The sequence below is a fragment of the Erythrobacter sp. HKB08 genome (assembly GCF_004114695.1).
Lineage (GTDB): Bacteria > Pseudomonadota > Alphaproteobacteria > Sphingomonadales > Sphingomonadaceae > Parerythrobacter_A.
Window position 1 is genome coordinate 1,149,449 of record NZ_CP035310.1, and the last position, 55,863, is coordinate 1,205,311.

Annotated in this window: 53 protein-coding genes (1 of these 53 running past the window's edge); 29 read left to right on the plus strand and 24 right to left on the minus strand. The window is 64.2% G+C overall.

Translation table 11 applies throughout. The annotated features are described in order from the left end of the window. The 5 genes in view from EO245_RS05430 to crcB are tightly spaced (each overlapping or abutting the next) and all read right to left on the minus strand, a layout consistent with a single transcriptional unit that may run on beyond the window. Positions 1-335, minus strand: partial view of an ATP12 family chaperone protein gene (locus EO245_RS05430; RefSeq protein ID WP_128891970.1) — the start only. 358 nt of this gene lie to the left of the window's left edge; 335 of the gene's 693 nt are visible here — the first part of the coding sequence; it begins with the start codon at positions 333-335; its stop codon lies beyond the left edge, outside the window. Next, on the minus strand, positions 332-553 hold the full coding sequence (locus EO245_RS05435) for a hypothetical protein (protein ID WP_128891971.1): 222 nt from the start codon (positions 551-553) through the stop codon (positions 332-334). The genes EO245_RS05430 and EO245_RS05435 overlap by 4 nt, the downstream gene beginning before the upstream one ends. Beyond that, the gene (locus EO245_RS05440; RefSeq protein ID WP_128891972.1) at positions 550-1,200 is read right to left on the minus strand and encodes an HAD-IA family hydrolase; all 651 of its coding nucleotides are present in this window, start codon (positions 1,198-1,200) and stop codon (positions 550-552) included. Before EO245_RS05440 ends, EO245_RS05435 begins: the two co-directional genes overlap by 4 nt. Next, the gene (locus tag EO245_RS05445) at positions 1,200-2,342 is read right to left on the minus strand and encodes an RluA family pseudouridine synthase (RefSeq protein ID WP_128891973.1); all 1,143 of its coding nucleotides are present in this window, start codon (positions 2,340-2,342) and stop codon (positions 1,200-1,202) included. Before EO245_RS05445 ends, EO245_RS05440 begins: the two co-directional genes overlap by 1 nt. Continuing rightward, positions 2,339-2,746, minus strand: coding sequence for a fluoride efflux transporter CrcB (gene crcB / locus EO245_RS05450; RefSeq protein ID WP_199798687.1), 408 nt, complete (start codon positions 2,744-2,746; stop codon positions 2,339-2,341). Before crcB ends, EO245_RS05445 begins: the two co-directional genes overlap by 4 nt. A gap of 191 nt (positions 2,747-2,937) precedes the next feature. Between crcB and rpsU the strand changes: the two genes are divergently transcribed. The 10 genes from rpsU (at position 2,938) to EO245_RS05500 (ending at position 11,347) form a co-directional block, all read left to right on the plus strand. Continuing rightward, positions 2,938-3,144: a 30S ribosomal protein S21 gene (gene rpsU, locus EO245_RS05455; RefSeq protein WP_034952298.1), complete on the plus strand. Its 207-nt coding sequence runs from the start codon at positions 2,938-2,940 to the stop codon at positions 3,142-3,144. Positions 3,145-3,241: 97 nt separating this feature from the next. Then, positions 3,242-3,778: an FKBP-type peptidyl-prolyl cis-trans isomerase gene (locus tag EO245_RS05460; protein ID WP_128891974.1), complete on the plus strand. Its 537-nt coding sequence runs from the start codon at positions 3,242-3,244 to the stop codon at positions 3,776-3,778. Positions 3,779-3,861: 83 nt separating this feature from the next. Further along, positions 3,862-4,164: an Asp-tRNA(Asn)/Glu-tRNA(Gln) amidotransferase subunit GatC gene (gatC, locus tag EO245_RS05465; protein WP_128891975.1), complete on the plus strand. Its 303-nt coding sequence runs from the start codon at positions 3,862-3,864 to the stop codon at positions 4,162-4,164. Next, a complete protein-coding gene (gatA, locus tag EO245_RS05470) occupies positions 4,164-5,651 on the plus strand; it encodes an Asp-tRNA(Asn)/Glu-tRNA(Gln) amidotransferase subunit GatA (RefSeq protein ID WP_128891976.1) in 1,488 nt (495 codons plus the stop codon). The genes gatC and gatA overlap by 1 nt, the downstream gene beginning before the upstream one ends. Next, entirely contained in the window at positions 5,642-5,854 is a 213-nt protein-coding gene (locus EO245_RS05475; protein ID WP_128891977.1) for a hypothetical protein, read from the plus strand. The genes gatA and EO245_RS05475 overlap by 10 nt, the downstream gene beginning before the upstream one ends. Continuing rightward, positions 5,851-7,347, plus strand: a complete 1,497-nt coding sequence (gene gatB / locus EO245_RS05480; protein WP_128891978.1) for an Asp-tRNA(Asn)/Glu-tRNA(Gln) amidotransferase subunit GatB — start codon at positions 5,851-5,853, stop codon at positions 7,345-7,347. The genes EO245_RS05475 and gatB overlap by 4 nt, the downstream gene beginning before the upstream one ends. Before the next feature lie 94 nt (positions 7,348-7,441). After that, the gene (locus tag EO245_RS05485; RefSeq protein WP_164931266.1) at positions 7,442-8,395 is read left to right on the plus strand and encodes a sensor histidine kinase; all 954 of its coding nucleotides are present in this window, start codon (positions 7,442-7,444) and stop codon (positions 8,393-8,395) included. A gap of 104 nt (positions 8,396-8,499) precedes the next feature. Continuing rightward, complete coding sequence (locus EO245_RS05490; protein ID WP_128891980.1) at positions 8,500-9,537, plus strand: hypothetical protein; 1,038 nt, start codon at positions 8,500-8,502, stop codon at positions 9,535-9,537. Further along, on the plus strand, positions 9,537-10,748 hold the full coding sequence (locus EO245_RS05495) for a M48 family metallopeptidase (RefSeq protein WP_128891981.1): 1,212 nt from the start codon (positions 9,537-9,539) through the stop codon (positions 10,746-10,748). The genes EO245_RS05490 and EO245_RS05495 overlap by 1 nt, the downstream gene beginning before the upstream one ends. Further along, positions 10,745-11,347 (plus strand): hypothetical protein, encoded by a 603-nt coding sequence (locus tag EO245_RS05500; RefSeq protein WP_128891982.1) that lies wholly within the window; start codon positions 10,745-10,747, stop codon positions 11,345-11,347. The genes EO245_RS05495 and EO245_RS05500 overlap by 4 nt, the downstream gene beginning before the upstream one ends. 84 nt (positions 11,348-11,431) lie before the next feature. Here EO245_RS05500 and EO245_RS05505 read toward each other — a convergent pair whose 3' ends face one another. The 3 genes from EO245_RS05505 to EO245_RS05515 form a co-directional block, all read right to left on the minus strand. After that, complete coding sequence (locus tag EO245_RS05505; protein WP_128891983.1) at positions 11,432-11,737, minus strand: hypothetical protein; 306 nt, start codon at positions 11,735-11,737, stop codon at positions 11,432-11,434. A 72-nt stretch (positions 11,738-11,809) separates the two neighbouring features. Further along, positions 11,810-14,746, minus strand: a complete 2,937-nt coding sequence (locus EO245_RS05510; RefSeq protein WP_128891984.1) for a pitrilysin family protein — start codon at positions 14,744-14,746, stop codon at positions 11,810-11,812. A 52-nt stretch (positions 14,747-14,798) separates the two neighbouring features. Further along, on the minus strand, positions 14,799-17,021 hold the full coding sequence (locus EO245_RS05515; RefSeq protein WP_128891985.1) for a penicillin acylase family protein: 2,223 nt from the start codon (positions 17,019-17,021) through the stop codon (positions 14,799-14,801). 127 nt (positions 17,022-17,148) lie between these two features. On the opposite strand from EO245_RS05515, the gene EO245_RS05520 reads away from it, so the two are divergent. Continuing rightward, positions 17,149-18,591 (plus strand): ATP-binding protein, encoded by a 1,443-nt coding sequence (locus EO245_RS05520; RefSeq protein ID WP_128891986.1) that lies wholly within the window; start codon positions 17,149-17,151, stop codon positions 18,589-18,591. A gap of 162 nt (positions 18,592-18,753) precedes the next feature. Continuing rightward, positions 18,754-21,330 (plus strand): ATP-dependent chaperone ClpB, encoded by a 2,577-nt coding sequence (gene clpB / locus EO245_RS05525; protein ID WP_128891987.1) that lies wholly within the window; start codon positions 18,754-18,756, stop codon positions 21,328-21,330. A gap of 88 nt (positions 21,331-21,418) precedes the next feature. Here clpB and EO245_RS05530 read toward each other — a convergent pair whose 3' ends face one another. Then, a complete protein-coding gene (locus EO245_RS05530; RefSeq protein ID WP_128891988.1) occupies positions 21,419-24,646 on the minus strand; it encodes a TonB-dependent receptor domain-containing protein in 3,228 nt (1,075 codons plus the stop codon). A gap of 356 nt (positions 24,647-25,002) precedes the next feature. Then, positions 25,003-25,596, minus strand: coding sequence for a hypothetical protein (locus EO245_RS05535; protein ID WP_234026971.1), 594 nt, complete (start codon positions 25,594-25,596; stop codon positions 25,003-25,005). Between the two features lie 184 nt (positions 25,597-25,780). On the opposite strand from EO245_RS05535, the gene EO245_RS05540 reads away from it, so the two are divergent. Beyond that, positions 25,781-28,759, plus strand: coding sequence for a TonB-dependent receptor domain-containing protein (locus tag EO245_RS05540; protein WP_128891989.1), 2,979 nt, complete (start codon positions 25,781-25,783; stop codon positions 28,757-28,759). A gap of 141 nt (positions 28,760-28,900) precedes the next feature. Here the strand turns inward: EO245_RS05540 and EO245_RS05545 are convergent, their stop codons facing one another. Genes EO245_RS05545 through EO245_RS05555 form a run of 3 tightly spaced genes read right to left on the minus strand, consistent with a single transcriptional unit; the run spans position 28,901 to position 32,243 of the window. Next, positions 28,901-29,812: a class I SAM-dependent methyltransferase gene (locus EO245_RS05545; RefSeq protein ID WP_128891990.1), complete on the minus strand. Its 912-nt coding sequence runs from the start codon at positions 29,810-29,812 to the stop codon at positions 28,901-28,903. A 5-nt stretch (positions 29,813-29,817) separates the two neighbouring features. Then, positions 29,818-31,503, minus strand: coding sequence for a tetratricopeptide repeat protein (locus tag EO245_RS05550; protein ID WP_128891991.1), 1,686 nt, complete (start codon positions 31,501-31,503; stop codon positions 29,818-29,820). Beyond that, positions 31,500-32,243, minus strand: coding sequence for a 2OG-Fe(II) oxygenase family protein (locus tag EO245_RS05555; RefSeq protein WP_128891992.1), 744 nt, complete (start codon positions 32,241-32,243; stop codon positions 31,500-31,502). The genes EO245_RS05550 and EO245_RS05555 overlap by 4 nt, the downstream gene beginning before the upstream one ends. A 183-nt stretch (positions 32,244-32,426) precedes the next feature. Here EO245_RS05555 and EO245_RS05560 point away from each other — a divergent pair, with 183 nt between their 5' ends. The 4 genes from EO245_RS05560 (at position 32,427) to EO245_RS05575 (ending at position 35,855) form a co-directional block, all read left to right on the plus strand. Next, entirely contained in the window at positions 32,427-33,599 is a 1,173-nt protein-coding gene (locus tag EO245_RS05560; RefSeq protein WP_128891993.1) for an acetyl-CoA C-acetyltransferase, read from the plus strand. Positions 33,600-33,628: 29 nt separating this feature from the next. Further along, positions 33,629-34,414: an SDR family NAD(P)-dependent oxidoreductase gene (locus tag EO245_RS05565; protein WP_128891994.1), complete on the plus strand. Its 786-nt coding sequence runs from the start codon at positions 33,629-33,631 to the stop codon at positions 34,412-34,414. A 67-nt stretch (positions 34,415-34,481) separates the two neighbouring features. Beyond that, positions 34,482-35,354: a crotonase/enoyl-CoA hydratase family protein gene (locus EO245_RS05570; protein WP_128891995.1), complete on the plus strand. Its 873-nt coding sequence runs from the start codon at positions 34,482-34,484 to the stop codon at positions 35,352-35,354. Between the two features lie 54 nt (positions 35,355-35,408). Next, entirely contained in the window at positions 35,409-35,855 is a 447-nt protein-coding gene (locus EO245_RS05575; RefSeq protein ID WP_128891996.1) for a MarR family winged helix-turn-helix transcriptional regulator, read from the plus strand. A gap of 69 nt (positions 35,856-35,924) precedes the next feature. Here EO245_RS05575 and EO245_RS05580 read toward each other — a convergent pair whose 3' ends face one another. The 7 genes from EO245_RS05580 to EO245_RS05610 all read right to left on the minus strand — a co-directional run bounded on the left by EO245_RS05580 (position 35,925) and on the right by EO245_RS05610 (position 43,319). Then, the gene (locus tag EO245_RS05580) at positions 35,925-36,932 is read right to left on the minus strand and encodes a type II secretion system F family protein (RefSeq protein WP_128891997.1); all 1,008 of its coding nucleotides are present in this window, start codon (positions 36,930-36,932) and stop codon (positions 35,925-35,927) included. Positions 36,933-36,948: 16 nt separating this feature from the next. Then, positions 36,949-37,920, minus strand: a complete 972-nt coding sequence (locus EO245_RS05585) for a type II secretion system F family protein (RefSeq protein WP_128891998.1) — start codon at positions 37,918-37,920, stop codon at positions 36,949-36,951. A gap of 78 nt (positions 37,921-37,998) precedes the next feature. Next, positions 37,999-39,288, minus strand: a complete 1,290-nt coding sequence (locus EO245_RS05590) for a pilus assembly protein CpaE (protein ID WP_128891999.1) — start codon at positions 39,286-39,288, stop codon at positions 37,999-38,001. Positions 39,289-39,293: 5 nt separating this feature from the next. Next, positions 39,294-39,941, minus strand: coding sequence for a CpaD family pilus assembly protein (locus EO245_RS05595; protein WP_128892000.1), 648 nt, complete (start codon positions 39,939-39,941; stop codon positions 39,294-39,296). Between the two features lie 14 nt (positions 39,942-39,955). After that, positions 39,956-41,557, minus strand: a complete 1,602-nt coding sequence (locus EO245_RS05600; RefSeq protein WP_128892001.1) for a type II and III secretion system protein family protein — start codon at positions 41,555-41,557, stop codon at positions 39,956-39,958. 80 nt (positions 41,558-41,637) lie between these two features. Continuing rightward, a complete protein-coding gene (gene cpaB / locus EO245_RS05605; protein ID WP_128892002.1) occupies positions 41,638-42,741 on the minus strand; it encodes a Flp pilus assembly protein CpaB in 1,104 nt (367 codons plus the stop codon). An 86-nt stretch (positions 42,742-42,827) separates the two neighbouring features. Next, positions 42,828-43,319 carry a prepilin peptidase gene (locus EO245_RS05610; RefSeq protein WP_128892003.1) on the minus strand — a complete coding sequence of 164 codons (492 nt, stop codon included), beginning with the start codon at positions 43,317-43,319 and terminating at the stop codon, positions 42,828-42,830. A 104-nt stretch (positions 43,320-43,423) separates the two neighbouring features. Between EO245_RS05610 and EO245_RS05615 the strand changes: the two genes are divergently transcribed. From EO245_RS05615 to EO245_RS05625, 3 genes are read left to right on the plus strand one after another with little or no spacing between them, the layout of a single operon-like run. Next, positions 43,424-44,377 (plus strand): alpha/beta fold hydrolase, encoded by a 954-nt coding sequence (locus EO245_RS05615; RefSeq protein ID WP_234026972.1) that lies wholly within the window; start codon positions 43,424-43,426, stop codon positions 44,375-44,377. A 5-nt stretch (positions 44,378-44,382) separates the two neighbouring features. Continuing rightward, positions 44,383-45,474 carry an FAD-binding oxidoreductase gene (locus EO245_RS05620; RefSeq protein ID WP_128892004.1) on the plus strand — a complete coding sequence of 364 codons (1,092 nt, stop codon included), beginning with the start codon at positions 44,383-44,385 and terminating at the stop codon, positions 45,472-45,474. A 54-nt stretch (positions 45,475-45,528) separates the two neighbouring features. Then, positions 45,529-45,711: a DUF1508 domain-containing protein gene (locus EO245_RS05625; RefSeq protein WP_128892005.1), complete on the plus strand. Its 183-nt coding sequence runs from the start codon at positions 45,529-45,531 to the stop codon at positions 45,709-45,711. Positions 45,712-45,750: 39 nt separating this feature from the next. Here the strand turns inward: EO245_RS05625 and rnhA are convergent, their stop codons facing one another. From rnhA to ispH, 3 genes are read right to left on the minus strand one after another with little or no spacing between them, the layout of a single operon-like run. Continuing rightward, the gene (gene rnhA / locus EO245_RS05630) at positions 45,751-46,194 is read right to left on the minus strand and encodes a ribonuclease HI (RefSeq protein ID WP_128892006.1); all 444 of its coding nucleotides are present in this window, start codon (positions 46,192-46,194) and stop codon (positions 45,751-45,753) included. After that, a complete protein-coding gene (thrB, locus tag EO245_RS05635) occupies positions 46,191-47,180 on the minus strand; it encodes a homoserine kinase (protein ID WP_128892007.1) in 990 nt (329 codons plus the stop codon). The genes rnhA and thrB overlap by 4 nt, the downstream gene beginning before the upstream one ends. 9 nt (positions 47,181-47,189) lie before the next feature. Then, positions 47,190-48,164 (minus strand): 4-hydroxy-3-methylbut-2-enyl diphosphate reductase, encoded by a 975-nt coding sequence (ispH, locus tag EO245_RS05640; RefSeq protein ID WP_128892008.1) that lies wholly within the window; start codon positions 48,162-48,164, stop codon positions 47,190-47,192. A 71-nt stretch (positions 48,165-48,235) separates the two neighbouring features. On the opposite strand from ispH, the gene EO245_RS05645 reads away from it, so the two are divergent. The 9 genes from EO245_RS05645 to tatC all read left to right on the plus strand — a co-directional run bounded on the left by EO245_RS05645 (position 48,236) and on the right by tatC (position 55,414). After that, positions 48,236-48,889, plus strand: coding sequence for a hypothetical protein (locus EO245_RS05645; protein ID WP_128892009.1), 654 nt, complete (start codon positions 48,236-48,238; stop codon positions 48,887-48,889). Between the two features lie 50 nt (positions 48,890-48,939). After that, positions 48,940-50,685 carry an arginine--tRNA ligase gene (gene argS / locus EO245_RS05650; protein ID WP_128892010.1) on the plus strand — a complete coding sequence of 582 codons (1,746 nt, stop codon included), beginning with the start codon at positions 48,940-48,942 and terminating at the stop codon, positions 50,683-50,685. Positions 50,686-50,687: 2 nt separating this feature from the next. Then, positions 50,688-51,437, plus strand: a complete 750-nt coding sequence (locus EO245_RS05655) for an SPOR domain-containing protein (RefSeq protein ID WP_234026973.1) — start codon at positions 50,688-50,690, stop codon at positions 51,435-51,437. A gap of 65 nt (positions 51,438-51,502) precedes the next feature. Beyond that, on the plus strand, positions 51,503-52,522 hold the full coding sequence (gene nagZ / locus EO245_RS05660; RefSeq protein ID WP_128892011.1) for a beta-N-acetylhexosaminidase: 1,020 nt from the start codon (positions 51,503-51,505) through the stop codon (positions 52,520-52,522). Continuing rightward, positions 52,519-53,325: a ScpA family protein gene (locus tag EO245_RS05665; protein ID WP_199798688.1), complete on the plus strand. Its 807-nt coding sequence runs from the start codon at positions 52,519-52,521 to the stop codon at positions 53,323-53,325. Before nagZ ends, EO245_RS05665 begins: the two co-directional genes overlap by 4 nt. Continuing rightward, entirely contained in the window at positions 53,322-53,930 is a 609-nt protein-coding gene (gene scpB / locus EO245_RS05670; protein ID WP_128892012.1) for an SMC-Scp complex subunit ScpB, read from the plus strand. The genes EO245_RS05665 and scpB overlap by 4 nt, the downstream gene beginning before the upstream one ends. A gap of 66 nt (positions 53,931-53,996) precedes the next feature. Then, a complete protein-coding gene (gene tatA, locus EO245_RS05675; protein WP_128892013.1) occupies positions 53,997-54,239 on the plus strand; it encodes a twin-arginine translocase TatA/TatE family subunit in 243 nt (80 codons plus the stop codon). A 23-nt stretch (positions 54,240-54,262) separates the two neighbouring features. Continuing rightward, positions 54,263-54,616 carry a Sec-independent protein translocase protein TatB gene (gene tatB, locus EO245_RS05680; protein ID WP_128892014.1) on the plus strand — a complete coding sequence of 118 codons (354 nt, stop codon included), beginning with the start codon at positions 54,263-54,265 and terminating at the stop codon, positions 54,614-54,616. Between the two features lie 9 nt (positions 54,617-54,625). After that, on the plus strand, positions 54,626-55,414 hold the full coding sequence (tatC, locus tag EO245_RS05685; protein WP_128892015.1) for a twin-arginine translocase subunit TatC: 789 nt from the start codon (positions 54,626-54,628) through the stop codon (positions 55,412-55,414). Positions 55,415-55,523: 109 nt separating this feature from the next. Here the strand turns inward: tatC and EO245_RS05690 are convergent, their stop codons facing one another. Next, positions 55,524-55,760 (minus strand): hypothetical protein, encoded by a 237-nt coding sequence (locus EO245_RS05690; RefSeq protein WP_128892016.1) that lies wholly within the window; start codon positions 55,758-55,760, stop codon positions 55,524-55,526. Positions 55,761-55,863: the final 103 nt, after the last annotated feature.

A 55,863-nucleotide genomic window follows, 5' to 3' on the forward strand; every position in this document is an offset into this window, starting at 1 on the left:
CACATTTCTTCCTGCCTGCGAAACAGCGCTTCGCCCGGATCGGCGCGGTAGCACAGCGTGTCGGTCTCGGCGTAGGACAGCAGCTTGGCGATAGTCGGAACCTTGTCCGGCTTCACCTGGTCGATCGCGTAATCGGCATGGTCACGCAGGCGGAAGCTCGACGGGTCGATTTTCTCGCCCTGGGCGCGCCATTCCTCGGCCAGCGCCTCGGCAAGCTGGGCGGTCGGCAGGACCTGCCGCTCGCCGCCCTGCGTCTTGATCGGTCGCCCGTCGAGCAGCACTGCATGGCCGTCGTCCAGTTCGCCGACGGTCACATCCTTGTAGAAGCGCTTCATTGGTCGGGCGTCCGCCAGGTCCTTGCAAGGATGCGCGGCACAACCACGAAATCGACCACGCCGACCGCGATCAGCGCATAGGCGAGGTAGTCGGAGATACCGATCACCTCGTAGATGCCGAGGATACCGGCAAGGATCATGATCAGTCCGAACAGGCGGTTGAGGGTGATCAGGAAAAACCGCGCCTTGGCCGGGTCGGTCTGTTGCTGGTCGCTCATCGTAGCAATTCCTCGAGATGTTCCATGCTCGTCGCGACGGCTTCCGCGCCGTCGGCGAGCAGTTCCTGTACCGTGTGATAGCCCCAGTCGACGCCGATGCCGCGAACGTTAGCCGCGCGCGCCATTGCCATGTCGAAACTGGTGTCGCCGATCATCACCGCGTCACCCGGCTGCGTTCCTGCTTCAAACAGGGCGGCTTCGAGCATGGCGGGGTGCGGCTTCGACGGATGGCGATCGGCGGTTTGCAGGCTGACGAAATGACCCGTGAGACCATGCGTCGCAAGGCAGCTCTGCAGCCCGCGATCGGACTTGCCGGTCGCCACCGCGAGCTGCCAGTCCTGCGCGAGCAGGCGATCGAGCAGGGCGGCGATCCCATCGAACAGCGGCTCTTCCAGCCTGCCGTCCATACGGCGCGAGCGATAGGCATCCTTGTAGGCTTCGACAGCAATGGCGCGCTCGTCCTCGCTCGCCTGCGGGGCGAGCCGCGCGACGGCTTGCGGCAGGCTCAGGCCCACGATCCGGCGGATGTCGTGCCTGTCAGGCGCGGCAAGCGAAGCGGCCTCGAATGCCGTTTCCATCGATTCGCAAATGCTCGCCTGCCCGTCGACGAGCGTGCCGTCGCAGTCGAATACCGCGAGGCGGGGCATCAGCTCTTGCCCTTCGGACCCTTCGCGGGCCGACCGCCGGACTTCTTGCCGAGCTTCTTCTTGGGCTCCGGCCCGCGCGAACGGCGCTCGCCGCGGCGGGACTTGCGATATTGCTTGGCGTGCTGGCGCGCGGCCTGCTTCTTTTCCGCCTTGCTGCGTTCGGGCGGGCCCTGCTCGGGCTCGGCATCGCTCATCGAAGGATCGAAGCCGAGCTGTTCCATCGTCGCTGCGAAATGCTCGGGCAGTTCGGCAGTCACATCGAGCTTCTCGCCGCCCGGACCCGCGATGATCAGGCGTCGCGCGTGGAGGTGCATCTTGCGGCTGACGCTGCCGGTAAGGAAGGCGTCCTGCCCGCCATACTTGCCGTCGCCGACGATCGGGTGACCGATGGCGGCAAGATGGACGCGAAGCTGGTGGGTGCGGCCGGTCAGCGGTTCGAGTTCAACCCAGCTTGCCGCCTTGGCCGCCGCATCGACCACGCGGTAGCGGGTCCTGGCCGGCTGGCCGTTTTCCTCGTCGACGTGCATCTTCTCGCCGCCCGTTCCCGGCTGCTTGGCGAGGGCGGCATCGATCGTGCCTTCCCTGATGTCGGGGACGCCGACGACCAGCGCCCAGTAGATCTTCTTCGCCGACCGGCCCGAGAAGCGCTTCGAATAAGACGCGGCCGCGCCCGGCGTGCGCGCGACCAGCAGGACGCCGCTGGTGTCCTTGTCGAGCCGGTGGACGAGGCGCGGGCGCGGTTGGTCGTCGGAATGGAACGCGTCGAGAAGGCCGTCGACATGCTTGGTCGTCTTGCTGCCGCCCTGCGTCGCGAGGCCCGGCGGTTTGTTGAGCACGATAGCCGACTTGGTCTGCTTGATGACCATCGCCTGTGCCTGCTCGATTTCCTCGGGCTTCAGCTCGCGGCGCGGCTTAGCCTGCTTGTGCGGAGCTTCGCCGCCCGGCGGGACGCGCAGCACCTGTCCTGCCGAGAGGCGGTCTTCCGGCTTCACCCGCCCGCCGTCGACCCGCACCTGCCCGGTGCGCGCCCAGCGGCTGATGGTGGCGAATCCGATCTGCGGCAGGTTGCGCTTGAACCAGCGGTCGAGGCGGATGCCGTCGTCGTCTTCCGACACGGTGAACTGGCGTACTTTGTCGGTCATGCCGCCACCCGCATTACGATGAGGCCAATGTAGAGGGCCGCGAGACCGGTAAGAAGCGAGATCGCCGCATAGGTCAGCGCGAGCGAAATCTGCCCGCGCTCGATCAGCAGCATCATCTCGAGGCTGAAGGCGGAGAAGGTGGTGAACCCGCCGAGCAGACCGACACCGAGCAGCAGGCGCATCGGCTCGCCGCCCTGTCCCGCACGCGCCATCCATCCGGCAAGGAGCCCCATGGCGAGGCTCCCAACGACATTGGCGGTGAGCGTTGCCCACGGGAATGTGGTCACGGTCTTCACGCCGAGCATATGTGTCATCAGGCGCCCGAGCTGGTAGCGCCCGACCGCGCCGATCGCGCCGCCGAGTGCCACATAGGCCGTCGCCAATAGGGGAGAGACTGCTGTCATTGCCGCCCCCTTAGACGGGAGCGATGCGAAGGGGAAGGCGCTCAAAGCCTTGCCTTTATCGTCAATTTTCCTTATGTGCGCCCCAGTTCGAGCCGATCCGGAACGGATTCGGCCGCTTTTTCGTTTGTTTTATAGCGGTGTATCCCGCGCTTTTGCGGGCTCTCTCCGGTTGCTGTGAGGTGTTTGAATTTATGCAGATCATCGTTCGCGATAACAATGTCGACCAGGCCCTGCGCGCGCTCAAGAAGAAGCTGCAGCGCGAGGGGGTGTATCGCGAGATGAAGCTGCGTCGCCACTACGAAAAGCCGAGCGAGAAGCGCGCTCGCGAAAAGGCTGCGGCCGTTCGCCGCGCTCGCAAGCTCGAGCGCAAGCGTATGGAACGCGACGGTATCAAGTAAGAGCAGCTTGAACCCACAGCATTGTTAAGCCATCAGGGCGCGGACGTGATTCCGCGCCCTTTTGCTTTGCAGGGCGCCAATTCAGCAGGATTTTTCGATGGCCGAAGTTACCCGTGTTCCGCTGCAACCCATTGCCAAGGGCTCGCTGACCAAGCTGTGGCTCGGCGTGCTCGTCGCCATCCTGATCGGCGGCGGCCTTGCCTGGGCGACGATCCCGCGCGGCCTGACGGTGACCGAACTGACCGAGGGCAGCGGGCCGAGCCCGGCCGAAACCGACGTCGTGCTGGTCAATTACGTCGGCAAGCTGCCCAACGGCACCGTGTTCGACGAAGGCCAGCAGATCCCGCTGCCGCTCGAAAACATGATCGAGGGTTTCCGCGAAGGCGCGGTGCAGATGAAGAAGGGCGGCAAGTACGAACTCTACATCCCGTCGGCCAAGGGCTACGGCGCGGAAGAGAAGATCAATCCGCAGACCGGTGAAGTCGCGATTCCCGCTAATTCGGATCTCGTCTTCGAGGTCGAGCTGCTCGAGTTCATGAGCCGCGAGGACTACGAAATGCGCATGCAGATGATGCAGCAGATGATGCAGCAGCAGATGCAAGGCGCCGAAGGAGCAGGTGCGCCGCCGCAATAGGGCGGGCTCCTGCTTGAAGCCGTTTCGGGCCGCTGCTAGCGCGGCGGCCGAATTTCCAATGCTAGTGACGAAGGGCTAATCCTATGTCCGTCGATAAGGCCACCGTGGCGAAAATCGCCTCGCTGGCGCGGATCAAGATGACCGACGAAGAACTCGAGCGCATGGCGCCCGAGCTGTCCGGCATTCTCGACTGGGTCGAGCAGCTGGGCGAGGTCGATTGTGAAGGCGTCGAACCGATGACTGCCGTCATCCCCAACACCCTGCGCCTGCGCGACGATGTCGTGAATGCCGACCCCAAGACGGGCGGCGACCGGCGCGAGGATGTCCTCGCCAATGCACCGGTGGCCGAACACGGCTTCTTCGGCGTTCCGAAGGTGATCGAATAATGGGCGCGCTGACCGAACTCGGGATCAAGCAGATCCGCGACGGCGTTGCCGGCGGCGAATTCACCGCGCGCGAAGTGGCCGAGGCGTTCAACGCCGCGGTTGCCGGTGCGGCCGAACTCAACGCCTTCATCGTCACCACCCCCGACCACGCGCTTGCCGCCGCCGAGAAGGTCGACGCCGACCGCGCGGCCGGCAAGGAGCTCGGCTCGATGGCCGGCGTGCCGATCGGCATGAAGGACCTGTTCGCCACCCACGGCGTGCAGACCACTGCCGCGAGCCACATCCTCGAAGGGTTCAAGCCGCAGTACGAAAGCACCGTCTCGCAGAACCTGTGGGATGCGGGCGCGGGCATGCTGGGCAAGCTCAACCTCGACCAGTTCGCCATGGGTTCCTCGAACGAGACGTCCTATTTCGGCAATGTCGTCTCGCCCTGGCGCAAAGCCGGCGGCGGCAATACCGACATGAGCCCGGGCGGTTCGTCGGGTGGCTCGTCTGCCGCTGTCGCTGCACGCATCGCGCCTGCTGCAACCGGGACCGATACCGGCGGCTCGATCCGCCAGCCCGCCGCCTTCACCGGCATTTGCGGCATCAAGCCGACCTATGGCCGCTGCAGCCGCTGGGGTGTCGTCGCATTCGCTAGCAGCCTCGACCAGGCAGGCCCGATGGCCCGCAGCGTCGAGGATTGCGCGATCATGCTCGGCGCTATGGCCGGTTTCGACCCCAAGGATGCGACCTCGCTCCAGATGGATGTGCCGAACTGGGAAGCCGCACTGTCGGCCGACCTCAAGGGCAAGAAAGTCGGCATTCCGCGCGAATACCGCATGGACGGCACCGACGAGGAAATCCTCAAGAGCTGGGAGCAGGGCAAAGAATGGCTGCGCGATGCAGGTGCAGAGATCGTCGATATCTCGCTGCCGCATACGAAATACGCGCTGCCCGCCTATTATATCATCGCCCCGGCGGAAGCGTCGTCCAACCTCGCGCGTTATGACGGCGTGCGCTACGGCCTGCGCGACCTGCCCGACGGTGCGGGCCTGCAGGACATGTACGCCGCCACCCGCGAAGAGGGCTTCGGCGACGAAGTGAAGCGCCGCGTGCTGATCGGTACCTATGTGCTGAGCGCCGGCTTCTACGATGCCTATTACAACCAGGCGCAGAAGGTGCGGGCGCTGGTCGCGCGCGATTTCGAGAACGCGTGGAAGGAGTGCGACGTCATCCTCGCCCCGACCACGCCGACCGCGAGCTTCCCGCTCGGCGACAAGAGCGACGATCCGCTCGCGATGTATCTCAACGACGTGTTCGCCGTGCCTGCATCGCTCGCCGGCCTGCCCGCTATGAGCGTGCCCGCCATGACCAATGGCGACGGCCTGCCGCTCGGCCTGCAGCTGGTCGGCAAGCCGTTCGACGAGCAGGGCGTGCTGAACGCCGGCCTCGCCATCCAGCAGCGCGCCGGGTTCGACGCCAAGCCGGAGAAGTGGTGGGCATGATCTGGCTGGTGATCACGCTTGCTGCGCTTATCGCACTCGTCCTCTTCGCGGTCGTCATCTCGACCCGCATCGAGCACGGCGAGGCACGGTTCGACAGCCGGACCGGCAAGCAGATCACCGACACTACGATGAACCCGTCCGCCCCGGCCCGACCGGCGAAGCGGATGGAAACCAATTCAGACCAGAGCGGAACCGAAGAATGAGCACTTACCGCATCCAGGGCGCAACGGGCGAATGGGAGGTCGTGATCGGCCTCGAAGTCCACGCGCAGGTCACTTCGAAAGCCAAGCTGTTCAGCGGCGCCTCGACCGAGTTCGGGGCCGAGCCGAACTGCAACGTCAGCCTCGTCGACGCAGCGATGCCGGGCATGCTCCCGGTGCCGAACCGCGAGTGCATCCGCCAGGCGGTGCGCACGGGCATGGCGATCGAGGCGCAGATCAACAAGTGGTCGCGCTTCGACCGGAAGAACTACTTCTACGCCGACCTCCCGCAGGGCTACCAGATCAGCCAGCTCTACCACCCGCTGGTGGGCGAGGGCACGCTGACGATCGAGGCCGACGAGAAGGCTGGCATCCCGGATGACAAGGTCATCGGCATCGAGCGCATCCATGTCGAGCAGGACGCGGGCAAGCTGATGCACGACCAGCATCCGACCATGTCCTATGTCGACCTCAACCGCTGCGGTGTCGCGCTGATGGAAATCGTCAGCCGCCCGGACATGCGCTCGCCCGCCGAGGCCGGTGCCTATGTCCGCAAGCTGCGCACCATCCTTCGCTACGTCGGCTCGTGCGACGGCAACATGGAAGAAGGCTCGATGCGCGCCGACGTCAACGTGTCGGTCCGCCGCCCGGGCGAGGAATTCGGCACGCGTACCGAAACCAAGAACGTCAACTCGGTCCGTTTCGTCATGCAGGTGATCGAGCACGAGGCGAACCGCCAGGTCGACCTGATCGAGAACGGCGGCGAAGTGGTGCAGGAAACGCGCCTGTTCGACCCGAACACCGGCACAACCCGCTCCATGCGCTCGAAGGAAGATGCGCATGATTACCGCTACTTCCCCGATCCGGACCTGCTGCCGCTCGAACTCGAGGACAGCTTCCTCGAGGAATGCCGCGCATCGCTGCCCGAACTGCCCGACGCCAAGCGCGACCGCTATACCGGCGAGCTGGGGCTGAGCGACTACAACGCTCGCGAACTGACCGCCGAGGTCGAAACGTTCGCGCGCTTCGAAACGCTGCTGTCGGCAACCGCCGACGCGCTCGGCAAGAGCGAGAAGGACGTTGCGACCCAGGTCGCGAACTGGTCTCTCTCGGTCGCTCCGGGTGTCGCCAAGGCGCTGGGCGACGAGGCAGACATGGCCAATTCGACTGCCGAAGCGCAGGCGAGCATCCTCAAGATGCAGGACAAGGGCGAGATTTCCGGCGGCCAGGCCAAGGAAATCTACGAAATCGTCCTCAAGACCGGTCGCGATCCGGAAGAGATCGCCGATAGCGAGGGCCTCAAGCAGGTCAGTGACACCGGCGCGATCGAAAGCGCGATCGACGAAATCCTCGCCAACAATTCCGACAAGGTCGAAGAATATCGCGGCGGCAAGGACAAGCTGTTCGGCTTCTTCGTCGGCCAGACTATGAAGGCGATGCAGGGCAAGGCGAATCCGGCAGTGGTCAACCAGATCCTCAAGGACAAGCTCGGCTAGACGTCGCTAACGCATTGAAACTGCACCGATGTTAAGTTTTGCGTGCGGTTCGGTATTTCCAAGCTAGATTGGGCTGATGCCTGACCTGGGGTTTTTGGCCGAATCGAGTATCGACCACCTGCGTCTCATGCTGAACGTGGGGCGAATGGGCGCATGGGAACTCGACGTCGCATCGGGTAAGGCTTGGCGAAACCGCAGGCATGACGAGATATTCGGCTACCCCGATGGACTGCCCGAATGGACGTACGACATCTTCCTGACGCATATCGATCCGGAGCACCGCGAGCGGGTCGACGCCCTTCAGCAGCACGCGATCCAGCACGGAGATGAATGGGTCTTCGAATGCCCGATCCAGCGCGCCGATGGCCAGCGCCGCTGGATCAGCGCGGCTGGCGCGCCGCTGAAGGACGATAGCGGGCAGGTCGCCAAGCTGATCGGCCATGTGATCGACATTACCGAGACGAAGCACAATGAAGACCGCCTAAGCCTGCTCAATGGCGAGCTCGATCACCGGGTGCGGAACCTGTTCGCCATGATCAAGGCGATGATCACGCTGGCAGCGCGCGATGGCGGTGATGTGGCAAGTTTCTCCGAAAGCCTCGCCGGCCGCGTTGCTGCGCTCGCCCGGGCGCATGATCTGATCGCGCTCGATCTCGACGAACAGATTGCGCCGGAAGATATCGTCCGGCGCGAGATCGACGCCTATCCCGAGTTTCGCGACCGGATCGACTTCGACGTGCAAAGCAAGGTCCAGCTGCCGGCAAGCAAGGCCCAGCGCTTCGCGATGATCGTCCACGAGCTGATGACCAATGCGATCAAGTACGGCGCCTTCGCCAACGATACGGGCCGCGTGCGGTTCTCGCTTGCCGATGACGAAGACGGCCATGTCGTTGCCACCTGGACCGAGAGCGGAGGGCCACCCCGCGCTCCAGAACCGCGCCAGGGTTTCGGCTCACGCCTGATCGGGAGCGCCCTCGGCCCGGACGGCCAAGTCGAACTCGGCTTCGAACCCGAAGGACGGGTTTGCGTTATTCGCATGAACCGGTGATATTTTCGCCCAAATGTCGCTCAAATACTATTCGGGATTTTCTTCCGAACTAAAATAGAGCACGGACGTATATCTAACAGGGACACATACGGGGGTCGTTCCACATGAGAAAATTTGCGCTTGGTTGCGCGCTTGTCGCGCAGCTTCTCTATCCTGTGCACGCTGCTGCGCGCACGAAGGACTTCGCGCTGCAGGGCTATGCTCTTCCGGCTGGCAAGGAAGTCACGGTCGTGCTGATGCGGCCGGACGTCGATGTAGGCGAGCTGCAGGCTGGCGGCATGCCGGAACCGAATGCCGAATGGACCGAAGCTGCCCGCACCAACATCCACGCGGCTCTGAAGGCCGAACTCGAAGGTCGCGAGATCAACTTCGTCGAGATGGAAACGCAGCTGGCCGGCTATACCCAGCGCCGCCAGGACGCCATTCTCGCGCAGTGCACCGAGCAGGAAAAGGCCGAACTCGCTGCCAAGGCCGAGGCTGAAGCCGCAGTCGAAGCCGAAGCGATGATGGAAGACGCGGTCGATGAGGCCGTCCAACTCACCGCAGAAGAGCTCGCGGCACGCGAAGAAGCGCGCCTCGCTGCAGAAGCTCAGGCCAAGGCTGCCGCCGAAGCGGAGCTCGAGCGTGAAATCCGCGTTTGCGCGACCGAACGCGCCGGCGATGTGATCGATCCGGACAAGCTGGTTGCCGACTACGACGCACTCCACGGCGCAGTCGTCGATGCGATCATCGCGCACAAGTACAATTACGGTGGCGGCAAGCTGCCGACCCAGAAGGAAACCTTCGAATACACGCTCGGCCCGGGCACTGCCGCGCTGGGTGAGGTGGCGGACGCCAACTACGGCCTGTTCGTGATGACCAACGACCAGTTCGCCAGTGGCGGCCGCAAGGCTATGCAGGTCGCAGGTGCGCTCGGCTGCCTCATCGGTGCATGCATGATCGTCTCGGGCGGCACGCATGTTGCCTATGTCTCGCTGGTCGAGCTCGAAACCGGCAACATCGTCTGGTTCAACGTCCAGCGTGGCTCGGAAGGCGACGTTCGCGAAGTTGACGGCGCGCAGAAGATGGTTGCGACTATCCTCACCGGCATGCCGACAAAGCCGGGCCAGCGCGCGGCTGCTTCTTCCGGAGCACCGAACTGATGCTGCGCCGTCCGGGCCTTACGGCGCGGGCGGCTCTCTGGCTGGCGGGCACGTCGCTCGCCGCCACGCCGCTCGCGGCGCAGCAACAGGCGGCTCAGGCGGCTGCATCGGCCGCCGACAGCCAGGCGGCATCGATCGAGGCGCTCTACGTCCCGACGGACGATGACGAGCGCGGTCTGTGGATGCAGATGGACGAGATCGAGCGGGACCGGAAAACCTCCCCGCTCGTGATCCACGACGAGCAGATAAACGCCTACGTAAAATCCGTCCTGTGCAAGACGGTGGGCGAGGCGAAATGCGCCAACGTGCGCCTCTACATCGTGCGCACGCCGCAGTTCAACGCGACCATGGCGCCCAACGGCATGATGGAAGTTTGGTCGGGCCTGCTGCTACGGATGGAGAACGAGGCGCAACTCGCTGCTGTTCTCGGCCACGAGTACACGCATTTCGAGGAGCGCCATTCGGTGCGCCTGTTCCGCAATGCGAAGGACAAGACCAATGCGGCCGGGTTCCTCAACCTGATCCCGTTCGGCGGTCTCATCGGCCTCGGCCTGCTCACCTCGATCTTCGGCTTCTCGCGGGAGATGGAGCGCGATGCAGATGCCGGTAGCGTCGATTACCTCGCGAAGGCCGGATACGATACGGCGGAGATCGCGAAGATCTGGTCGCGCCTGCGCGACGAGATGGATCGCACTGCCGAGGCGCGCAATACCAAGAGCCGCAAGGACAAGAACGGCGGCCTCTTCGGCACTCATCCGCCCAGCGCGGAGCGGGTCGAGACGCTGCGCGAAGCTGCTCTCGCCAACCCGGGTGTGCCCGGTGCGACGGGCGAGCAGGAGTTCCGCCAGGCGATGGTCCAGTACTGGCCCGAGTTCGTCGAGGACCAGCTCAAGCTGAACGATTTCGGCGGGAGCGAATTCCTCCTCGAAAGCCTCGCGTCCGACGGCTGGACGCCCGGCCTGCTCTATGCGCGGGCCGAGCTCTACCGGCGCCAGAACGACAAGGTCAGGTTCGCCGAGGCAGCGGGTTTCTACGACGAAGCCATCGCCGGCGGCGGGGAGATTGCCGAACTTTGGCGGGGCCGCGGCCTCGTCAGGATGAAACTGGGGCAGGCCGACGAAGGCCGCGCCGATCTCAAGGAATATTTGCGGCGATCGCCCAATGCGGCGGATGCGCCGATGATCGCCATGGTCGCAGGAGTACAGCTATGAAACTGAAGTCTATCGCATTCGCCGCAGCCGCGGTTTCCCTCGTCGCTGCCGCGCCTGCCCATGCAGGCTGGAAGCTGGTCGAAGGCGGCCAGTCGCACGAAGTCGCCAAGTCCGACCTGACGATTACCCCGTCGGTCGACTGGAACCGCAACACCAGCCGCCCGATCAAGCGCAGCGAGATCTGGACGCTCGAAGGCACGACGCTCAACGAAGTCTACTTCGTCGGCGGCCTCGACGAGGGCAAGACGCTGTTCAAGGAATTCGACAAGAAGGGCAATCCGCTGCCCAAGATGGCGAGTGGCATGCTGCTGACCGACATCCCCGAATTCTACGAAAGCTCGACCCGCACCGCGCTCGGCACTTCGCTGTTCGAGATCGAGTCGGTCGAACCGACGACCTTCGCCGGTCAGCCGGGCGTGAAGTTCACCTTTCACTACGGCATCCAGAACGACGCCCTGATCCGCAAGGGAATGGCGATGGGCACGATGGTCGACGGCAAGCTCTTCCTTGCCAGCTACATCGCGCCGTCGGTCTATTATTTCGACCGCGACCTCGCCAAGGCAGAGGCGCTGATGAAAAGCGCGCGCATGGGCGGCTGAGCTCGCTTGCATCGCAGCCACGAAAAAGGGCGCCGGGGTATCCCCTCGGCGCCCTTTCTCTTTGGCTTGTAGAAGAGCCGGGGCTTAGCCCTGGCGCTCACCCGTAAGGGCCATGTCGCCGAACGCGCCGGCGTTGACCTTGCCGGTCAGCTGGTCGCCGTCGACCGTCGCTTCGCAGTTGAGCGTCATCGGCATCGGGACCGTCATGTTCATCTTCCAGGTCAGCGTGTTGCCGTCGATCTTGCCGTCGTCGACATCCATCGAACCCATGCCGCCGGCCATCGAGCCGGTGAAGGTGTTGCCGTCGTCGCCCGGGACCACGGTGAAAGTGCCCTTCTGGTCGCCCATCGGGCTCTTCACGACGGTATCGTAGGTTCCTGCAACAGACATATTGAACTCCTCTTGTGTGCGTAACTTAGCGCAGGGGCTGCATTGCCCCTGCTTACATCAATGTCAACAAGCTCACTCGGCGTCCGTTCCGGACATCTCCCGCACTTCGACCGGTAGGCCAAGTGCTTCGAGCTGCGGCTCCACGACCGAGGCATCACCTACCACGACGAAGACGAGGTCGTCGCCCTTGAAATTGGCAAGGGCCTTCGCGTCCAGTTCTTCGGCGGTCAGCGCCTTGTACTTGTCGGCGAGCGTTTCGTAGTAGTCGTCGGGACGGTTGTAGGTGACGATGTTGGCGATCCCGCCAAGCACGTCGCCACTCGTCTCGAACCGGCCGGGCAGTTCGCGAACGTTACCGTTGATGAGCCGGACGAGCTCTTCCTCGGTCACGCCCTGGCCGTCGGTATAGGCGGTCAGGTCCTTGAGCAGTTCGGTGATGGAATCGCCCGTGCGATCGGCCTGGACCGGTGCGTAGATCAGGAAGCCGAGGCGATCCTGCGGCTGCTGGAGCAGGCTGCGGACGCCGTATGACCAGCCCTTGGTCTCGCGCAGGTTCATGTTGATCCGGCTGAGGAAGCTGCCGCCGAACACCTCGTTGGCCGCTGCGAGCGAGACGTTGTCGTCGGTTCCCATGCCGTCAAGCACGCGGCCGCCGAGGATCACCGACTGCGGCGAATTCGGGCGGTTGATCAGCACGATGCGCGAGCCCTGCTGGGTCGGAATCGGGGCCTCGTAGGATTTCACCGGTGCGGTGACGGCGGGCGCTTCCCAATTGCCGAAGGTCTTCTCGAGCAGCGCAGTCGCTTCAGTGACCGACATGTCGCCGACCATGAAGACGCGGGCGCGGTCCGGGCGCAGCCACATCTGGTGAAAGTCGCGCAGCTCCTGCGATGTGAGCGAGGCCACGACCTCCGGATCGCCGGTGCCGGTCGGCGGCATGCCGTAAGGGTGATCCGGGCCGTAGAGGATCGGGGCGAGGGCGCGCTGGCCGATTGCCGCCGGGTTGTTCAGCTCGTTCTTGATGCGGGTGAGCTGCTGGGTGCGCACGCGCTCCAGCTCGCCTTCATCGAACGCGGGATTGCGCACGAAGTCGGCCAGCAGGTCGAGCGACGGCTCGAGGTTGGGAGCGAGGGCGTCGAGATCGAAATAGGTGCTGTCGGCATCCGAACGGGCGCTGATGCGCGCGCCGTAGCGTTCCTGCTCGATCGCGAACTCGGTCGAATCGAGGCTGGTCGTACCTTCATTCATCGTGCTCAGCATGAGCGAGTGCAGGCCGAGCTTGTCGCGCGGGTCGGCTGCGAAACCGGCATCGAACTGGACGCGGGTGATGACCACCTGCGCGCCGGGGCGGCGTGCGAAGTAGACTTCCATCCCGTTCGACAGGGTGGCGCGTTCGATATCCGGGAAGTCGAGCGGCTTGAGTTCGCCCACTTCCGGCAGCTGCGAACGGTCGGCCTCGGCCACGCTCGATGCGCCCTGCATCGAGATCGGGCTGGAATAGAACGCCGGGCTGGCGAGGCCGGAGCTGTCGCCGCCTTCGATCACGAAGCCGCCGCGGTTCTCGCCACCTTCCTGCCGCTCGCCGGGTTCGACGCGTAGCTTGAAGACCGGTCGTGCGAGCCAGGTGGCGGTCACATCGCGAACCTGTGCCGGGGTGAGCGTCGCAGCGCGCTCCAGCGCCTTGCGATAGGCGGCAGGGTCGCCCTGGTAGAGCAGCCCTTCGGCCAGCGTCGGTGCCTTGCCGCTGAAACCGCCGTTCTGTTCGAGGCCGCGGATTTCGCCTGCGGCATAGGTCGTTAGAGCGCGGTCGAGTTCGTCCTGCGTCGGACCTTCGACCATGAACTTGGCGATTTCCTCGTCGAGCGCGGCAGCAACCACGTCGGGATCGACGCCCGGAGCCGCATCGGCGTAGGCGGTGAACTGGCCGGCCTGGGCGAAGATCGATGCGCGCGCGACGACGCGCACGGCAAGCTTCTTCTCACGTACCAGCACGTTGTCGAGGCGCGAGGAGGCGAGGCCGCCCAGCACGATGCCGCCTGCCGAAAGCGGCAGGTAGTCGGGATTGTCGAGGCCGGGGACCGCCCACATGCGATAGATGCGCGTAGTCGCGACCTGGTCGTAGATCGTCTTCGACTTGTCTTCCGGCAGCGTCGGGACCGGCGCTTCGACCTTGCGGGTTTCAGGCCCGCGCTTGATCGCGCCGAACCACTTGGTCACCTTCGCCTTGGCCGTGGGGGTGTCGATATCGCCCGACAGGACGAGGATCGCGTTGTTCGGGCCGTAATTGTCGCGGAACCACTGCTTCACGTCTTCCAGCGTCGCGGACGACAGGTCGTCCATCGAGCCGATGGTCGAGTGGTGATAGGGGTGGCCCGAGGGGTAGAGGTTCTCCAGCTCCTCGTACTCGACGAGGCCGTAGGGCTGGTTGTCGCCCTGGCGTTTCTCGTTCTGGACGACGCCGATCTGGTTATCGAGCTTCTCCTGCGTGACCGCGCCGAGCAAATAGCCCATGCGGTCGCTTTCGAGCATCAGCGCCCGGTCGAGCGCGCCGGTCGGCACGGTCTCGAAATAGTTGGTGCGGTCGAACCAGGTGGTGCCGTTGAAGTCGGTTGCGCCGACCTGCTGCAGCGGTTCGAAGAAGTCGCCCGGCGCGTTTTCCGAGCCGTTGAACATCAGGTGCTCGAACAGGTGGGCAAAACCCGTCTTGCCTTCCGGCTCGTGCTTCGAGCCGACGTTGTACCACACGCTGACCGCGACGATCGGGGCTTTGCGATCCTCGTGGACGAGGACGGTGAGGCCGTTGTCGAGCTGGAACTGGTCGTAGGGGATCGAAACCTTTTCGATGAGCTCGGCAACCGGTGCCGGCTCGGCCATGTCGGCGCTTTCGGCGATCATTTCCGCTTCGTCGGTTGCCGCCTGCGCGGTGCTTTCGACGTCCGCGTAGTTCGAGCAGGCGCCAAGCGAGAATGCGATGACCGCGAGGCTCGCGGTAGCGAAGGATTTGCGCATAGGTTTCAGTCCCCTTGTTGCGTGGATTGCGGTGGAATTGCTTGCAGCAGGTTCAGCGATTGCTGACCGTTTTTCGACGAGTGGCATTCTGCAGCGCATCAACGCGCCAGAAATGTACCGGTTTTAACTCATGTCTCACGAAGAGCGGCGCCTGGTCGGCATAATGGCGGCTGCGCGGGCGAGTGGTCGCAGCCCCGAAAGGCTGGATCGATTCAGAGCGGACGCGCTTGCCAGGCTCCCATTCGACGAACATCACGAAGCTGTCGCCATGCCGAACCGAGAGGCGGCCATCCTCGTCGACCGACCATGTCGTCGAGGCGCGCAACGTGTCGCTCCCGCCATCGAGCGGCAGGTCGACCGCATTCGGACCCAGCGGCTGGCGCAGGCGCAGCAGTTCGGACATCGGCGGGTCGAGGCGGCCGAAATGTTCCATCAGGTGGTCGACGCTGCGCTCCAGTTCCTCGCGCGCGTCGGGCCACTCCTTGTTCTGGTATTCCGCCGACATGAAGGGCTTGATCATCAGCAGGGCGATCGCATCCGAGCGGCCCACGCTGTCGGCGGTAAAATCCCACTGGGCGAGGAGCGCCTGCGCCTCGGCCAGCTTGGCATCGCCCGACAGGTCGAGCGCGGCCACCTCGTCGAGCATTTGGGCGAGATAGCCCGCGCGCTCGTAGGCGACATCGTATTTGATGCGCTCGAGATTGGCCCGGTCGATGACCGGCGTCGCTTCCATCAGCTTGGTCGCCCGGCGAGAGCGATTGGTCGTCTTCAGCTCCACCCCGAGTTCAGGCGCGAAGGCAGCCGGGTCGAGGTCGCTTCCCTTGCCCGCGGCGGAGAAGGGCGTGTTGTTGGCATTATAGAGCCAGCCGCTCGCGGGGTTCACGATCTGCGGGATGCGTTCGAAATCGACGGTGCCCTGCCAGATCGCGGCGCTGTCATCGCCCGGCAGGACGCTGCGCCAGTTGTACCCCTTGGGCCGGTCGGGGATCGCGGCGTTGTAGAAATAGCCGATGTTGCCCTGCTTGTCGGCGTAGACGAAATTGGTGCTGGGAATGTCCATCCGGCCGAGGATTTCGCGAAACTCGGTCAGGTCCTTCGCCTTGTTGAGCCGGTAATAGGCATCGAGCTGGCCGAGATTGTCGATGCCGCCGTAGCGGATCGCGAAATAACCGTTGTCGTTGGCGATGACCGGACCGTGCACGCTGCGATAGACGGTTTGCGGCACCGGAAGCGTAACTGGGCCGAGCTTCACCGGCAGCACGATGTCGCGGCTTTCGAGCTCGCGCCATTCGCCATCGAGACGGTAGCGCGTCCCGCTCTCGTCCATTTCCAGCTGGTAGATGTCGACGAGGTCGGGGCGGTTGACCGTGTTGGTCCACCCGATCGTTTCGTTGTGCCCGAGGAAGGGGAAGGGGCTGCCCGGGAAGTTCGCCCCCGCATAGTGCCAGCCCTCGTTGCTCTGTACGACCAGCTCGTACCACGCGACACCGCCGCGCCACGGCTGGTGTGCGTTGGAGACGAGCCGCGTTACCCCGTCGCCCGATTTCTCCGGCGAAATAGCCCAGGCGTTGGAGCCCGCGAGCGCGCCGTCCTCGCCCATGTAGATCGGCAGGGCGCGGCGCGAGGCGGTGGTCGCAGGCTCTTCGCCATCCATGATCGGCTCGGCATCCGGCTGCCTGGTCAGGTCCTCTTCCGGTATCGCCGGGCCGAATTCGGGGCGTAGCGGCGCACCGGAAACGAGCGGTTCGATGACGTTGTTCAGGCCGAAGAAGAACGGCTGGCGCAGTGCGAAACCCGCGGCGATATCCTCGCCGTTCACCGGGAACAGGTTGGCGAGTTTGAGTTCGCCCGGATGTTCTTCGGCATACTGGTTGAGGCCGGTCGCATAGGCTTCGAACAGTTCGCGGGTGTCGGCCGGAAGCTTCGCATAGTGGCGCTGTGCCGTGCCGCGCGCGTCGAGCAAGTGGTAGACGTAGTCGACCTGCGCGCCTTCTTCGCCCGCGATCGCGCCATAGCGTCCGCGCGCCATGGCCATGACATCCTGCAGGGTGAAGAAGTCGTCCTCCGCATGGGCGATCGCCACCCCGTAGGCGACGTCGGCATCGGTCTCGCCATAAATGTGCGGCACGCCGAACTCGCTGCGCACGATTTCGGCTTCGTAGATGCGGGTGGTGGCGGGCGGTTCGCCAGCCTCCGCGTGGAACGGCTCCCACGTGATCAGCCCGACAAATACGACAAGCACGAATCCGAGCACGGCAAAGCCGATGCGACCCATCAACATTCTCCTCTTGCTGCGCAGTGCTAGCCGGAAGCGGGGGACGGGTGAAGGGGAAAGCGATTCCTTCGGGATAAGTCGGCGAGGCATCTTCCGGTCGCCGGATTCGGCTCGCTACCCGTGTGATGTGAAAGCGGAAATCACCATCGGCCACGAAATGTCGGGCGCGGACGTGCGGTTCGACATCGAGGAACTGCTCGCCACGCGCCTGCTGGTGCAGGGCAATTCGGGCAGCGGCAAGTCGCACCTCCTGCGCCGCCTGCTCGAAGAGAGCGCGAAGATGGTGCAGCAGGTGGTGATCGACCCGGAAGGCGACTTCACCTCGCTCGCCGATATCTTCGGCCATGTGGTGATCGACGGCGCGGCCTATTCGCCGCCCGAGATCGAGGCACTCGCCCGCCGGATCCGCGAGCACCGCGCGAGCGTGGTCCTCGCGCTCGAAGGGCTCGAGGTGGAGCAGCAGATCCGCTGTGCGGCGCAGTTCATCACCGCGCTTTTCGATGCCCCGCGCGAGCACTGGTATCCCGCGCTTGTCGTGGTCGACGAGGCGCAGATGTTTGCGCCTTCCGTCGCCGGCGAGATCGCGGAGGATACGCGCCGCATGACGCTTGGCGCGATGACGAACCTCATGTGCCGCGGGCGCAAGCGCGGTCTTGCCGGGATCGTCGCGACGCAGCGGCTTGCGAAACTCGCGAAGAACGTCGCTGCCGAGGCATCGAACTTCCTCATGGGGCGCACCTTCCTCGATATCGACATGGTCCGCGCGGCAGACCTGCTCGGCATGGAACGCCGCCAGGCGGAGCGTATTCGCGAGCTGGAGCGCGGGCATTTCCTTGCGCTTGGCCCGGCGATCAGCCGCAGGCCGGTCGCGGTCAAGATCGGCCCCGTCCAGTCGGGCAAGATCGCCAAGGTCGGCGGGCTGATGCCGCTCCCCGAAGCTGCGCCGGAGGACATGGAGCAATTGCTCCTGTCCGAGCTGGCCAGCGATGTCGATGAGCGGCCATCGCCTCCTCCACCCCCGCCTGCACCGAAGGTCGAGGAACTTGCGCAAAGCATCGGCTCGGCCAAGGCGGAGCCGCCGGAAGCTCCGATCGACCTCGACGGACCTTCAATCGCAGAGCAGGTGGAGGAGACCATTCTCGCCATTGCGCGCGAGGACGGCAGCACGTTCCAGTCGGCGAGCGCGCTCTACCAGACCTTCCTCCTGCGCTGCCGCAGCCAGCGCCTGATCGGGCCGCTGCCCGACATGGGCGAATTCCGCCGCCGCTTCGCCATTGCAAGCTCGGGTATCGACCGGCTGACACAAGACGACCGGCAGCGCGTCATGTCGCTTGCAGCCCATGTCGAGGACGATGTCCTCGCGCCCTTTCTCGCCATCGCGGCCGCGAATATCGAAGGCGAGAGCGCCCCGGCCGAGGAAGAACTCGCGCGGGTTTATGGTTCGAGTTCGCCCGGGCGTATCCGTCGCCTCCTCGACCATCTGGAAAAGCTCGGCCTGATCGTCATTCGCGAGGAGTTCGGCGGCGGTCGTACCATCATGGTCCCGGGGCTGGAGCAGGGCGTCAACTGACGCAGCCCAAAGGCGAATTTCCGAAAAATTTGATCCAGACCCTCGCGCGCCCGCTGCAAGGTCCTATATGTCGGTAATACACCTCGCATATTTTTGCGGGAGAGGGCTTGTGTTGCAAATATACAACACCATATCGAGCGGGAATTTAGTGAGGGAATTTCGATGAATCTGGAAAAATTCACCGACCGCGCCAAGGGTTTCCTGCAGGCCGCGCAGACCGTCGCCATCCGCATGAACCACCAGCGGATCTCGCCTGCGCACCTGCTCAAGGCGTTGCTCGACGACGACCAGGGCATGGCCGCGCAGCTGATCCAGCGCGCCGGCGGCAACCCGGGCGTCGCGATTACCGAAATCGATACCGCGCTGGGCAAGATCCCGGCAGTATCGGGCGGCGGAGCGCAGCAGACGCCGGGGCTCGACAACGATGCCGTGCGCGCGCTCGACCAGGCCGAGCAGCTTGCCGAAAAGGCGGGCGACAGCTTCGTACCGGTCCAGCGCCTCCTCCAGGCGCTCGCGCTTGCGGACAATGATGCCGGCAAGGCGCTCAAGTCTGCCGGTGTCGATGCGAAGTCGCTCGAAGCGGCGATCCAGGAAGTGACCGGCGGCCGCACCGCCGACAGCGCCGGTGCCGAAGAGAGCTACGATGCGATGAAGAAATACGCTCGCGACCTGACGCAGGCCGCGCGCGACGGCAAGCTCGACCCGGTCATCGGCCGCGACGAGGAAATCCGCCGCACGGTGCAGATCCTCGCGCGTCGTACCAAGAACAACCCTGCGCTGATCGGCGAGCCCGGCACCGGTAAGACCGCGATTGCCGAAGGCCTCGCGCTGCGCATCGCCAATGGCGACGTGCCCGACAGCCTCAAGGGCCGCACGCTCATGTCGCTCGACATGGGTGCGCTCATCGCTGGCGCAAAATATCGCGGCGAATTCGAGGAACGCCTCAAGGCGGTGCTCGACGAGGTGAAGGGTTCGGATGGCAACATCATCCTCTTCATCGACGAAATGCACACGCTGATCGGTGCCGGCGCGAGCGAGGGAAGCATGGATGCTTCCAACCTGCTCAAGCCCGCCCTTTCGCGCGGCGAGCTGCACTGCATCGGTGCGACCACGCTCGACGAATACCAGAAGTATGTCGAGAAGGACCCCGCGCTGCAGCGGCGTTTCCAGCCGGTCTTCATCGAGGAGCCGAGCGTCGAGGACACGATCTCGATCCTGCGCGGCATCAAGGACAAGTACGAGCTGCACCACGGGGTGAACATCACCGACGCGGCAATCGTCGCGGCCGCGCAGCTGTCCAACCGCTACATCCAGAACCGCTTCCTGCCCGACAAGGCGATCGACCTGATGGACGAGGCCGCCAGCCGCATCCGCATGGAAGTGGAGAGCAAGCCGGAAGAGATCGAGACGCTCGATCGCCGGATCATCCAGCTCAAGATCGAAGAGCAGGCGCTCGAGAAGGAAAAGGACGATGCCTCGAAGGATCGCCTTGCCACCCTTCGCGAGGAGCTTGCCAATCTCGAGCAGCAGTCATCCGAACTGACGACCCGCTGGCAGAACGAGCGCGACAAGATCCATGCCGAGAGCCGCATCAAGGAAGAGCTCGATGCAGCGCGCATCGAACTCGAGCAGGCGCAGCGCCAGGGCGATCTCGCCAAGGCGGGCGAGCTGTCCTACGGCACGATCCCCGAGCTCGAAAAGAAGCTCGAGGAAGCCAAGGGCCATACCGAAAACGCCCTGCTGCGCGAGGAAGTCACCGAGGAAGACATCGCCTCGGTGGTCGAACGCTGGACGGGCATCCCGGTCGACAAGATGCTCGAAGGCGAGCGCGAGAAGCTGCTGCAGATGGAGCAGATCATCGGCAAGCGCGTCATCGGGCAGGCCGCGGCGGTCGAAGCCGTTTCCAAGGCCGTGCGGCGCTCACGTGCCGGACTGCAGGATCCGAACCGTCCGCTCGGCTCGTTCCTGTTCCTCGGCCCGACCGGCGTCGGCAAGACCGAGCTGACCAAGGCGCTTGCCGAGTTCCTGTTCGACGACGACCAGGCAATGGTCCGCATCGACATGAGCGAGTTCATGGAGAAGCATGCGGTCGCACGCCTGATCGGTGCCCCTCCGGGCTACGTCGGCTACGAGGAAGGCGGCGTGCTGACCGAAGCCGTGCGGCGCCGGCCCTACCAGGTCGTGCTGTTCGACGAGGTCGAGAAGGCACATAACGACGTCTTCAACGTGCTGCTGCAGGTGCTCGACGACGGGCGCCTGACCGACGGGCAGGGCAGGGTCGTGGACTTCAGCAACACGCTGATCATCCTGACTTCGAACCTCGGCAGCCAGTTCCTCAGCCAGATGACCGACGACCAGAAGGTCGCCGATGTCGAGCCGCAGGTGATGGACGTGGTGCGCGGGCATTTCCGCCCCGAGTTCCTCAACCGGCTGGACGAGATCATCCTGTTCCACCGCCTCGGCCAGGAACACATGGCTCCGATCGTCGAGATCCAGGTGGCACGCGTCCAGAAGCTGCTCAAGGATCGCAAGATCGAGCTCGACCTGACCGATGGTGCGCTCAAGTGGCTTGGGCGGGTCGGCTACGATCCGGTCTATGGCGCGCGGCCGCTGAAGCGGGCGGTGCAGCGCTATCTGCAGGACCCGCTGGCGGACAAGATCCTGTCGGGCGAGATTCCCGATGGGACCACGGTCAAGATCGACGAGGGCGACGGCGAATTGAAGATGGCCGTGGCCTGATCGAAACCCGCCTTCCGGTCCCTGCGACCGACCCAACAAAAAAGGCCCCGGTTTCCCGGGGCCTTTCTTTTTGCAGGTCTGCCGCGACTTAGAAGTCGGCAGTGAAACCGGCGAAGAAGTAACGGCCGGTGTTGCTGAAGATACCCGAGCCTGCACCGCCGCCCGTGAGGGCGAACGGGGGAAGCTTGTCGGTCAGGTTGTCGACGCCAGCGTAGAAGTTGAACTGGTCGTTCACCTGGAAGTCCAGGCGAATGTCGTGATACGCGCGGACCGGGTAGTACACTTCTGCGGTGAAGTCCGGGTTTGCCGGCGGAGCGGTAACCAGTTCGCCCACCGTACAAGCCGTCGTGGTACGCGGAATGACACCGCCACCGGCACCGTCCGAGATACACTCGGTGGTGAAGGGCACGTAGTTCTCGGCAGCGCCGATGAACTGCTTGTCGATCCAGCGCATGCCATAGGACAGCGTGATCGGACCGCGACGATACGAAGCGTTGAAGTTGAACGCCCATTCCGGATCGCCCAGTTCGCCCTTCACGCGGTTCGGCAGGTCGGGGTTGTCGACATCGAGGAAGTTCGTGCGGTCGAGCACGTGCGTTGCGATGAGACGGAGGCTGATCCGGTCATCGTTGTCGAACGTGTGCGAGTAACGAACGTCGAAGTCGATACCTTCTGCGGTCAGGTTCGCATAGTTGATCGGCGCGATGTTGAGCGCGTTCGTCGTTGCGAGCGAACCGTCGGCTTCACGCGGAGCTACCAGCGGGCAGAAGTTGTTGTTCAGATCCGGCGCGTCGTAGCAGTTTGCGAGGATCTGGTTGCCGCTGATGTTCGCGATAACGCGGGCGACGTCGATGTTGTAATAGTCGACCGATGCCGAGAAACCCGGAAGGAAGCTCGGCTGGAAGACTGCACCGACGGTCCAGCTGTCCGAAGTTTCAGCCTCGAGGAACGGGTTACCGCCCTGCAGGACCGAACGGTTACCCGTCACCGGATCGGTGAAGCCCACCGGAACACCGTCGGCGCGGCAGTTCGCTTCACGCGTTGCCGTACCGTTGTTGATGTTCGCAGCATCGCACGGGTCGTTCAGGAACAGGAAGTTCTCCGTTGCCGGCGAGAACAGGTTGCTGAGCGTGGGCGATCGCACTGCGCGCGAGTAGTTCGCACGAAGGCGGAGGTCTTCGACCGGCGACCAGATCAGGTTGCCGTTGTACGCCCAGACGCCGCCGGTCTGGCCAGCACCCGAGTTGTAGTCCGAGTAACGCGCAGCACCCGACACGGTCAGTTCGTTGAAGAACGGCATGTCGGCGAGAAGCGGAATCTCGAGCTCGCCGAAGAACTCGAGAACTTCGAGTGCCGGCGGATCGAATTCGCTGAAGGCGTTGAAGAAGGTCGCGCCCGAAGCCGAGAGGGCATCCGGAACCGAGTAAGCGGTCTCACGACGCCACTCAGTACCTACGACGACCGAAACCGGACCGCCCGGAAGCTCGAAGAAGGGCGAGCTGTCGGTGCTGATGTAGGCCAGGAAGTCGTACTGCTCGGCCTTATCGTCCAGCGTCGAGTTGGTCAGGATGTAGTCGAGTGCCGCCTGGCTCGGTGCACCGAAGCCAAAGATGTTGATCGGCACACAAGCTGCATCGTCGTTCGTCGTGTCGGCATCGGCATTGATGCGGCAGACGATCTGGCCGCTGCCGTTACGCACGGCGTCGACCGCGTTGCGCGTGTTCTGGTAGATGATCTGGTTCTGGGCAGCGAGGTTGCTTTCGAAACGACCATAGGTGAACGAAACGTCGTAGCGGGTGTTCGAAGCGATATCGCCTTCGAAGCCGGCAACGAAGCGCCAGGTTTCGCGGGTCACATCATCGTTGCGCGTACCGAAGTCGGTGTTGTTGCGGTTGATGAAGAAGCCCTGCGAAGCCGCTCCGCCGACGCCCGGCGGGAAGCCGAAGCCCTGCAGCAGCTCGTCCTGGATCTGACGCAGCGTCACAACGTCCGCCGGGTTGAGGAAGGCGTTGTCGAAATCGACGAAGAAGAACGCAGAAGTCGCGCCATCCGCACAGCTCGGGTTGAGACCCGAAGCGCCGCTCAAACCGCCGCAGAAGCTGTTGAAGAAAGTCGGCGTGCCCTGACCGAGAGCATCGATGCGAGCATACTTCGCTTCGATGTAGGGACGGAACGCCGGGCTCACTTCGTAGCTTGCAAGCAGGTTGATGTTGTAGCGCTCGATGTCCGGGATCAGCGTGCCTTCAGCGAGAGCCGAGCCGGTGCCGCCAACGGCGAGGCCGTTGAAGCTCTGGCCATTCTCCTCACGGAACAGGCGGCCATTCTGGTCGAAGCGCAGGCGAGCTGCATTGCCTGCCGCGTCGCAGGCGAGCGGCTGGACCGCTGCACCGAAGATACAGAACGTCTGAACCGTACCGCCTTCAGAAATGAAGTCGAGGAACAGGTTGTCCTGCAGAACGGTGTCCGGATTGCCGTCCGAGTTGCTGAGCTCGGTGTCGCTGTCGACGGTCACGAAGCTGGTGAAGCCGATGCCGAAGCCCGAGATGTCCGGGCGCTGCGAGTTCAGCACGCGGTCGATCTTGGTATATTCACCGACAAGGGCGACGTTACCACGACCGTCTGCGAAGTTCTTACCCCAAGCGGCGGAGATGTTGTAACGGCCGTTGTCGCCGCGCTCCGAGATACCGGCCTGGCCGCTGACTTCGAAACCTTCGTAGTCGCGCTTGAGGACGAAGTTCACGACCCCTGCGATAGCGTCCGAACCGTAAACGGCCGAGGAACCGCCGGTCACGACGTCCACGCGCTCGAGCAGTTCGAACGGGATGGTGTTCACGTCAACCTGGAAGTCGCCGGCGCTCGCCGTGATGTGGCGGCGGCCGTTGACCAGCGTCAGCGTACGGCTGGTGCCGAGGCCGCGAAGGTCGAGGATGTTGAGGCCGGTGGTGCCGATGAAGCGCTGCGAGTTCGAGGTGTTGAAGGTCGAACGAAGCGACGGAAGGTCGTTCAGCGCGTCGCCCAGGGAGAGGGCGCCGTCGTTGAGGAGTTCACCTGCTTCAACCGTCGTAACCGGAACCGGCGAGTCGAGGTTCGGCTTCGCGATACGCGTACCCGAAACGATGATGAGCTGCTGTTCGGCCGGAGCTTCTGCGCTGTCGCAGACGCCGTTGCCGTCGGCATCGATGCAGTCGGGAGCGTCAGCATCCGCGTCCTGCGCGTAGGCAGGCGTGGCGAATGCGGCGAGCGACATTGCCGCGAGGCCTGCGCCTGCAAAGAAACGGCCCTTCGCAAGGCCGATGGTTGAAGAGGTTTTTCTCATGAGTTTCCAGTCCCCATAGGAAGCCGGTACGACCCGGCCGGATTGAATGAAATCATTCTTGTAAGAGCTCGCCAGCCTTCCCCAGACCGACGCGCATCGGAGGGGGATGCTTTACCGGGGGCAGGGTATCAATCGGATTCAGGCCAAAATTCCGAGTTTGCAGGCATTCTGTGTCGCATCGGCAACACAACTGTCGCCCAGCACTGCTTTGGTGGGGTTTTTCGCCCTGAAAGCGGGTGCGGACACAGCGGTTGGCTGCGCCCTCGAAGGTAGAATCACCGAACGCAAAAAGGCCCGGTCGCGATTTGCAACCGGGCCTATTTTCTTGCGTCACCAAATCCGGTGCGTGCCGAGGGTTATTCGATCCGCCGTCCCTTGACGCCGTTCTGGCCGTTGATTCGCACCCAGTAACTACCGAGCGCCGCGCGTTCGAACTCGACCGTGTCGCCGACCTTCACCCGGGCCAGGCGCATGGGCGCATCGGCCACCCGCCACACCGCACCGCCTTCCTCGATCCGGAAAACAAACGCATCGCGTTCGTAGTAGCGGACACTGGTGATGGTGGAGGTCAACAGTTCCTTTTCGTCCTCGTCGTCGCCGCCGCCGAACAGGCCGATCTTGGGCAGGTTGAAGCCGAAGAGGCTGCGCCGCGTCTTCATGACGTCTTCGCTGTCGAGCAGCCTGACTTCGCCTTCCTCGGTGGCCTTGACGACCTGTCCGACTGCCTGGTCGTAGCAGGCAAGGCGCTCGTCATTGTTTTCAACCGCCTGGCATTCCTTGAGGCGATCTAGGTAATTGCCTTGCGAGTCAGTGGCCGATTGATCCTGTGCCTGGGCATTAAATGCCAAGAGGCCGACAGATACACACAGGCCGAGCGTCATAATCTTGCTTGAACGGGTCACGAACAACCTCCGGGAATCGGGTAATTTCTCGCCATATTGCTCGCACATGCAGGCGTGGAAACCAACTGTAACTGGAAAGTCACACTCGCCAGTTTCCCCACGCCAAACGGGCTTGCGCGATTGCGAAGAACCCTTGCGTTGGCCTAGACGGCGCACATTCGGGCGATTTGTCCGAACTGCAAACCTAGTTTGAATGGGCGCCAAGGGGGCGTTCATGGATAAGGGGATTGGAATGTCCAACCGTTTTAACAAAGCCGCTCTGCTGACCGGCACGATCATGGCTGGTGCCATGGTCGCTGTTCCGGCTCATGCGCAGGATGCGGATCCGGCCATGGGCTCGGAAGCTGCAATGCAGGGCGACGACGATTTCATCATCGTCACCGGCTCGCGCATTCAGCGCCGCGTCAACGTCGAAACCGCTGCGCCGGTCGCAGTCGTCGATGCCGAGGAATTCGAACTGTCGGGTACCGTCAACGTCGAGAACGTTGTCAACACCCTCCCGCAGGTCATTCCGGGCTTCACCTCGAACTCGAACAACCCGGGTACCGGTACCGCTACGCTGAACCTTCGTGGTCTCGGCTCGGCCCGTACGCTGGTTCTCGTCAACGGCCGCCGCTGGCTGTCGTACGACACCTCGCAGATCGTCGACCTTAACACGATCCCGAACTTCCTGCTCGACAGCGTCGACGTCGTTACCGGCGGTGCTTCGGCAGTCTACGGTTCGGACGCTATGTCGGGCGTCGTCAACTTCCGCCTCAAGGACGTCGATGGCGTCGAACTGGGCGGCCAGTACTCGATCACCGAGCGTGGCGACGGCGAGCGCTATCAGCTGCACGGTGCAATCGGCACCTCGTTCGACGATGGTCGCGGTAGCGCAACCGTCTTCGCCGAGTACTACAACCGTTCGTCCATCTTCCAGGGCGACCGCGCGTTCTCGAACTTCGCGCTGGGCGGTGAAAGCTTCGGCCTCGACCTGCTCCAGTTCGGTTCGTCGACCGTTCCGCAGGGCCGTTTCAACGCTCCGGGCAGCGTCGTCATTGACGCAGCGGGCAATACGGCACCGCTCGCTTCGGGTCTCGTCATCGACGACGGTATCTTCGACACCCCGGGCGCTCCGCGTCGCCGTGCCGGCGACACCTACAACTACGCACCGGTCAACTACCTGCAGATCCCGCAGGAGCGTTACCTCCTCGGCGGTTACGCAGACTACGAGTTCACCGACGGCCACGAGTTCTACACGGAAGTTGCTTTCGTCAACAACCGCGTCGCTCAGGAGCTGGCGGCTACTCCGGTCACCGGTACGTTCAACATCGATATCGCTACTGTCTCGCCGTTCCTGAGCCAGCAGACGATCAACGAACTCAACATTCTGGACCAGCGTGAAGCCGCTGCCAGCGCTCAGCGTGTTGCAAACGGCCTTTCGCCGCTTTCGACCGCCGAGCTCGGCGTCGTCAGCGCATTCGTCCAGCGTCGTGTTCTCGAAACCGGCCCGCGTAACAGCCTCGACGAGCGTAACGCTTTCCGTGTGCTCGGCGGTGTCCGCGGTTCGATCACCGACAACCTGAACTACGATGCCTACTACATGTATGCTCGTACGCGTAACGCCAACGTCCAGCAGGGTAACGTCTCGCGCTCGGCCTTCCAGGCTGGCCTCGACGGCACCGGTACGCCGATCAACATCTTCGGCCTCAACACCCTGACGCCGGCAATGGTCGATGCGTTCAGCATCCAGGCACAGAACGGCGACATCTCGACCATGGAAGTTGCTTCGGGCGCCATCTCCGGCTTCCTCGGCAACCTCGGCATGGGCGGTGACGACATCGGCTTCGCAGTCGGTGCCGAGTATCGCAAGGTCGGCTCGCGCTTCATTCCGGACACCGCGCTTTCGTCGGGTGACGTCATCGGCTTCAACGCCGGCGATGCAACCGAAGGTAGCTACGACGTCAAGGAACTGTTCGCCGAGCTCAACATTCCGATCCTCGGTCCGGAATCGGGCGTCGAACGTCTCGAAATCACCGGTGCGGCTCGCTACTCCGACTACTCGCTCGACGCGGTTGGCGGTGTGTGGACCTATGCCGGCGGCATCGAGTTCGCTCCGATCCCCGACGTTACGCTGCGCGGTCAGTACCAGCGTGCAGTTCGCGCTCCGAACGTGGGCGAGCTGTTCGGTGGTCAGGCCATCGGCTTCCCGGGCGCAACCGACCCGTGTGCTGATGCGAACTTCATCGCGAACAACCCGGGTGCAGACCAGGTCTGTATCGCTACGGGTGTTCCGGCTGCAAACGTCGGTAACGCTGCAGTGGTTCAGCTGAACCCGCAGATCCCGGCTCTGTTCGGTGGTAACCCGAACCTGCAGGAAGAAACCTCGACCAGCTGGACCGCCGGTGTCGTTCTGCAGCCGCAGTTCGTTCCGGGTCTGACGATCACGGCCGACTACTTCGACATCGTGATCGAAGACGCGATCTCGATCGCTGGTGGTAGCCTCCAGGGCCTGATGAACCTCTGCTACGGCGACGTGCAGGACGTTAACAGCCCGGTCTGCCGTCCGTTCGTTGGTATCCGTAACAACGACGGTGCCATCACGGTCGACGCTCCGCCGCTGGTCGCTGGCGTCAACATCGCAGAACTCGGCGTCTCGGGTGTCGACCTTCAGGTCAACTACACCACGACGCTTCCGTTCTCGCTCCTGACCGACACCGGTGAGCAGCGCTTCAACCTGAACTTCCTCGGCACCTGGACGGAGAGCTCCTTCTTCCAGCCGGTCGCTGCGCTTCCGCGTACGATCGAATGTGCTGGCGAGTTCGGCGGCGAGTGCGGCGAACCGACCCCGTCGTTCAAGTGGACGGCACGCGCCTCGTTCATCGATGGTCCGCTGACCACCTCGATCCGCTGGCGTCACCTGAGCGGTGTTGAAGACGATGACGTGGATGTCCTCTACACGGACTTCAACGGTATCGAGCGCATCAACGCTTACGACCTGGTCGACCTGACCTTCTCGTTCGAAGCTAACGAGAACATCACGGTTGCCCTGGGTGTGAACAACCTGTTCGACACTCTCCCGGGTACGCCTGAGTTCGACGCGAACGGCTTCGTCACGAACCGTCCGAACTCGCTGCTGCTTGGTGACAACCAGGAGCAGGCCAACACCTACCCGAGCACCTACGACGTGCTTGGTCGCGACTTCTTCGCTTCGGTCTCGGTTAAGTTCTAATCGACACCGCTGCGAAGCAGCACGAAATCGGGCGGCGAACCTTCGGGTTCGCCGCCCTTTTTCTTTGCGCTACCAACAAGCGCGCATGAGCAGGCTCGGCGCCGCTAGCGCGAGCTGGCCAGGATTTTGAGATACGGTGAGCTAGTCCGCGTGGCGGAAGACGCGGAAGTCCGCGAAGGGCGCGGCGTCCGGACCCTCGCGCAGGGGCGTCGAGGAAACCTGCTGCAATCCGCCCGCAGTGCAGGCGGCAAGGAAGGCGATCTCGTCCTTCGTCGTATTGCAAGCCGCTTCGAGCGAGGCGATCCGCCCAAGCTCGTTCTTCGCCTTGAGCGCAATCGTATCGAGCGTGCGGGCGACATTTGCCGGAAGGTCGCGCTGACCCATCATCAGGGTCTGGCGAATGGCTTCCGATATTTCCCAAGCAGCTGACCGGGCACCGAAACGCTGCGCCCCTTCAAGCGGAGCGCTGGCGATCTTCGGCGGGAAGATGGCTATGCCGGTGCCGCGCAGCGCAAGGCTGCGCTTGGCGATGGCGAAGAGGTCCTGCTCTTCCACCACCCATGCAATCTGCTCGCGGCGCGCCAGATTGTGGGCGAGGATCGGTCCATCGGCGCGGTGCGTCATGAAGGCGATCGCGCCACCGGGTTCGACCACCCGGGCAATCTCGCGGGCGGCCTTTTCCGTGTCACCATATTCGAAACCGAACTGGCTGACTGCGGCTGAAAAGAAGTCGTCGCGAAAGGGCAAGTCTTCCATGGCGACGCTGGTATGGATCTTGGCCTTGGTCGGCGGCGCGGGAAGCTCCTGTGCCAGGTCGCAGCCGGTCAGCTTCAGGTCGCCCCTGTTTTCGGCAATCCAGCCGAGCACGCGGCCGTCACCGGTCGCGATGTCGAGCAGCCGGGCTTTCTGTGGCAGGCCCTTGGCGAACTCCACCCAGGCCGACTGCTGGACGGCATCGATGCCCTGCCAGCCTGCGGGAAGGCAGCCGCCCCCATCGCTCTCGACATTATCGGCCCAGAAGTCGTTCCATGCAGACGCGTGATCTTTCCCCATGGCGACTAACCTTGCACGAGGCTGACGTCGAAAGCCACCGTCATCCGGCGTGCCGATTCAAACGGGCGTGTGCCGTGGTAGAGTGTGCTCGGGAACAGGGCGAGATGCGCCTCTCGCGGTTCGATCATGCGGATCGGGCCGAGATCGAGCCGCAAGTCGGGCGGGGGCCTGCCGAGTTCCAGCCAGCCCGCATGCGAATCGTCTCCGCCCAGTTCAGGAAGCTGGCAGTAAAGCGCGGAGGAGATCACCCCCTGCGGGTGGATATGCGAGGTATGGAAATCCCCGCCGCCCGACAGGCGCACCGACCAGGAACCGGTGATGTGCCACGGAGCGTCACGATGCCGCAGGATCGGATGCGCTGGATCGGCAGGAGGCATCTTCGAGCGGTGCTCCTCGACCGTCGCGAGAATGGCCTCGTGCAAGGCGGCGATCTCGGGCTCGGTACGGTGGAACAGGATCCCGCGTGTCTGGCTCCCTCCGCGCAGGGACTGGCCGAGCGGCAGCGGTGAATTGTCATGCAGGCGGTGGAGCAGTGCGATGGCAGGCGGCAGCACGCGTTCGGCGTCATGCAGCGGCCTCAGCTCGTGGAGCCCCTCCTGGTGATGGAGCCATTCCTCGCGCGGATCGCCGGTCAGACGCCAGACGATACCGCGCAGCGCCCATGCGCCGATATCATCGGGTGAATGCGCAACTGCCTTGTCGAGCAAGGCTTCCGCCAGGTCGTATTCGCCGCGCCTGATCCGGTGGCGCGTCTCGTGGACATGCCAGTCGAGCGCATCGATCTGGAATTCGGCGAAGATTTCCTCCGCCCGGTCATCATCACCTGCAGCCCCGGCGTAGACAGCCTCGAGCAAGGCGAAATGCGGCTTGTCGGGAAACGCCTTGTGCGCCCGCGCCGCGACTTCGGTCGCCTGCTCGTTATAGTCGAGCCCTGCGAGCGTCCTGCACCACGCGTCGAGGATGTTCGGGTCCTGCGGAACTTTCGCGGCGGCGTCGCCATAGTGCGAGGTGAAGTCCTCCTCGCCGGCCGCAAGCCGCAACTGCGCGAGGAATTGCAATCCTTCGGGCCACGCAGGGGCCTGCTGGACGACCTGCTCCATGATATTGCGCGCGCCGGTCGTCTCGCCGAGCACATCGAGCGCCTGCGCCTTGCCGAGCCAGAGGTATGGATTGCCCGGATCGTGCTGCAGCGCGCGGTCGAAGCGGGCGAGGGCGTCGGCCTCTCCGCGCTCCAGCGCGACGCTGGCGCGGCCGACGAGCGCCTTGGGCCGCGCGGGCTCTATGGACAACGCGCGGTCGTACCATTTCGCTGCAGCCTCGGCATGGCCCGCGCCGCGCTCCGCATTGGCGCGGGTCGAACAGTAATGCGCGAAGGCTGCCGCCTGCGTCTCGATCCGCTTGAGCACTTTGAGCGCATCATGGTGACGGTTCGCATTCGACAGCGCGATTGCCTGGTCGATTGCGAAGTCGAATTGTCCCGGGGCCAGTTCATATGCCTTGCCGAAGTGCTCAGCCGCCTCGACCGGTTCGCCGAGGGACAGGAGCACATTGCCCGCACCATGCCACAGCTGAGCTTCGCGCGGATAGGCGGCGAGGGCATCGCGCAGGATGGCGTGGGCTCCGGCATTGTCGCCCGATTGAGCGGCCGCGGCGGCCTTGTTGTACCAGCCCTGTGCGGACAGTCCGCTCATCGGTCGCGCACCCACCCGGTGATTGCGTAGCGCCCGACCGGCGCGAAGGGCGCGACATACTGCACCGAGTGCAATTGCGGCACGAGGAACATGTTGAGCGCGTTGAAGCGCGGACGGTAGCCTTCGATGATGTCGCCATCCTCGTTGTGGAACACCAGGTGGCCGCCCCAGTCGGGCTTCCAGTCGTCGATGGTGAAGTTCATCACATAGGCGATGCGCCACCCTTCGGCGACGTGGCTGTCGCTGTGCTGTGCGAGGAAGTGGTTCTGCGCATAGAGCGTCGCCTGTCCGTCGGCCTTTACCAGCTCCTTCAGCCCGGTGACGTCGCGCACCAGGTCGAGAAAGCCGGGGGCGTTGATATATTCGAGCAGCAATTCGTGCGGGCCGCCGGGCGCGAAACCTTTCTGCACCGCCTGCACGAGGCTGAACTGGGCATAGCGAAAGCCGTAGTCGCCGCCGCGCACGGCATCGTCGACCGCCTTGTAGAGTTCCTGCAAGCGGCGCTGGCCGTTGGGCGTGCGTAGCTGGGCGGGAAGCACCTGCTGCGGCCCTGGCGGATCGGCGATCCCCGCCTGCGCCGCGATGCCCCACGGCGTTTGCTGGGAGAGGATATTGCGGATCTCCTCCGCCGTCTCGCGCGTCAGGAAGTCGCGGATCTGGATGCGCTTGTTGCGCGCGAACTCCTCCGCCAGCGCCGCGCGATCGAGTGCCGGATTGATTTCGAACAGTGCCTTGACCATCTCCGCGCACACTAGGCCGCTACGCCTTGCTCGCAAGAGGGCTGCCATAAAGATGCGCAACTATCGGGGTAGGGCAGGCCGCATCCGGAGTCGCAGGTCATAGCGCTTGACCCCTCAGGCAGCGCGACCTAACGCTTACGCAAACGGAAAGTCAGAAGACAAATTCCACCGGGAGAATCGAGAATGCCTGAAGCCTATATCGTCGAAGCCGTGCGCACGGCCGGTGGCCGCCGCGGCGGTCGTCTTGCCGGGGTCCACCCGGTCGATCTCGCAGCCAAGTCGCTCGATGCAGTGATGGAGCGCAGCGGGCTCGAAGCGAAAGTCATCGACGATGTGGTGATGGGCTGCGTCAGCCAGGGCGGCGAACAGGCGATGCAGGTCGGCCGCAACGCCGTCCTTGCAGCAAAGCACCTCGGCGAAGGCGTTCCCGCCGTCACCATCGACCGCCAGTGCGGTTCCTCGCAGCAGGCGATCCAGTTCGCCGCGCAGGCCGTGATGAGCGGAACGCAGGACATCGTCATCGCCAGCGGCGTCGAAAGCATGAGCCGCGTGCCGATGGGCTCGACTGCCATGTTCCACATGAAAGAGGGGCTGGGTAACTACAAGTCGCCGGGTCTCGAAGAGAAATATCCGGGCATCCAGTGGTCCCAGTTCATGGGCGCCGAGATGATCGTCAAGAAGCACGGCTTCACCAAGGACGACCTCGACCGCTTCGCCCTCGGCAGTCACCAGAAAGCGATCGAAGCGACCAATTCGGGCGCATTCGAGAACGAAATCGTCCCCGTAAAGATCGAGACGCCCGAAGGCACCGAGATGCACACGGTGGACGAAGGCATCCGCTTCGACGCGACGCTGGAAAGCATTGCGAGCGTCAAGCTGCTGAACCCGGAAGGCACGATCACCGCGGCAACGTCGAGCCAGATCTGCGACGGTTCGAGCGCGGTCCTGGTCGTGTCGGAACGCGCGCTCAAGGAACACAACCTCAAGCCGCTCGCCCGCATTCACAACCTGACGGTTACCGCAGGCGACCCGGTCATCATGCTCGAAGAACCGCTCTTCGCGACCGACCGCGCTCTCCAGCGCGCGGGCATGAACATCGGCGACATCGACCTGTACGAAGTGAACGAGGCCTTTGCCCCGGTTCCGCTCGCATGGCTCAAGCATACCGGCGCCGACCCGGACAAGCTCAACGTCCACGGCGGTGCGATCGCGCTCGGCCACCCGCTCGGCGCATCGGGCACCAAGCTGATGGCGACGCTGGTCCACGCGCTGCACCGCCACGGCAAGAAATACGGTCTCCAGACGATGTGCGAAGGCGGCGGCGTCGCCAACGTCACGATCATCGAAGCACTTTGATTCACCCCCCATTTCGAGAGGATTTTTCCATGGAAGTTTCAGCCAATACTCCTGCCGTCGTAACCGGCGGTGCATCCGGCCTCGGTGAAGCCACCGCCCGCGCGCTCGCTGCCAAGGGCGCGAAGGTCGCCATCTTCGACATGAACGAAGAGAAGGGCGAAGCGGTCGCGAAGGACATCGGCGGCGTGTTCTGCAAGGTCAATGTGACCAGCGACGAAGACGTCGATGCAGGTTTCGCCAAGGCGCGCGAAGCGCATGGCCAGGAACGCATTCTCGTCAACTGCGCAGGCATCGGCAACGCGATCAAGACCGCCAGCCGCGACAAGCAGTCGGGCGAAATCAAGCACTTCCCGCTCAGCGCGTTCGACTTCGTGATCCAGGTGAACCTCATCGGCACCTTCCGCTGCATCGCCAAGTCGGCTGCGGGCATGATGACCCTCGATCCGCTGACCGACGAGGGCGATCGCGGCGCGATCGTCAACACCGCTTCGGTCGCTGCCGAAGACGGCCAGATGGGCCAGGCGGCCTACTCGGCGTCGAAGGGCGGCGTCGTCGGCATGACCCTGCCGATCGCGCGCGACCTTATGCGCGAAGGTATCCGCGTGAACACCATCCTGCCGGGCATCTTCAACACCCCGCTGATGAACGCCGCGCCGCCGCAGGTGAAGGAAGCGCTGGCCGCATCGGTCCCGTTCCCCAAGCGTCTCGGCTACCCCGAGGAATACGCCAATCTCGCCATGTGCATGATCGAGACCGGCTATTTCAACGGCGAGGATGTCCGCCTCGACGGCGCCATCCGCATGGCACCGCGCTAAGCGACAGAAAAAGGGAAGGGCGGCCAACGAGCCGCCCTTTTCATTGGCGCAATCGGGAGAGAAAAGCATGGCCGACTACACGCAGATCAAGGTCGAAAAGGAAAACGGCATCGCGACCGTCACCCTGCATCGTCCGGAGAAGATGAATGCCTTCACCCGCGTGATGATGGACGAAATCATCGCCGCGATGGACGATATCGACGAGGACGACAGCGTGCGGGCGGTGATCTTCACCGGCCACGGCGACCGGGCCTTCTGCGCCGGTGCGGACCTCACTCCCGAGGGCGGGGGGCATGTCTTTTCCGACCCCAACCCGGTCGAGGACCTGTCCGATCCGCGCGTGCGCGACGGTGGCGGGCGGCTGACGCTGCGCCTGTTCGACAGCAAGAAGCCGCTGATCGCCGCCTGTAACGGGGTGGCCGTGGGCGTCGGGATTACCATGCAGCTCGCAATGGATATCCGGCTGGCATCGGACAATGCGCGCTACGGGTTCGTGTTCGCGCGGCGCGGCATCGTTCCGGAGGCGGCTTCGAGCTGGTTCCTCCCGCGCATCGTCGGTGTGCAGCAGGCGCTCGAGTGGTGCTACACCGGCCGGATCTTCGATGCGCAGGAAGCGAAGGACGGAGGCCTGGTCCGCTCGGTCCATCCGCAGGCCGAACTGATGGATGTGGCCCGCGGCCTCGCGCGCGAGATCGCCGACAATACTTCGGCCGTTTCGGTTGCGATGACCCGCGCGATGATGTGGCGCCTGCCGTCGGGCGACCATCCGATGGCCGCACACCGGGTCGACAGCAAGGCGATCTATCGCCTCAGCCGCAGCGAAGACGCGAAGGAAGGAATTGCCAGCTTCCTCGAAAAGCGTCCTCCGAACTATCCCGACACAGTCAGCGACAACATGCCCGACTTCTATCCCTGGTGGGATGAGCCGGAATATCGCTAGCCCGTCCGGGGCTGGCGCTTGCCAAGTGAACCGGTTGCATTAGAAACCAAAAGCATGAGCAACAGCGCCGCCCCCGAGTTCGTCCTTGCCGATTTCCTGCCGTACCAGCTTTCGGTCGCCTCCAATGCGGTGAGCAACCGGATCGCGGACGTCTATCGCAAGGAATTCGGCCTCAAGGTCACCGAGTGGCGCGTCATGGCGATGCTCGGCGATGCAGGCGCGCTTACCCAGCGCGAACTCACCGCCCGCACGCTGATGGACAAGGTCGCGGTCAATCGCGCCTGCAAGGTGCTTGCGGAGCGTGAACTGGTGCGTCGCCAGCCCAACTACCGCGACGGTCGCTCGCACCTGCTCGAACTGACCGAGGCAGGCCAGGACATGCATGCCCGCATCGTCCCGCGCGCCCGCGCGATCGAGGAAGAACTGCTGGACGCTCTGGGCGAAGAGCAGGCCGGGGCGTTCCGCTCGATGCTCGAGGAAATCCGCCAAAAGGCCGGTTGAAACAAACCGGCCCCGGAACCTGCGTGAGGTTCCGGGGCCGATCTCCCCCAGATCGCGTCTGGTGAGCGTTTAGCGCCCCGGTTGCTGTGCGAACGCGTCGCTGATCGAACAGGCCGCCGGGCCGAGAATGACGATGAACAGCACCGGCAGGATGAACATGATCAGCGGAATGGTCATGATCGCCGGCAGACGTGCTGCCTTTTCCTCGGCGCGCATCATGCGCTCGTTGCGGAATTCGGCCGACAGTACGCGCAGCGCGGATGCGAGCGGCGTACCGTAGCGTTCGGTCTGGACCATCGTCGTCACCACGCCGCGAACCGATTCCAGATCGACACGGTAAGCGAGGTTGTCGAATGCCATCTTGCGCTCGCCGAGGAACGACAGCTCGATCGCGGTCAGGGCGAATTCGTCACCCAGTTCCGGATAGGCGCGGCCCAGTTCCTTGGCGACGCGGTTGAACGCAGCGTCGACGGTGAGACCGGCTTCGGCGCAGATGACAAGGAGGTCGAGTGCGTCCGGCAGGCCCTTGCGGATTTCGCCGGTGCGCTTGCTGGCCTTGTTCTTCAGGAAGATTTCCGGGCCCTTGTAGCCCGCAAAGACCATCACGCTGAGCGCGCCGACACGCTTGATGCCGCCCCAGTCGGGGAAATAGTCGATCACGTAGATGAACAGGAATGCCAGCAGGCCGAGGACGATCGGCAGCACCATGCGTGCCGCGATAACCAGGACCGCGAGTTCCTTGTTGCGGTAGCCGGCATGCGCCAGCTTCTGCTGGATTTCCTCGATCTGGCTCTGCTGGAGGACTTTCATCCCCTCCAGCGTGTCCTTCATCTTCTCGGTCTGGTCGGTCTTGCGAACGAGGCTGGTGCGCTTCTTCGCATTCGACTTGACGATGCCTGCCTTGAGCTCGTCGCGGCGCTCGTTGAGTGCCTTGACGCGCTTGGCCATCGGATCCTTGACCGTAACCGCCGCGTAGACGGCAAGCATCACTGCCGCTGCCGCGATCCCAGCGAGGATCGAGCCGACGACGATGACGTCGAAGCCGAGAAGGGTCGGGCCGGGTTGCTGACTGATCATTGTATCCGTCCCTACCTCAAATCTCGAAGCTGACCATTTTGGCCATGATGAAGGCGCCGATGCTCATCCACACCATGCCGCCCAGGCCTGCGACGATCAGGCGATCGTCCTCGAAGAAGCCGCCGATGTAGCTCGGGTTGATCCACCAGATCATCGCGAAGACGATGAAGGGCAGGGCACCCACGATGTAGGCCGACGCTTTCGATTCCGAGCTCATCGCCCTGATCTTGAGCTTCATCTGCGAACGCTTGCGCAGGACGTCTGCCAGGTTGGAGAGCGTCTCCGCGAGGTTACCACCCGTTTCGCGCTGGATGGCGAGGGTGATGCAGAAGAAGTTGAATTCCGGGATGCCGAGACGGTCCGCCGTTTCCTGGAGCGATTCCTCCATCGTGCGGCCGATCTTGATACGCTCGGTGATGCCCTTGAATTCGATGCCGACCGGGCCGGGAACTTCCTGCGCGACGACCGCGAGGGTCTCGGTTACCGGAAGGCCGGAGCGAAGGCCGCGAACCAGCAGCTCGATCGCGTCGGGAAACTTCGCGGTGAACTGGTTGGTGCGTTTCTTGATCTGGTGGTTGACCACCATGTGGGGCAGGCCTGCGCCGACAACGAGGCCGACACCGAGCGAGAGCAGCAGGGCGCCCGAACGCAGGTACACTACCACGGCTACCATCAGCATGAGGCCGAGCGACGCGTAGAGATACTGCGAAATCGACCAGCCCTTGCCGGTCCGGTCGAGGCGAACGGCAAGCGCATCGATGCGCGATCCCGAGCCGGCGACCTTGTGCGCCTTGGGCTTGCGGGCCGCGATCGCTTTCTTGAGCTGCGATTCAACCTTGGTGTTGGTGCTTTCGGAGTGGCGATAGCGCACAGCCTGGAGCCTGCGCTGGCTTTCCTTCGCCGCCGATGGGCCTGACAGCACGGTGTATCCGACGACCATGAGGGCCATCAGTCCACCAGCAATCAGCAGGAGCTGGATAATGCTCATGCCTTCGACCTGCCTTTCCTAACGCGTCAAATTCGAGGGCGGTTCGGCGGGGGCACCGGGCCCCCGCGTCATCGCCGATTACTCGGCAGGTTCCTGGACAGGAGCCTGCTTCTTGCTCTTCTTGGCGAGCAGCGACTTGAAGTCGAAACCGCCAAGCAGCGACTTCTTCTCCGGCTCGTCGCCGTCGACGATCTCTTCCGAAGCGCCGAGGATGCGGTCGCCGAGTTGCTTGATCGCAGCCGTCGACTTGCTTCCGCCATTGGCCTCGAGGAACGTCTGGCCGAGCTTGGCTGCGGCAATGGCGCCCTTGAGATCGTAGGGGATCGACACGTCGATCTTGCGTTCGATCGATGCTTCGAAGTCAGCCTTGCTGATTTCCGCCTGGTTGCCCTGGACCTTGTTCGCCACGATCAGCGGGGTCGCATGGGCGGCGTTGGTCTTGAGCCACGAGAGGATACGGATCGTGTCGCGCGCCGAGGCGAGCGTCATTTCCGTAGCCAGCACGATGACGTTCACGTCTGCCAGCACATGCGGGAAGTTGATCAGCATGTTGCGCGGCAGGTCGACGACCGTCATTTCGAACGCCTGGCGGAATTCCTCCTCCAGCTGCACGAAGGCCGACCCGTCGGTCATCAGCGGCGCGCTGATCGGCGCTTCCGCAGAGAGGATCGCGAGGTTCTCGTTCGCGCGGATCATGGCGCGTTCGATGAACAGCCCGTCGATACGGCTCGGGTTGTCGATCGCATCGGTCAGGCCGCGGCCCGGCTCGAGATCGAGCGCGAGGGCACCGGTGCCGAAGTGAACGTCGAGGTCGAGCAGCGCGGTCGGCAGCTTCTTTTCCTCGCTGAACAGCCAGGAAAGCGAAGTTGCCAGCATCGATGCACCGACACCGCCGCGCGTACCGACGACAGCCGTCGAGACGTGGCGCTTGGCCGCTTCCGGATCGCTTGCGCGCGGGGCCGAGAAGACCGCCTGCGCCTGGTTGAGCGAATCACGCACCTGGCCGGCCGAAAGCGGCTTGAGCAGGTAGTCGTGGATGCCGCTCGCGAGCAGGTCGCGATACAGGCGGACGTCGTTGACCTGGCCGACGGCGATCACGACCGTGCCGGGTTCGCAAACCTCGGCGAGGGCGTTGATGTCGTTCAGCGGATCGCCGCTTTCCGACAAGTCGACCATGAGGATGTTCGGGCTTGCCGTGACCGAGAGCGACTGGACTGCGTTACGCAGGCCGCCCTTGGCGCACTTTTCAGGCTGCCAGCCCATTTCGATGACCACCGGACGCAGGACGTCCAGCGCGGCTTCGTCGCAAATGAAGGCTGCGAAGGGATCGCGATTACCCGAGCCGCTGGGTTTCCAAGGCGCGTTCATGGCTCTTATTCTCCTTCACTCGTGGCAGATGCCTTCAGGCCCTGTTCGCCCGTCGGTGTCTGGTTGCGATAGCTGTCGATGGCCTTGGTGCCGGTCGAGACGACGGTCGTGCCCGAGCCGCTCTGGCCTTCGATCAGGTCTTCCGGATTGGCGACCATGGCAGCGAGGTTGCTGTTGACCGCGCAGCCGTAACCGGGCGAGGTGCCGTTGGTGTAGTTCATGTCCGAAGAGGCCGACCAGTCGGGGCAACCCGGGACCGAAGCGGTCGAACGGGTCAGCACGACGCGGGCCTGGCCCGGCTGGATCATGCCGGCGGTAACCGGGGCACCATCGCTGACGAGGATGCCGTGGCGGGCCGCGAGCTGGGCGATCGCTTCACGCGTTGCCGGGCTCATCATCGGATCTTCGATGGCCAGGCGGTCGCCGAAGCCGAGTTCCATCGCCTCAAACCAGGCAGCAAGGCGCTGCTGTTCGGGAATGGTCAGCCCACCGCTGCCGGTCTGGACGTCGAAGGTGTAGTTCGTGCGCTCGACAACCGGCTGTTTCAGGCTGTTGAGGCTCGGATTGCTCGGCATGCCGCCGCAGGCACCCAGTGCGAGGCCCATGGAGAGCGCGAGAGCGCCGGCGAGCGTGCGTTTCGTGGTGTTGTGCATGATACTCACCTTTCTCACTTGAGGCTGAAGCCGGGTGCTGCTGCCGCAGCATCGGCGCGGCGGTCGGCATTGGACTTGCCGGCGTTGTCGGCCTTCGCGTTGCGCGAACCGTTGGCCCCCGGGAGGACGGCAGCGGGATCGACAAGCGAGACCTCAGGCGGCGTGGAGTCCTTGTCGCGCACGGTCGGAACCGGACGGTCGGCGACCGGGCCTTCCTTGCTCTGCTGGTAAAGCAGCTTGCTTTCGAGGACGTTGGCCGCGTTGAAGCCGTCGGTCGGCAGGCGGATGTCGTTCGCATTCACCGGCTTCACGAGATACGGCGTCACGACGATTACCAGCTCGGTTTCGCCCTTGCGGAACTCGGTCGAGCGGAACAGGTTGCCGAGGATCGGAAGGTCGCCGACACCCGGTGCCTTGTCGATCGAGTTCTGCGCGCTGTTGCTCATCAGGCCGGCGATCATGAAACTCTGGCCGGAGCCGAGTTCGATGGTCGTTTCGGCGCGGCGGATGGTCAGAGCCGGGATCTGGAAGCCGTTGAGCGTCACTGCGCCCTGGCTCGAAAGCTCGGACACTTCCGGACGCACACGCAGCGAGATGCGGCCATTGGCGAGCACCGTCGGCGTGTAGGCGAGGCTGACACCGAACTTGCGATATTCGATCGCGGTGGTGCCGAGACCCTGGCTGATCGGAACCGGGAATTCGCCGCCGGCAAGGAAGTCTGCCGTTTCACCCGAGAGCGCAGTCAGGTTCGGCTGCGAGAGGGTGGTGACGAGGCCGTTGCGCTCGGCAAGGTCGAGGGCGCCGAGGATATCGAGGCCCAGGAAGCTGCCGAGACCGGCGATCGTGGTGCCGCCGTCGCTATCGACGCCCGGACCGACGATTTCGGTGCCGTCGGGCAGGACGAAGGCCGGACCTTCGACGCCCGAACCGACGCCGAGCGGGCCGTCGACGCGGTACGCGCCGTTGGCGACCGTGCGACCGGTGCCGACGCCGAAGCGGAAACCGCCCGTGCCGTCGAAGGTCGAAAGGTTCGAGCCCAGCGAGCGGACCAGCGTGCGGCTGACCTCGGCGAAGCGGACCTGCAGGTTGACCTGCAGCGGCGTCGCCATCTTGAGGCGGCTGATGACGTTGGCGTCTTCACCGACGAAGGCCTGGACGAGGCGTTCAGCCTCGGCAGCGTCTTCCGGTGCGCCGACGGTGCCCGTCAGAAGGACCGTGTTGGTGCCCATGGTAGCAACCGAGATCTGCGCTTCCGGCATCGCGAGGGCGAGCATCTGGTCGATGCTGCCGATGTTCGAGCCGACGCGGATGTTCGCCGACCAGACGATGTCGCCGCGGGCGTTGCTCGCATAGACGGTCGTCTCGCCGCCGGCCTTGCCGAAGACATAGAGCTGGCGCTGCGACTTGACCTGCACGTCGGCGATCGAGTCGTTGGCGATGAAGACGTCGGCCATCGTGCCGGGCACGGTGACCAGCTCGCCGCGACCGATCGAGAGGACGATGTCCTGCGCCGGGCTGGCGACGGTCTGGGCGTTGGCGGTGCTGGCCGGGATGCCCGACAGCGGTGCCACAGCGAGGCTGGCGAGCAGCACTGATGCGGTAAGACGGCGTTTCATAGTCTTGCCCCCTGGTTGGGAAGTACTTGCCTTGGTCGAGGCGAAGCGGATCGTGTTCTCGTTCTTCGTCATGATCGGCCTCACCGGATCACTGTTGCCTGAGCAGCCGGAAGGATGGACGCGGTGTCTTCGACGCCCTTCTTCTGCTGCTGGAGGATCGTGCGGCCGCTACCCGAGACCGGAACTTCGGTCGTGGTCTTGCCGCGGGTCACGCGGACCGACGGGCCACTCGGGACCGACGGAGCCGATGCGTAGCCCGACGAGCCGCCATAGGACGGGGCAGGGGCTGCACGCGAGCTGCGCGATTCCTTCGGCGGGACGCTGCTGCGCTGGAAGCGCGAGACGTCACCACCCGTCACGAAGCTCGAGCTCTTGTCGATCGGGCGCGACATGGCCTGGCGCAGGATGGCTTCTTCCTCTTCCGGCGTTGCATCGTCCGGGACCTTCACGTCGCCGGCAGCGATAGCCTTCTCGAGTTCGCCCTGGTTGTCGGCGATCGAGCGCAGCGAGAGGCTGAGCGTGCCGATGGTCTGGGCGACAGCAACCTTCTCCGCGATGCGCGGGGTCACTTCGAGCGTAACCGTGCGGAAGGTCTTCACGACCGTATCGCCGGCTTCGTTGGTTTCCTGCGTGGTCGACTGGTCGGTCGCGAGCACGCGCAGGTTGGAAAGGATGGTTTCGGCCGTGCGCAGCGTGTCGTCGTCGCCCTTGACCGTCTGGGTCAGGACGAGGTCGACGCGGTCGCCCGGGAAGACGAAGCCGGCAACACCGGTCTTGTCCGACACCGGAACGGTGACTGCGCGCATGCCCGGGCCGAGAGCCGCAGCGAGGAAGCCGCGGTCGCCTGGCTTGACGAGCGAGCCCTGCGTAACCGGCTCACCAGCGGTGATCGGGTGACGCACGACAGTGCCGAGCAGCTGCGAGACGTCCGATTCACCGTCGATGAAATAGGCGTCCTGCACCAGCTCTTCCGGCCATTGCTGGAAATTGATCGCATCGGCCGTGATGATGGTGCCGACCGGCAGCTGGCGCTGCGCGACGAGAACCTTCGGACCTTGCGGGACCGGCGGTGCGGCCTCGGCTACGGGGGCGGATGCCCCGGCGAACATGCTCCGGGCAGCGAGTGCCGTACCGACCGCAATGATCAGTGCACCCAGCAGCAGAACCAGCTTCTTCCTGTCCATGGCTTTTCAAGCCCCCTTGTTCGGCCCGCATGGATCGCGGGCAAAGATGATTTCTCCGCATATTCGCGAAGTGGTTAAAATCAGGTTCACCCGAGCCCGACGTTTGCTCCGGCAGCAGGCAGGTAATCCGTCCCAAGCACCCACAGGGCGCCGATCGCGATGGCCACTCCGTAGGGAATGGCCAGCTTGTCGCGCTGGCGTCGCATGACGTGCCAGGATCCCATCACGACCGTCAGCACCCCTCCGACGAGCGCCATGATGATAAGAAGTTTGAGAAACAGGCTCGGCGCGATCCACAGCGCGAGCGCGGTCAGCAGCTTGACGTCGCCGCCACCCATCATGCGCAGCGCGAAAAGGCCGGCGAGCACCGCGAAGGCGCCGACGGCTACCGCGAACTGAAGCGCGACGTCGGGCCACAGCGAAAGGCCGCTCGACCACCAGAAGGCGGGCGCGGCGAGCGCGATGGCACCGGTCAGCCAGTTGTCGATCTGGCGCCTGCGAATGTCCGTGAATGCGGCGACGAGCAGTGCGATTGCCAACGCAACAAGCAGCCCGTAGTGGATAGTTTCGCCTAGCATTATTGCCCCCAGTGGTCCCCTATGGAGGCGGTGCTACAGAACAGGGCTTACCAAAAAGTAACCAACCGCAGGAGGTTCGCATTAGCCAAGCGCAAAAAGCCGATGTGAACCCTGCCGCCTTCGATCGCAGGGCCATTCCCGCCGAAGCGGCCGAAAGCTGCTGGATGGCCGCCGACGGGCACGCGATCCGCCGGATCGACTGGCCGGGTGCAGGGGAGACGCCGCGCGGATCGATCCTCTTCTTCCCGGGCCGCGGCGACAATTACGAAAAATATCTCGAAACGCTGCACCACTGGCACGAGCAGGGCTGGCGCGTGACCGCGGCCGACTGGCGCGGGCAGGCAGGATCAGGCCGCCTCGGGCAGGACGCAGTGACCGGCCATGTCGACGATTTCGGCGACTGGATCGACGACCTCGCCGAATTCTGGCCGCGCTGGCGAGCCGAGACCCCTGGGCCGCATGTACTCGCGGGCCACTCGATGGGCGGGCACCTCGTGCTGCGAGGAGTGGTCGAGAAGCGCGTCGACCCGGACGGCATCATGCTGTCCGCCCCGATGCTCGGCTATTACGGGACATTCCTTCCCGTCGGCGTGATGCGCAAGGTCGCAGGGCTGATCCGACGCTTCGGCCATCCTGCGCGCCCGGCATGGAAATGGAGCGAGAAGCCCGGCGAAATCCCGGTCGGCCGGATCAATTTACTGACCCATGACAAGGACCGCTACGAAGACGAGCTGTGGTGGCGCGAGAAGCGTCCCGAACTCGTCATGGGGCCGGGCAGCTGGGGCTGGGTCGAACAGGGCTATGCCTCGATGCAGGTGATTTTCGCGCCCGGCGCACTCGAGGCGGTGACGATCCCGACGCTTATCCTGGCGACGTCGAACGACAAGCTGGTCGATGCCAAGGCCATCGAACGCGCCGCAGCGCGCCTTCCGAACTGCAAGCTGGTCCGCTTCGGCAAGGAAGCCCATCACGAGATCCTACGTGAGGTCGACGAGGTCCGCGACCGCGCCATCGGCGAAATGGACGCCTTCCTCGCCACGCTGGAGCGTCGGGATTGAGCGCAATGCGCTATGATTTTGCAATTGTCGGCGCTGGAATTGCAGGGGCCAGCCTCGCGGCTGAGCTATGCGGCGATGCATCTGTCCTGCTGCTCGAGGCCGAGGACTTTCCCGGCTACCACACGACCGGCCGGTCGGCTGCGTTCTGGGAGGAATGCTATGGCGGGCCGGAACTGGTTCCCCTTACGCTCGCCTCGGGACCGCTGCTGCGCGAGTGGGGCTTCCTGAGCCCGCGCGGCGCGCTCTATGTCGGGCGCGCGCAGGATCGCCCCAAGATCGACGACTTCTTCGAGCGCTTCGGCGATACCGGCGCGACGATCGAGCGGCTGGACGCGCGTGGCCTTGCCGCACGCGTGCCCGGACTGCGCGAGGAATGGGCCGATGCCGTGTGGGAGCCTGCCTGCGCCGACATCGATGTCGCCGGGTTGCATGGTTCTTATCTTGCGCGCGCGCGAAGGGGCGGCGTTGCGCTCGAATTGCGCGCAAGGGTCATCTCCGCCGAGCGCGTTGGCGGGGTATGGAAGCTCGGAACAGAGGACGGGCGCAGCTTTGAATGCGAAACGCTGGTCAATGCCGCCGGTGCCTGGGCTGACGAACTTGCCGCCATGGTCGGGGCACAGCCGCTAGGCATCACGCCGCTGCAGCGCACCGTCGCGCAAATCGAGGTCGATCCGGCCGCGCCAGCCGACCTGCCGCTGGTTCTCGACATCTCGGGAACATTCTATTTCAAGCCGGACAACGGCCGTGTCTGGCTGAGCCCGCATGACGAGACGCCGACTGTCCCGCACGACGCTGCACCAGAAGAACTCGCCGTTGCCGAGGCGATCGATCGCTTCCAGCGCGTGGTCGACTGGAAAGTGCTGCGCGTCGAGCGCAAGTGGGCCGGATTGCGCAGTTTCGCGCCCGACCGCCTGCCTGTCTATGGGCGCGATCCGAATGTCGAAGGCTTCGCCTGGTTCGCGGGGCAGGGCGGTTACGGCATCCAGACCGCGCCGGCCGCGGCGATCCTTGCTGCCGACCTGCTCCTGGAGCGTTCGAAATCGCAGGCCGTGCGAGATGTCGATGCCGCGACATATCTTCCTGACCGCTTGCTCTAGATTTTCCCGAACGAGCCGATAGATTGACCGGGAACTTAACAAAGGAGAGTTTTCATGGCGCACCGCTTCGAGATCCGTAAGAACAAGAAGGGCGAGTTCGTTTCCTATTTCGTCTACAATTCTGAAACGATCTGGTGGACCGAAGGATACAGCTCGAAGGCAAGCGCCAAGAATGCGATCGAGTCCGTGCTCAAGAACGGCCCGAATGCAGAGGTAGTCGACAAGTCGGCCGACTGACCGAGACTTTTCGGTAAATTCGCTAGGGGGCGTGGGCGGCTAGCCTGCGCCCCCTGCTTTTTCGGCCTCCGCGCTGGCGAGAGCATCGACCCGCTCGTTCTCCGGATGGCCGTTGTGGCCCTTGACCCAGTGCCAGTGGACCGTGTGCCGTTCGGCCGCCTCGATCAGGTCGTGCCACAGGTCGGCATTGCGGACCGGCTTCTTGCTGGCGTTCTTCCAGCCGCGCTTTTTCCAGCCGTGGACCCACTTGGTGATCCCGTCGAGGACGTATTTGCTGTCGGAGTACAGCTCGACCTCGCACGGTTCGATCAGCGCTTCGAGACCGCGGATCGCGGCGGTCAGTTCCATGCGGTTGTTGGTCGTGTCCGCTTCGCCGCCCGACAGTTCTTTCTCGTGCCGCCCCATGCGCAGCAATGCGCCCCAGCCGCCCGGGCCGGGGTTGCCCTTGCAGGCACCATCGGTGAAAATCTCGACGCGTTTCATGCGCTTGCCGATAGCCCCTTCGCGCCGGAAGCGAAAATCTCTTCGCCGTGATCCGTGTAGAATTGCAGACGACGCGCAAAGTCCATCGGGTCCTTGCGTTTGACAAGCGCGGTATCGGGCGTGTCGATCCAGTCGAACGCCCGCGTCGCCATGAAGCGCAGGCAAGCCCCGCGCGCGAGGAGGGGCAGCGCGCGAAGCTCTTCCTCGCTCAGCGGGCGGCTGGATTGGTATCCTTCGACCAGCCCCCGGCCGGTCGCGGCATCGAATTCCTGCGTCTCGTCTGAGAACGACCAGGCGGCATGAGTCACCGCCAGATCGTAGGCAGCGATATCGGTGCAGGCGAAATAGAAATCGATCAGCCCGCTGACCTTGCCGCCAAGCATCAGGACGTTGTCCGGAAACAGGTCCGCATGGATTGTAGCCTGCGGCAGATGTTCCGGCCAATTGGCCATGACGTCCGGCAAGTGTCTCTCGACCACGGCGGGAAGATCGGGGTGGATCCCGGCTAGCCCGTCTTCGCCGCACTGGTCGAACAATGCCTGCCAGTCCGACGGGCGCAGGTCGTTCTTGCGGCGCGGCGCGAAGTCTTCCGAGGCCGAATGGATCGAGGCCAGCGCTGCACCGACGCTGCGTGCTTCGGCTTCGCTCGCCCTATCGACCGACACGCCGGGCAGGAACTCGATCAGCGCGACCGCCTTGCCGTCGATCATGCGGAACGCTGCGCCCTCGCGGTCATGAATGGTGCGCGGCACAGGGCAGTCCTTGGCCGCGAGATGGTCGAGCAGTCCGAGGAAATAGGGCAGTTCATCGAGTTCGATGCGCCGCTCGTACATCGTCAGGATGAAGCGGCCTTCGCTCGTTTCCACCAGCCAGTTGCTGTTCGATACGCCTTCCGCAATGCCCTTGGCAGAGCGCAATTCGCCCACATCATAGGCCGCGATCAGCTTCTCGAGCGTATCGGCCGACAGATGGGTGTAGACGGCCATGCGGCGCGGTTACTCGACCAGCTGGCGCGGCAGCTTGAACGTCATCTTCTCCTCGGTGGTGAGGATCGTGTGTTCTTCGATCTCGCGCCATTCGCCAAGCTTTTCGACGACCTGGCGAACCAGCGCTTCGGGTGCAGACGCGCCCGCCGTTAGGCCGAGCGTGCCGACACCTTCGAGCCACGCCGGATCGATATCGTCCGCGCTCTGGATCAGCTTTGCATCGGTTCCGCAGCGCTCGGCCACTTCGACCAGGCGCAGCGAGTTCGAGCTGTTGGGCGATCCGATCACCAGAACCAAGTCGCTTCCCGGAGCGACCTGCTTGACCGCGGCCTGCCGGTTGGAGGTTGCGTAGCAAATGTCTTCCGCCTTGGGCCCGACGATATTGGGGAAGCGCACCTTGAGCGCACGGATGACTTCGGCGGTATCGTCGACCGAAAGCGTCGTCTGGGTGAGATAGGACAGGTTGTCTTCCGGCGTGAACTGCAGGTCCGCCACGTCGGCGACCGTCTCGACCAGGGTCATCTGGCCTTCCGGCACCTGCCCCATGGTGCCGATCACTTCCGGATGGCCTTCGTGGCCGATGAAGATGATGTGCTGGCCCTTCTCGATCTGGCGTTCGGCCTGACGGTGGACCTTGCTCACCAGCGGGCAGGTCGCATCGACATAGACGAGGTTGCGCCGCTCCGCCTCGGCCGGGACCGACTTGGGCACGCCATGGGCGGAGAAGACGACCGGCGCGTCGCCCGGCACTTCGTCCAGTTCCTCGACGAAGATCGCGCCCTTGGCGCGCAGGCTGTCGACGACATATTTGTTGTGGACGATTTCGTGGCGCACATACACCGGCGCGCCGAACTTCACGAGGGCCCGCTCCACGATCTCGATTGCCCTGTCCACACCGGCACAAAAGCCGCGGGGGGCGGCTATGAGGAGGGTGAGGGCAGGCTTTTCGATCGTCGCGACCTTATTCTGAAAGGGGGCATTCATATCCAAGCCTCTAGCGCAGGCACGCAGGGGCCGCTAGGGCCATGCCGACTGAAATTCGAGGGATCGATAATATGAATGCGCGCCTGACTGTCCTGACTGCAACACTTGCCGCTGCCGCACTTGCCGGCTGTGCGAGCGAGGGCGAACTCGCCGTCGTTGCCGAAGGTGTTGGCGTTACTGCGGTTCGTACCGCGTGCCCCTCGGTCGGCGTGCCCGACTACACCGGCGATATCACCACGTTCCGCGCCCCCGGCGATCGCAGCGCAGGCAACATGGATGTGACCGCGACGATCACCAACCTGCGCAGCACCTGCAATGAGAACGGCGAACAGGTCTATACCGAAGCGACGTTCGACGTGCTCGCACGCCGGACCGACGTACGCGGTGAGCGAATCGTGACCCTTCCCTATTTCACCACCGTCCTGCAGGGCGGCAGCGCGGTTCAGTCCAAGCGCGTCGGCTCCGTCACGCTGCGTTTTGCAGATGGTCAGGAGCGCGCCGAAGCGACCGGCCGCGCCGGCTCCTTCGTCGAGCGTGCGGCTGCAACCCTTCCTGCCGATATCCGCGAGCGCATCACGCGTAAGCGCAAGCCGGGCGATCCCGATGCCGCGCTCGATCCGCTGGCCGACCCGCAGGTCCGTGCAGCACTCCAGCGCGCAACCTTTGAGATGCTGATCGGCTTCCAGCTTACCGAGGACCAGCTGGCCTACAACGTCACGCGTTAAGGCCGGCGTTCCGACCTTGCGATTCTGGCCAGTTCGGCTAGGCGCGGCGCATGTCGGAAAACACAACTCTCCACGCCGGTTTCACGGCCAAGATTCTTGCCGTTCTCGATGCGCTCGAGGCTGAAGGCGCGCTGCCGCCGGAAAGCCCGCGGACCAATGTCACCGTAGAACCGCCGCGCGACCCCTCGCATGGCGACCTTGCGACCAATGCAGCGATGGTGCTCGCCAAGCAGGCAAAGACCAATCCGCGCGAGCTCGCCGGCAAGATCGTCGAAAAGCTGACTGCCGATCCGGACGTCGAAAGTGCCGAGATCGCCGGGCCCGGCTTCATCAACCTGCGCCTGTCCGACGCGGCGTGGCTGCGCGAGCTTGCGGCGATCGCCTCGCTCGGCGGCGATTACGGCCGCTCAACGATCGGCGGCGGCTCTCGGGTGAATGTCGAATATGTCTCGGCCAATCCGACCGGTCCGATGCACATGGGCCACTGCCGCGGCGCAGTCGTCGGCGATGCGCTTTCCGCGCTGCTCGAGTTTGCGGGCCATGCGGTCACGCGCGAATACTACGTCAACGATGCTGGCGGCCAGGTCGACGTGCTCGCCCGCTCCGCATACCTGCGCTACCGCGAAGCGCTCGGCGAAGACATCGGCGAAATCCCCGAGGGGCTCTATCCGGGCGCGTATCTCGTCCCGGTGGGCGAATATCTCGCGAAGGAACTGGGCGACAAATACCTCGGCGCGGACGAGGCAGACTGGCTGCCGATCTTCCGCGCCGAAGCCGTCGAAAAGATGATGGACCTGATCAAGGCGGACCTCGCCCTGCTCGGCATCCATCACGACCTGTTCTCCTCCGAGGCCGCGCTGCATGCGGCGGGCAAGCCGGACGAGGCCGAGGCCTGGCTGCGCAAGCACGATCTCGTTTACGACGGCATCCTCGAAGCGCCCAAGGGCAAGACTCCCGAAGACTGGGAGCCGGTCGAGCTGCCGCTTTTCCGCTCGAGCCGCTTCGGCGACGACCAGGATCGCCCGATCAAGAAGAGCGACGGAAGCTGGACCTATTTCGGCGCCGACCTCGCTTATCACATGCAGAAGGCAGAGGGCGCGGACGAACTGATCGACATCTGGGGTGCCGACCATGCCGGTACGGTGAAGCGGATCAAGGCCGCCGTCGCCGCGCTCAGCGAAGGTCAGGGGCAGCCGATCCCCTTCGACGTCAAGCTGGTCCAGATGGTCCAGCTGATGCGCGCCGGCGAGCCTGTAAAGATGTCCAAGCGTTCGGGCAACTTCATCACCATCGCCAACATGGTCGATGAAGTGGGCAAGGACGTGGTGCGTTTCACCATGCTCACCCGCAAGCCCGAAGCGCAGATGGATTTCGACTTCGCCAAGGTGGTCGAAGCCTCGAAGGACAATCCGGTCTTCTACGTGCAATACGCCCATGCGCGTATCCATTCGACGCTGCGCAAGGCTGCGGCGGAGGGGATTTTGCCGTCGGATCAGGTGCTTGACCGCCTCGGCGCGGAAGAAATCGCGCTCGTCAAGGAAGCCGCGCAGTTCCCGCGTGTTGTCGAGGCGGCTGCCAAGGCGCGCGAACCGCACCGCATCGCCTTCTTCCTCTACGACCTCGCCGCCGCGTTCCACGCCTTCTGGAACATGGGCAATGACGACCCGTCCAAGCGCGTCATCCTGACACAGGATGCGGAATTGACCGCGGCAAGGCTTTTCCTCGTGACCCAGATCGGGCAGGTTATCCGCAATGGACTGATGCTTCTCGGGGTAGAAGCTGTCGAGGAGATGTAGTCATGGTTGCGATGGACGGGCGCGACGGCGACGAAGAAGAGTACGAAACGGCCTACGAGACGCTGCAGAATGGCGGCGAGGCCGACGAGCAGGAACTCGAGCTCGCCGATGACGACGAAAGCCTGCCGTGGCTCGATTCCGACTACGATGACGAAGAGGAGGGCGGTTACGACACCGGCCGCCTCATCGGCATGGCGCTGCTCGGCCTGCTGCTTATCGCCGCGGTTGTCGGCGGCATCTGGTGGCTGGGCAACCGCACCGGCGATGACGACCTCGTGGCCGACGGCAGCACGATCGAAGCGCCCGAAGGTCCGGTCAAGGAACGCCCCGCCGATGCAGGCGGCAAGCAGTTCGAAGGAACCGGCAATGTCGCGCCCGCCGTTGGTGAGGGCGAGTCCCGCGAAGGACGCCTCGCCGCGGGCGAAACGCCCAAGCCCGAAGCACGGCCGAGTATCGATGCAGCCGGCAGCAAGAATACCGGCTCGACCGGCGAAAGCGCGCAGGCTCCGGCCTCGGGCGGGTTCGGCGTGCAGGTCGGTGCATTCTCGACCCGCGAACGCGCAGTTCAGGCATGGGGCACGCTGAACCGCCAGACCGACGCTCTGTCCGGCTTCAACTACCGGGTGGTCGAGGGCAAGGTCGACGGCGGCACGGTCTATCGCCTGCAGGCGGTTGCCGGAAGCGACAGCGCAGCGCGCCAGCTGTGCAACGCGCTCAAGGCCGACGGTCTCGCCTGCCAGCTCAAGCGCTGACGATTTCCACACCGCGCGCGAGGGGTTTGCTTGCCTAGCGACCTGCTTGCTGGGAAAGTCTCGCCATGACGCCCGCCATTTTCGGGATTGCCGGACCGACGCTGTCGGATGACGAACGCGCCTTCTTCAAGGAGGCCGATCCCGCGGGCTATATCCTCTTCGGTCGCAACTGCGAGACGCCCGACCAATTGCGCGCGCTGACCGACGACCTGCGCACGATCCACGGGCGCGAGAAGACGCTCATTTCGATCGACCAGGAAGGCGGCAGGGTTGCCCGTCTGCGTCCGCCGCAATGGTCGCCGTTCCCGGCTGGCGAGGCATTCGACAGGCTCTACCGGATCGCTCCTGCAAGCGCGATCGAGGCGGCGCGCTGCAATGCGCGCGCAATGGGCCTCGAACTGGCCGAAATGGGCATCACGGTCGACTATCATCCCCCGCTCGACGTCCGCCAGCCCGACGCGCATGACGTGATCGGCGACCGCGCGCTGGGTTCGGACCCGATGCAGGTTGCCGCGCTCGGCCGCGCGATCCTCGACGGGCTGGCCGAAGCGGGCGTTGCGGGCTGCGTCAAGCACATGCCGGGCCACGGCCGTACCTCGGTCGATACGCACAAGGCGCTGCCGACCGTGACGGCGAGCGAGGAAGAGCTGGAAATCGACCTCGCACCGTTCCGCACGCTGAACGACGCACCGATCGGCATGACCGGGCACCTCGTTTTCGAGGTCTGGGACAAGGAGAATCCGGCAACCCTGTCCGAAACGGTCATTCGCGAGATCATCCGCGGGAAGATCGGTTTCGACGGGCTGCTGCTGACCGACGATATTGACATGGAAGCGCTCGACGGCTCCGTGCCCGAACGGTCCGAGCGTGCCATCGCGGCCGGATGCGACGTCGTGCTCAACTGCTGGGCCAAGATGGACGACATGCACGGCATCGTCTCACGTATTCCGTCCATGTCCGAGAAGACCGCGCAAAGGCTCGATGCCGCGCTCGCCGGCACCGGCATAGCTAGCCGCGAGATGGACAAGCAGGCGCTACTCGCCAAGCGGGACGAACTGCTTGCTCTGGCGGAGGCGGCGGCATGACGGAAGAGCCGATGATGCTGTCGGGCGCCGAGCCCACGAGCGACGAGGACTGGATTGCCGACGAGGCTGCCCCGGTCGACGAGAGCAAGCTCTATCTCGAACTCGACGGGTGGGAAGGTCCGCTCGACCTCCTGCTCGACCTCGCACGGCGGCAGAAGGTCGACTTGCGTTCGATTTCGATTCTCGCGCTGGTCGACCAGTATCTCGACTACATCGAGACGGCGGAGGCGCTGAAGCTCGAACTGGCGGCCGATTACCTCGTGATGGCCGCCTGGCTCGCCTATCTCAAATCGGCCATGCTGCTCCCGAAGGAGGAGCAGGAGGACCCGAGCCCCGAGGAACTCGCGCTCAAGCTGCAGCTGCGCCTCCAGCGCCTCGGTGCGATGCGCGAGGCCGCGGCACGGCTTATGGCGCGCGACCGGATCGGGCGCGACGTCTTCGTGCGGGGCGCTCCGGAAGGCCTTCGGACCGATCGCAAGACGCTGTGGCAGTGCGACTGGTACGGGCTGATCCACGCCTACGGTCAGGTCAAGGCGCGCACCGCGCCGGCGGTCCACATGGTTCGCGAACGGCCGGTCATGACGCTCGAAAGCGCGCTCGACCGCGTGTCGGCCATGCTCGGCGTGACGCTCGACTGGATGCAGCTGGAAGATTTTCTCCCGCCGCATGCCGAGCCGCGCCTGCGCCGCTCGGCGCTTGCCTCCAGCTTCGTGGCGGCGCTCGAGCTTGCCCGCACCGGAAGGGCCGAGATCGCCCAGGAAGAGACTTTCGGCCCGATGCGGCTGCGGCGGGTGAGGGCATGAGCGAGAAGCCTGACGATCTCGTCCGCGCAGTCGAAGCGACGCTATTCGCTGCGGAAGAAGCGATGAGCGCAGAGGCGATCGCAGGGCATCTTGGCGATGCGGACATTTCCGCCGTTCGCGAGGCGCTGCGCGCGCTGGAAGCGCATTATGCCGATCGCGGCGTCCAGCTGGTCGAGCGTTCGCGCAAATGGCATTTCCAGACCGCTTCCGACCTTGCCCACCTGCTGCGCCGCGAGCGCGAGCAGGTTCGCCGACTGAGCCGCGCCGCGACCGAGGTGCTCGCGATCATCGCCTATCACGAACCGGTCAGCCGCGCGGAAATCGAATCGATCCGCGGCGTGCAGACATCAGGCGGCACGCTCGACGTGCTGATGGAAGCGGGCTGGGTGCGCGTCGCCGGACGGCGCGAGGTGCCGGGCAGGCCGACGATCTACGCCACGACACCTGAATTCCTGCAGCATTTCGGCCTTTCCTCGCGCCGCGATCTTCCGGGGCTCGACGAATTGCGCGCCTCGGGCATGCTCGATCCGGTCGATGAGGCCTACGAGGCGATGATGGAGACGCCCGAGCCTGCGGAAACCGAAGCGGCCGACGACGAAGAATAGCGACACCGCTGGCGCTGCCCGCGCTTAACCCCTATATTGGGCGAAACGCATTCCAAAAGGTGTACTATGTCGCTCGGCCCCTGGCAGGTTATCATTATTGCCCTCGTCATCCTCGTCCTGTTCGGGCGGGGCAAGATTTCCGAGATGATGGGCGATTTCGGCAAGGGAATTAAGAGCTTCAAGCAAGGCATGGGCGAAGACGACGGCAAGGCGACCAAGCCTGCCGGTCAGATCGAAGGCCCCTCGCATGAAGCCAAGCCCGCCGGTGAGACCGTCAAGCAGGCCGAAACGCCCGACAACGCCGGCTGATCGGGCGCAGGAGCGCTCCTTCCATGTTCGATATCGGTGCGACCGAATTGCTCGTGATCGTCGTCGTGGCGATCCTTGTCATCGGTCCGAAAGACATGCCCGCCGCCATGCGCACCGCAGGGCGCTGGGTCGGCAAGATCCGCCGCACCTCGGCCCATTTCCGCGCCGGCTTCGACGCCATGGTGCGCGAAGCGGAAATGGAGGAGATGGAGCGCAAGTGGAAAGAGCAGAACGAGCGCATCATGGCTCAGACGCCAAAAGGCGAAATGGGGCCGCTGCCCGATGCTTCCGCCAGCGCAGAAGGCGCAACGCGCGGACCTGACAGCGAGGACCCTGCGCAGCTCGATCCCCCTGCCTCTTCGGAAAAGAGCGGGTAGCGCACCGGCATGGCACTCAAGATCAAGGACATCGACGAATCGCAGGCGCCGCTGCTCGATCACCTGATCGAGTTGCGCGGACGGCTGGTGCGCTGCGTCTTCGCGCTGGCCGTAGCCTTTGCCGTGTGCCTTTATTTTGCCGACGAGATTTATGGCTTCCTTGTCCGACCGCTTGAGGCGGCATTCCCCCCGGGCGAGGGACGCCTGATCTATACGCAGCTCTACGAGGCTTTCTTCGTCGAGCTGAAGGTCGCTCTGTTCGGCGCGTTCTGCATCAGCTTCCCCATCATCGCGAACCAGCTCTGGGCGTTTGTCGCGCCGGGCCTCTACGCGAACGAGAAGAAGGCATTCCTGCCCTTCCTGTTCGCGACGCCGGTGCTGTTCGGGGCGGGTGCTGCGCTGGCCTATTTCGTGGTCATGCCGACCGCATTCAAATGGTTCATCGGATTCGAGGGAGTGACCGGCGGTGTCCCGCTCGAGGCGCTGCCGACGGCGGGCGCTTACCTGTCGCTGGTGATGCAGTTCATCCTGGCCTTCGGGATCAGCTTCCTGCTGCCTGTGCTGCTGCTTCTATTGAACAGGGCTGGGCTGGTGTCCCGCGCACAACTGGCGGGTGCTCGGCGCTACGTGATCGTCGGCGTGGTCGCGCTTGCTGCAATCGTAACGCCGCCTGATCCGGGCTCGCAGCTGATTCTCGCGGTTCCGCTGTTGATGCTGTTCGAAGGTTCGCTTCTGCTGATGCGCATCTTCGAGCGAGGGGCCAAGAAGAACGCCGAGCTCGAAGCGGCCGCCGACTGAGCCTCGAACAGTTGGCCGGTGCGTTGCCGGTCCGATAGGCGAGATCCCGACAGCACCAAAAAAAACGGGGCCGATTGGCCCCGCTTTAATCTTGGTATGCGATCAGCGCTTACGGGCTGGTCGGGGTATCGTCGTCGTTGCCACCGGCAATCACGATGCCAGCGATGATAGCAGCAGCTGCGAGGATCGCCAGGATGATGCCAGCGCCCGAGCCGTCTTCACCACCGAGCTTGCTTTCTTCAGCAGCCGGAGCCGATGCACGGTCAGCCTGCGCGCTCTGCGCGAGTGCCGGCGAGGCAGCCATCGAAACAGCCGCGGTGGCGGCAAGCAGGTTACGGAACTTCATCAAATCGTCTCCTCAGAGCTCTTCTTGTTAAATCTCACCGTTCAAATACGGCCTAAGGGGAAACGAGGCAACCCCCTATGTCGTCCCTGAACCCCCGATATGT

What these genes read in the sequence shown, in the direction of transcription:
- EO245_RS05435 (WP_128891971.1), bottom strand. Translation starts at nt 553, where the DNA reads ATGAGCGACCAGCAACAGACCGACCCGGCCAAGGCGCGGTTTTTCCTG.
- EO245_RS05440 (WP_128891972.1), bottom strand. Translation starts at nt 1,200, where the DNA reads ATGCCCCGCCTCGCGGTATTCGACTGCGACGGCACGCTCGTCGACGGG.
- EO245_RS05445 (WP_128891973.1), bottom strand. Translation starts at nt 2,342, where the DNA reads ATGACCGACAAAGTACGCCAGTTCACCGTGTCGGAAGACGACGACGGC.
- crcB (WP_199798687.1), bottom strand. Translation starts at nt 2,746, where the DNA reads ATGACAGCAGTCTCTCCCCTATTGGCGACGGCCTATGTGGCACTCGGC.
- rpsU (WP_034952298.1), top strand. Translation starts at nt 2,938, where the DNA reads ATGCAGATCATCGTTCGCGATAACAATGTCGACCAGGCCCTGCGCGCG.
- EO245_RS05460 (WP_128891974.1), top strand. Translation starts at nt 3,242, where the DNA reads ATGGCCGAAGTTACCCGTGTTCCGCTGCAACCCATTGCCAAGGGCTCG.
- gatC (WP_128891975.1), top strand. Translation starts at nt 3,862, where the DNA reads ATGTCCGTCGATAAGGCCACCGTGGCGAAAATCGCCTCGCTGGCGCGG.
- gatA (WP_128891976.1), top strand. Translation starts at nt 4,164, where the DNA reads ATGGGCGCGCTGACCGAACTCGGGATCAAGCAGATCCGCGACGGCGTT.
- gatB (WP_128891978.1), top strand. Translation starts at nt 5,851, where the DNA reads ATGAGCACTTACCGCATCCAGGGCGCAACGGGCGAATGGGAGGTCGTG.
- EO245_RS05490 (WP_128891980.1), top strand. Translation starts at nt 8,500, where the DNA reads ATGAGAAAATTTGCGCTTGGTTGCGCGCTTGTCGCGCAGCTTCTCTAT.
- EO245_RS05495 (WP_128891981.1), top strand. Translation starts at nt 9,537, where the DNA reads ATGCTGCGCCGTCCGGGCCTTACGGCGCGGGCGGCTCTCTGGCTGGCG.
- EO245_RS05500 (WP_128891982.1), top strand. Translation starts at nt 10,745, where the DNA reads ATGAAACTGAAGTCTATCGCATTCGCCGCAGCCGCGGTTTCCCTCGTC.
- EO245_RS05505 (WP_128891983.1), bottom strand. Translation starts at nt 11,737, where the DNA reads ATGTCTGTTGCAGGAACCTACGATACCGTCGTGAAGAGCCCGATGGGC.
- EO245_RS05510 (WP_128891984.1), bottom strand. Translation starts at nt 14,746, where the DNA reads ATGCGCAAATCCTTCGCTACCGCGAGCCTCGCGGTCATCGCATTCTCG.
- EO245_RS05515 (WP_128891985.1), bottom strand. Translation starts at nt 17,021, where the DNA reads ATGGGTCGCATCGGCTTTGCCGTGCTCGGATTCGTGCTTGTCGTATTT.
- clpB (WP_128891987.1), top strand. Translation starts at nt 18,754, where the DNA reads ATGAATCTGGAAAAATTCACCGACCGCGCCAAGGGTTTCCTGCAGGCC.
- EO245_RS05530 (WP_128891988.1), bottom strand. Translation starts at nt 24,646, where the DNA reads ATGAGAAAAACCTCTTCAACCATCGGCCTTGCGAAGGGCCGTTTCTTT.
- EO245_RS05535 (WP_234026971.1), bottom strand. Translation starts at nt 25,596, where the DNA reads ATGTGCGAGCAATATGGCGAGAAATTACCCGATTCCCGGAGGTTGTTC.
- EO245_RS05540 (WP_128891989.1), top strand. Translation starts at nt 25,781, where the DNA reads ATGTCCAACCGTTTTAACAAAGCCGCTCTGCTGACCGGCACGATCATG.
- EO245_RS05545 (WP_128891990.1), bottom strand. Translation starts at nt 29,812, where the DNA reads ATGGGGAAAGATCACGCGTCTGCATGGAACGACTTCTGGGCCGATAAT.
- EO245_RS05550 (WP_128891991.1), bottom strand. Translation starts at nt 31,503, where the DNA reads ATGAGCGGACTGTCCGCACAGGGCTGGTACAACAAGGCCGCCGCGGCC.
- EO245_RS05555 (WP_128891992.1), bottom strand. Translation starts at nt 32,243, where the DNA reads ATGGTCAAGGCACTGTTCGAAATCAATCCGGCACTCGATCGCGCGGCG.
- EO245_RS05560 (WP_128891993.1), top strand. Translation starts at nt 32,427, where the DNA reads ATGCCTGAAGCCTATATCGTCGAAGCCGTGCGCACGGCCGGTGGCCGC.
- EO245_RS05565 (WP_128891994.1), top strand. Translation starts at nt 33,629, where the DNA reads ATGGAAGTTTCAGCCAATACTCCTGCCGTCGTAACCGGCGGTGCATCC.
- EO245_RS05570 (WP_128891995.1), top strand. Translation starts at nt 34,482, where the DNA reads ATGGCCGACTACACGCAGATCAAGGTCGAAAAGGAAAACGGCATCGCG.
- EO245_RS05575 (WP_128891996.1), top strand. Translation starts at nt 35,409, where the DNA reads ATGAGCAACAGCGCCGCCCCCGAGTTCGTCCTTGCCGATTTCCTGCCG.
- EO245_RS05580 (WP_128891997.1), bottom strand. Translation starts at nt 36,932, where the DNA reads ATGATCAGTCAGCAACCCGGCCCGACCCTTCTCGGCTTCGACGTCATC.
- EO245_RS05585 (WP_128891998.1), bottom strand. Translation starts at nt 37,920, where the DNA reads ATGAGCATTATCCAGCTCCTGCTGATTGCTGGTGGACTGATGGCCCTC.
- EO245_RS05590 (WP_128891999.1), bottom strand. Translation starts at nt 39,288, where the DNA reads ATGAACGCGCCTTGGAAACCCAGCGGCTCGGGTAATCGCGATCCCTTC.
- EO245_RS05595 (WP_128892000.1), bottom strand. Translation starts at nt 39,941, where the DNA reads ATGCACAACACCACGAAACGCACGCTCGCCGGCGCTCTCGCGCTCTCC.
- EO245_RS05600 (WP_128892001.1), bottom strand. Translation starts at nt 41,557, where the DNA reads ATGAAACGCCGTCTTACCGCATCAGTGCTGCTCGCCAGCCTCGCTGTG.
- cpaB (WP_128892002.1), bottom strand. Translation starts at nt 42,741, where the DNA reads ATGGACAGGAAGAAGCTGGTTCTGCTGCTGGGTGCACTGATCATTGCG.
- EO245_RS05610 (WP_128892003.1), bottom strand. Translation starts at nt 43,319, where the DNA reads ATGCTAGGCGAAACTATCCACTACGGGCTGCTTGTTGCGTTGGCAATC.
- EO245_RS05620 (WP_128892004.1), top strand. Translation starts at nt 44,383, where the DNA reads ATGCGCTATGATTTTGCAATTGTCGGCGCTGGAATTGCAGGGGCCAGC.
- EO245_RS05625 (WP_128892005.1), top strand. Translation starts at nt 45,529, where the DNA reads ATGGCGCACCGCTTCGAGATCCGTAAGAACAAGAAGGGCGAGTTCGTT.
- rnhA (WP_128892006.1), bottom strand. Translation starts at nt 46,194, where the DNA reads ATGAAACGCGTCGAGATTTTCACCGATGGTGCCTGCAAGGGCAACCCC.
- thrB (WP_128892007.1), bottom strand. Translation starts at nt 47,180, where the DNA reads ATGGCCGTCTACACCCATCTGTCGGCCGATACGCTCGAGAAGCTGATC.
- ispH (WP_128892008.1), bottom strand. Translation starts at nt 48,164, where the DNA reads ATGAATGCCCCCTTTCAGAATAAGGTCGCGACGATCGAAAAGCCTGCC.
- EO245_RS05645 (WP_128892009.1), top strand. Translation starts at nt 48,236, where the DNA reads ATGAATGCGCGCCTGACTGTCCTGACTGCAACACTTGCCGCTGCCGCA.
- argS (WP_128892010.1), top strand. Translation starts at nt 48,940, where the DNA reads ATGTCGGAAAACACAACTCTCCACGCCGGTTTCACGGCCAAGATTCTT.
- EO245_RS05655 (WP_234026973.1), top strand. Translation starts at nt 50,688, where the DNA reads ATGGTTGCGATGGACGGGCGCGACGGCGACGAAGAAGAGTACGAAACG.
- nagZ (WP_128892011.1), top strand. Translation starts at nt 51,503, where the DNA reads ATGACGCCCGCCATTTTCGGGATTGCCGGACCGACGCTGTCGGATGAC.
- EO245_RS05665 (WP_199798688.1), top strand. Translation starts at nt 52,519, where the DNA reads ATGACGGAAGAGCCGATGATGCTGTCGGGCGCCGAGCCCACGAGCGAC.
- scpB (WP_128892012.1), top strand. Translation starts at nt 53,322, where the DNA reads ATGAGCGAGAAGCCTGACGATCTCGTCCGCGCAGTCGAAGCGACGCTA.
- tatA (WP_128892013.1), top strand. Translation starts at nt 53,997, where the DNA reads ATGTCGCTCGGCCCCTGGCAGGTTATCATTATTGCCCTCGTCATCCTC.
- tatB (WP_128892014.1), top strand. Translation starts at nt 54,263, where the DNA reads ATGTTCGATATCGGTGCGACCGAATTGCTCGTGATCGTCGTCGTGGCG.
- tatC (WP_128892015.1), top strand. Translation starts at nt 54,626, where the DNA reads ATGGCACTCAAGATCAAGGACATCGACGAATCGCAGGCGCCGCTGCTC.
- EO245_RS05690 (WP_128892016.1), bottom strand. Translation starts at nt 55,760, where the DNA reads ATGAAGTTCCGTAACCTGCTTGCCGCCACCGCGGCTGTTTCGATGGCT.